Source organism: Paenibacillus fonticola DSM 21315 (assembly GCF_000381905.1).
GTDB lineage: Bacteria > Bacillota > Bacilli > Paenibacillales > Paenibacillaceae > Fontibacillus > Fontibacillus fonticola.
The window spans coordinates 1-56,440 of sequence record NZ_KB907280.1; the positions used below are offsets into that span (position 1 = coordinate 1).

Sequence of the window (56,440 nt, forward strand, 5' to 3'; positions counted from 1 at the left end):
TTTTTACGTCAAAAATAATGAAAGCCGGTAAACTTTTACTCATCGTAAAAGCTTGCCGGCTATTTTTCGTTAGCGGAGGGTTTTGTCCCAGCCTCCTGCTAAACTTAACTTGCATCTATACAATTGGTGCCGCTCGATGAAGCATATACGTCTCCACGACCTTAGGATGAGGTAGTTCTTCATGAACCACGCCCTTCCCGTCGCCAAAGACCAGAAGACTCGTTTATTGAACTGGACGTTACCTGCCAACTAGGTACAGGAGTCAACCGTTCTCGGCTTCGGCATCGGGTTGTAAAGTTTCGAGATCCTGCAGGGAACCCTGTCATTTTAGCAACCAGCCTAAAGCGGATTTCTGCTGAGAAAATCGCTGAAATATATAAGCTTCGCTGGCTAATTGAAGTATTCTTCCGTTGGATTAAACAGCATTTAAATGTCCCTGCGTTATTCGGTACGACGCCCAATGCGGTATACAGCCAACTATAAATCGCTTTATTGGTCTATGTGTTGTTAAAGAGGGTTTATGATGAAATTCATCCGAATGTGCCTATCTTTAACACTCTCTCTTTTGTCAATTTTACTCGCCGACTTAGTCTGTAACTTTTGCCTGCTGACTGGGTTGTATTGCTCTATCAATACAGGATTCCGAATTATGGATAATCAACAGACCTGGATTTATAGTAGTTAGTTTTTGTGGAAAAGAAAGGAGGGCAGATTTAAGTGGATTTCATGTCGTTAAAAGAAAGGAGAAGGCCATCATGGGCTGGATTCTTAATTTTAGGTGCATGAAATCCATCTAATCCCCTAAACCGTACGTTTAGAGCATAATTAGATACATGAATTCCATTTAGTTCTCGACACATCTTTACAATTACAAACGATTGCAAGCAAAGCTAAACGGCCTCAGTCCGATGGATTCAGGACAAAGGCCGTTTGACTGACTTTATTATTTGTACTGTCTACTTTACAGGGTGCACCTCACTTCAACTTTAGGACAGCCCCTCTATAAACTTAATGTGCTGACGCTAAATTTTGTGCTGGTGCTAAATTTTGGCACTAAATTTCTTTTCGGCGGAAGTAGGTCAGACCGGCCAGGAAGAACAGCAGGAAGCTGCCCAGGATCGTAATCAACAGGCTTTGATACGGCAGGTTAAAGGCGCCATAATCCGCCTCGCCTCTAGGCATCATCGCCAGTACAGGCTGGGCCCAGGGATAGAACGGCGCATAGGTCGCAGAGTTAACGATAAGCATGTTCGGGATCGTTAACGACACGTTCAGGGCGAGCGGCGCCGCGAAGCTGGTCCAGCTCAGCGATACGCCCAGCTGCAAGGAGATAAGCGGCAGGCAGGCGATCCAGCCGCCCAGCACGCTCTGCAGAAGCAGCCCCCAGGGGACTGGTCCGGGAAAGGCCTGGAACTTCGCAGCTCCTAACAGGGCGGCCAGGAAGCAGAGCTGGCTTAAGGCAAGCAAGCCGGCCACGACAGTGAATTTGGCGAGGTAGACGCCGGTTCGCGTCACCGGCAGGACAAGCAGCTGCTTCCAGCCGCCGCCGGTATGCTCGTAGCGGCAAATGAAGGCGGAGAACAACCCGGCCATGATGGGCAGAAACAGCAAGCCGTGCAGCGTTACCATGGCCCCGAGCATCAGCGCCCAGATTGCAGTCCCGCCCGCCCCATCAGGCACCGAAATCGTTGCCCCGATAAGAAGAGACAGCAGGGGGCTGGCTAAAATAATCAGCCAGATGCCGGATTTGGACATTTTCAACGTCTCGGCGGATAACATGCGCAGGAAAGCACTCACTTTAATCCACATCCTTTCGATTAAAGTGGGCCAGGCTGAGCAGGGCCAGGACGATGCCGAGAACGACTCCGCTGATGATGAAAATGAGTCGGCTTGCCTCTACCAGGGCGAGCATTGGCCAATTCAGCGGAAGCCATTCGGATAAATTCCCCATAAAAGGGGAGATCACCGCTGCCCCTACGCCAAGGGATACCGGGAGCGCCTGGTTTCGGAACGTCACGGACAGCCACAGTTGCAGTGCAAGCAAGGGCCATGCGGCCAAGTAAGGATAGAAGCCCATGCCGAGCAAATCGCTAAGTGGAAGGGGCGATTGAAAGCCCAGCAGAAAGCCGAGCCCTGCCGTAAAGAACGGCAGCAGCACGCAGGACACTGTAAGCAGCAATACGCATAGCAGCAGCTTAGCCAGAAAGACGGCGCTCCGCGAAATCGGCAGAGCGAGCAGCTGCTTCCAGGAGCTCATCTGATGCTCGATATTGGCAGCTAAGGAGCTGACCAAAGTGCAGCCAAGAAACAGGGCCATCGGGATGAACGGATTAATATTGCTAATTAAGCCTCCCCATAAATCCTCTTTGTACCTGTCGCTCAAATAGTCATAGCGCAGTCCGAAATTCAACCCTTGCATCGCGACGAGCCCGAGAGGGGCAGCCACAACGAGGAACCAAAGCCCTTTGCGCCGTATTTTTAACAAATCGGACCGAAGTGATCGAAGCATCATCATCAGGCTCCCTCCCCAATGACCTGCATAAAAATATCCTCCAGTGATTTCTTCGTCTGCTCGACCCGGTAAATGGCGTGCCCGTTCTCGACAAGGCGCTTCACTAAATGGGCAATCTGCGCATCTTTCATCCCTGGGAATGTCATGATGCCTTCCTGCAGCGTGCCCGTCTGGCCCAGATCACGGGCGATCCAGATGGCGGCATCCGGCTCCGAGACGACCAGTTGAATATCGTGCGCTGCTTGCAGGCGCAAATGGTCGATCGTATCCTGGAATATCATGCGCCCCTCGCGGATAATTCCGACCTTGTGCGCCATTTGCTCCATTTCCCCCAGCAGGTGGCTGGAGACGAGTACAGTAATGCCGTATTGCTCGGGCATGCGCTTGATCAGCTCGCGAATTTCATGGATGCCAGAGGGATCCAGCCCGTTTGTCGGCTCATCAAGGATGAGCAGTTCAGGGTTGCCGAGCAATGAAGCGGCGATGCCGAGCCGCTGCTTCATGCCGAGCGAGAAGCCTTTGACCGGACGGCGGGCCTCCTTGGTGAGAGAGACGATGTCCAGCACCTCGTCGATGCGTGATTTGGGCACGTCCAGAATGCGCCGTATCGCCTCCAAATTTTCAGTCGCACTCAAGTGCCCGTAGTAGGAGGGCGATTCCACCAGCGAGCCGATCCGTCGCAGGATGTGCAATTTGTTCCGCTTCAGCTCCCGCCCAAAAATGGAAATGGAGCCGCTCGTTGGCTGAATCAACCCGAGCAGCATGCGGATCGTCGTTGTTTTACCGGCGCCGTTCGGGCCAAGGAAGCCGTAAATGTCCCCTTTGGCAATTTCCAGATTCAACTGGTCCACAGCGGGACGGCCGCGATATTTTTTCGTTAATTGTACCGTTTGAATAATCATTTCATTCACCACAAATCACCTCGGAAACCATCTTATCCTCCGCAGGTTAAAAACAGTGGCAGGCCAAGTTTAAATTTAGGTTAAGAAAACGGCGGGGCAAATATAGTGCCGGGTTCCTTCGGCGGACGATTTAGTCGTAAGCAGGAGTCCCATTTCGCGGAGCAGCAGCTCAACGATCGTCAGCCCGAGGCCTGCGCCTTTGGCGTCCGAGAGGGATGCAAGGCCGGGACCCCGGTCTGCAATAACGAGTGCGGTTGTTCCCTTCCACGGCAGGGTGTGGATGCCAACGTAATTGCCTGAGCTGGCGTGCCGGACGATGTTCTGGAACAGATTGTCCAGTACCCGGCGGAAACCTTGGGTATCGACAGGCCATTTCAGCGGCTCATCAGGCAGCTGGATATCGACGATCAGCCCGGCATTCTCCCAGACTGGATACCAGGCGGCAGCGCTCTCTCTGACGATACGATATACATCCTGCGGCTGGATCGACAGGGCGTACCTGCCGCTGGTCAGCAAATTGTAGGACAACAGATGGTCGATTAAGTGATCGAGGTCAGCAAGCTTTGCTTCCATAAGGGACAAGGACTGCTGTCCCCCCTTGGACAACGGCTCTTTGCGTATGGAATAAAGATGCCCGCCCAGTACGGTAAGCGGAGTCCGTAAATCGTGGGACAGGTTAGCAATTAGATTGTTGCGGAGGGCTTCCTCTTCCCGTTCTCTTCTCCGGCCATCCTCCAGCTGCTGCACCATATGGTTGAAGGCTTTCTCCAATTGGCCGATTTCATCCGGCCGGCCTTCATATGTTGGAGCTGGCAATCCATGCTCCCCTACTTGAGTCATAGCTGATTCCAGCCGCAGCAGCCGTTTGCGGATGTCGCGGAAGAACAGGTAGGAAAGCAGGACGAAAATGCCAAAAATAAGCGCCATGAACAAGCCGTAAAACCGGGTATCGCTTAAATTTTCCTGGGGGGTTAGGAAGGAGCGCGGCAGCTCAAACACCATGAAGCCTTGTCCGGCCCCCTCGCCTCCTCCGATGAAAGCGACTACCGTATAGGGATCGCCATCATACGCCTCCTTCATAAAGGCAATCGTTTGATCTACCGACCATTTATCAGGAAGCGCCGGCTGTTTCGGCAGCTGAAGCCGGGTGAGCCCTTCTCCATCGACCCAGAACAGCGAAGCGTCCGGATATTGGTCCTTCAATTCCGTCAGCTTGGCGTCCATCTCCTGGGGCGAGGCTCCGCCGAGCGTGCTTGCCTGTTGATGCCACATCTGCTTCAGGTTATGGGCGGAGCCGTACGGAGGCTTGTACAGCTCCGGCCCGTCCGGATTCAATAGCCGGCTTACCGTCCATGAGGCGAAGAAGCTGGCTGGTATAAGGAAGGGGATAAATAGGAGCGCGGTAACTATGATCAGCACATATCGGGAGAGCAGCGATGTACGGAACCGCTGGATGAGTCCCTGCTTCATGATCTTATCCGGTAACCGATTCCCCGGATCGTCTCAATAATTTCCGGGGAGGCGGGATCGCGCTCTACTTTTTCACGTAAATGGCGGATATGGACCATCAAGGTTTTGTCCCCTTCTATGTACAGCTCTCCCCACACTGCTTCATAGATTTGCTCCTTCGTCATAATCCGGCCCAAATGGCGCAGCAAATAGTTGAATATATGGAACTGCTTTCCGGTCAGTACGATCTCTTCTCCGGTATCCTGATTCATAATAAGGTTCTCCCGCTCATGAATAAGCAGGTGCCTAAGCCGCAGCGGCTCCGACGCTGCCGTGCCACTGCGGCGCAGAAGCACTTCAATCCTCGCAAGCAATTCATCGGGATGAAAGGGCTTGGTCAAATAGTCATCGGCGAACTGAAGTCCTTGCAGCTTATCATCAATGGATGTTCTAGCCGATAGCATCAGCACAGGCAGAGCCGGAAATTGCTTCTTCAGGCGCTGCCCGACGGTGAAGCCGTCAAGGCCTGGCAGCATGACATCGAGAATGACGAGGCTGCAGGAATCGGCCACTTCCAATGCCAGGTCGCCATGGGTCAGCCACGTTACGCGATAACCGCGATCCTGCAAGTTGGCACGAACCCATTCCCCGATCTCTTTGTCATCTTCAATGTATAGCAAATGAATCTGATTCACAGCAGAGCTCCTTTCTGCTCCTTTTTTTCTATTGTGACAAATCTGATTTAAAAAAGAAACTAGGTTAGCAAAACAACCATAGGTTTGTGATTGTAATCACAAGTATGCGAGGCCGCCTGTGCTACGTTTTATGTGAGAATGGTTATCATTCAAAATTTAAGAAATATAGGTGGTGAATGATCCATGAGCAAAGTGATTGATCTGAGTAAGACGGTGTATGAGCTGTGCTCTGCCGATCCTGAAATAATCGATATTATGGTCGGATTGGGCTTTGAGCAGTTAGCCAAGCCGGGCATGCTGCAAAGCGCGGGGCGTTTTATGACAATTCCGCAAGGGGCCAGACTGCGTAAAGTGGATATGGAGAGCATAATAGCCGCTTTCCGCGCGAACGGTTATGAAATAGAGGAATAAGCTGGGAGACGCAATTAGATAATAGGAGGGGTTTACTATGAGCGAAATGATCAATAACCGGGAATATGCTGTACCCGAGCAGAGCCGACGTCAGCAGCTGTTGAAGGAGATTATTAAGGAACTTCATCAGGGCAAGAGCGTAGAGGAAGTGAAGGCCCGCTTCGAGGAAGCGGTAGGGGATGTGACCGTGACGGAAATATCTGCGATGGAGCATGCGCTGATGGAGGAGGAAGGGATTCCTGTCTCTGAGGTGCAGCGTCTTTGTTCGGTTCACACGGCTATTTTTAAAGGGTCGATTGAGGAAATTCACCGTTCGTCCAAGCCGGAGGAGCAGCCGGGACACCCTGTTCACACCTTCAAGCTGGAAAACCGCGAGATTGAACGGCATGTCAATTTCAAGCTGGAGCTGCACAAGGACAAATTCGGCAGGGAAGACAGCTCGGAGAACGTCTATAAGCTGGTCGAGGATTTAAATCTGCTGCTGGATCTCGACAAGCACTACAGCCGCAAAGAAAATTTGCTGTTCCCTTATTTGGAGAAGTACGGCATTTATGGCCCGACCAAAGTGATGTGGGGGGTAGATGATGCGATTCGGGCGATGATCAAGGAGGTCAAGGAGAAGCTGTTGAACTATAAGGGAAGCGAAACGGATAGAAATGTTCTCCTTATCGATTTAGAGCGAGTTATTACTGAAGTGAACGAGATGATCTTCAAGGAAGAGAACATTTTACTGCCGATGGCGCTGGAGAAGCTTACCGAGGATGAGTGGCTCAAAATTGCCGCAGAGAGCGATGTCATCGGGTACTGTCTGACCGCCCCGGAAGCCGAGTGGGTTCCGGAACGGGCTCCGCTTCCATTTGCAGACCAAGAAGGAGAGACAGATGACGGCCGGTTGCCGCAGGGACTGATTAAATTTGAGACTGGAGTTTTGTCCGTAGCCCAGCTGGAGGCGATCATGAACCATTTGCCGGTCGATCTCACTTACATTGACGAGCATGACATCGTGCGTTATTTCTCCCATGGGAAAGAGCGGATTTTTGCCCGGACGAAGGCGGTTATCGGACGGACCGTGCAAAACTGCCATCCTCCGCAAAGCATGCATATTGTGGACGCGCTGCTGGATGATTTCAAGACGGGGCGCAAGGATTCCGAGGACTTCTGGATTCCCTTCAAAGACAAATTCGTCTACATCCGCTACTTTGCGATTCGCAATGACGAAGGCCGGTATATGGGGACATTGGAATTCACGCAAAATATTGCCCCGATCCAGGCTCTGGAGGGACAAAAACGGATCATGTCTTAAGCTGCATCGGCAAGATGCCACCAAGACTGGCGCAAAAATGCTGCAAAGAAGTCGCGAAGATGACGGTAAGACGTCGGCAAGGTCCCGCTAAGATGCCGGTACTGCCAGAATGCCGGTAAGGCACTGAGCAATCGAATTACGGGTTCGGCTGATTATCGTCCATAATTCTCCCCATCACGATAGTATTATAGTACTTTCCATCGGAGAGGAATTTATCGTTTCTTAATACGCCTTCGATTTTAAAGCCGAATGTTGTATACAGTTGAATGGCCTTGTCGTTTGTTTCCAATACGCTCAAGGTCATTTTTTTTATGCCGTTGGAGTCCGCCCAAGCCACAGATTGTGCCAATAAATTTCTCCCGATCGCGTATCCCCAAAACTCCTTTAATACACCTACTCCAAACTCTACTTTGTGCGACAACCGGCTTAACTGATTTCCTTCGCATCTGGAAAACCCGACGATTCGGTCATCCACTGCGGCAACTAGAAATAAGTTTCGGAGACTCTCTGTGTCCGTTTTGATCAGTCGAGCGAATCTGGGCACGTCTATGAACCCTTCTCCTTGTTCCCTGTCCAAATATTCGGTTTCTCCATCGATCTGCAGTCTTATGTTGGACAAATCCTTTGCATCTGTACTGTTTGCAGATCTAATCGTATACATTACGCTTTTAACATCAAAATTTTGCGGATGAATGATCATAGCCTGCCCCCTATCATAATAAGTAATATTTTACAAATCTTATCCTATCACAGGCTGTGTAGGCTGCGAATAAGCGATACGGTTTGGAGTCCAGGAGGGGCCTCGGATTGAACTCAAGTTTGCGATAGATTTCACGGGGGAACAAGCTTTATTTACGTTGAAAAGACGGACATTGTGAAAGTTTTCCTCTGCCCTGTAAGCCTTGTGTTTACTGGTTTTTCTGAACTTTACTTTCTTGACCGAACGGATGGGTTCGCTTATAGTGGGTACGTAGGAGAAACTATTTTATTTTAAAAAAGGTGGCTTGTACAATGTCTGAAAAAATCTACATTGGTGTTGACCTTGGCGGGACAGCGATCAAAGTTGGCATCTGTAATGATGAGGGGCAACTCCTTCATACTTATGAAGGGCCTACCGAGGCTGATAAGGGTGCTGATACCGTCGTTAGCAATATCGAGCAGTATGTCCGTCATATTGTGGAGCAATCCCCGTTTGACTGGGAGCAGGTAGCGGGTGTAGGTGCTGGAGTTGCCGGATTTACGGATGTACGCGAAGGGATCATCATTCTTGCACCGAATGTAGGTTTAAGGGATCTCCCGATTCGGGAGATGCTGGAGACACGTCTGGGCAAGCCGGTCAAAATAGACAACGATGCTAACGTTGCTGCCCTCGGTGAAGCATGGGGCGGCGCGGGAAAAGGCATCGAGCACTGCGTCTGCGCTACACTGGGAACGGGAGTCGGAGCGGGCATTATTATTCATGGTAAAATATATCAAGGCTTTGCCGGCTTTGCAGGAGAGCTTGGCCATATGTCCGTCGTGCCTGATCTGGAAGCGATTCAATGCGGGTGCGGAGAGACAGGATGCCTGGAAACGGTATCGTCGGCAACGGGCATTATTCGGATGGCGAATGATGCGGTGGCACGCGGAGAGCGCACTTCGCTGTCGCAGGTGGAGAAAATTATGGCGAAGGATGTTTTCGATGCGGCCAAAGCCGGAGATGAAGTGGCGATCCGGATCGTCAACCGCGCGGCGTTCTATTTAGGGAAGGCGCTGGCTGCTGTAGCGGTTGTCCTCAATCCTGAGGTGTTCATTATCGGTGGCGGCGTCTCCAAAGCAGGCGACATTTTGTTTAATGAAGTCCGCAGTGTGTTCCAGAAGCTGACGCCAGAAGTGGCGGCAAGAGGAGTAAGCATCGTTCCGGCTTCGTTGGGCAATGATGCTGGAATGGTTGGCGCGGCTGGATTGTTTACGCGGTCATAGGTTTAGATGTTTCGTGCGTCCGCAGGTAAGTGGGGTCTGTAGAAAAAAAACAGAAGAAATTTACCAGGAGGGAAACGGATGTCGGACAAAGAGAAAGCATCAGTTGCTAATTTGATTATTATTACGGGTATGTCTGGCGCAGGGAAGTCGCTCGCGGTTAGAAGCCTGGAGGATCTAGGTTTTTTCTGCGTTGACAATTTGCCTCCTGTGCTTATCCCGAAATTTGCCGAGCTGATCGAACAGTCCAACGGCAAAATTGCGAAGGTAGCTCTCGTGATCGATTTGCGGGGCAGGGAGTTTTTCACGGCATTATCGGAGTCTTTGGGGTATGTGAAAGATCATTTTACAATCAATTGTGAAATTTTGTTTCTCGACGCTACCGATTCGGTGCTCGTCCAACGATACAAGGAGAGCCGCCGGCGTCATCCGCTCGCTCCGGACGGAATGCCGCTTGATGGTATTCGCCTTGAGCGTAAAATGCTGGAAGATTTGAAAATTTCCGCAACTCAAGTTATTGATACGAGCAATATTAAGCCTGCTCAGCTTAAAGAGAAGATTATTTCACGCTTCTCCCATTTGGAGAGCAATCATTTATCCGTAAATATTACATCATTCGGATTTAAATACGGCATACCGATCGACGCCGATCTTGTCTTCGACGTCCGGTTTCTGCCAAACCCTCATTATATTGAACAGCTTCGTCCACACACCGGACAAGACAGCGATGTATATGATTATGTTATGAAGTGGCCGGAGACGCAATCCTTCTTGACCAAGCTCCTTGATATGCTGCATTTCTTGCTGCCTCAGTATCATAAAGAGGGAAAAAGCCAGGTCATTATCGCGATTGGCTGCACCGGAGGCAAGCACCGATCGGTCGCCATTGCCGAATATTTGGGCCGGATGCTCGGAACCAGTGAAACGGAGACGGTTCGCGTAAGTCACAGGGATGAGGGACGAGACCGGCATTAAGAGGGTGAATCAAGACGATGAATCGAGCTAACGAGACGAAAGTACCGCGAATCGTAGTGATGGGCGGTGGTACCGGCCTGTCGGTGATGCTTCGCGGCTTGAAAGAGAAACCGCTCGATATCACGGCCATTGTTACGGTCGCCGACGACGGAGGCAGCTCCGGCATACTGCGGAATGAGCTGCATATGCCTCCTCCAGGCGATATTCGTAACGTTTTGACCGCGCTGGCGGACGTGGAGCCCCTGCTGTCCAATATGTTAAGTTACCGCTTTTCTACAGGCTCGGGACTAGCAGGGCATAGTTTGGGCAATTTAATATTAGCAGCGATTACAGATATATCGGGAGATTTCGTTACAGCCGTGCGTGAGCTGAGCCGCGTGTTTGCGGTGCGGGGCCGCGTGCTGCCGGCAGCTAATCAGGCCGTAGTGCTGCATGCGGAGATGGAAGACGGCACGATTGTCACCGGGGAATCGAAAATTCCCGAGGCGCGAGGGAAGATCAAAAGGATCTTTTTGGAGCCGGAAGAGGTGGAGCCGCTCCCGGAAGCATGTGAAGCGATTCGGGAAGCGGATGCCATTCTGATTGGACCAGGCAGTCTGTATACGAGCATTATTCCGAATTTGCTTGTACCGAAGCTGACAGAGTCGATTCTCGCCAATCCTAATGCGATCAAAATTTTTGTATGCAATGTGATGACGCAGCCTGGCGAGACCGACGATTATACCGTAAGCGACCATTTACAGGCAGTCTATGATCATGTAGGACATCATCTGTTCGATTACGTTATCGTGAACGACGGAGAAATTCCGACCCAAGTACAGCATTTTTATGCCGAGCAAGGTGCCAAGCCCGTCGAGGTCGATTGGGACGTCGTGACGGGGAGAGGCTATAAAGTAATAGCGGATACGCTCGTGCTGTTCCGCCGTTATTTGCGCCATGACGCCGACAAATTAAGTCAGCATATTTACCAGCTGGTGCAGAACTGGAATTTACGAAAGAGGTGAGAACCTTGTCGTTTGCGGCGCAAACCAAAAAGGAACTAACGATGGTCGAAGCCGAGCTATGCTGCGAGCAGGCCGAGCTATCCGCGTTAATCCGGATGAACGGCTCAGTGCAGGTTTCGAACAAGAAGGTTGTTCTGGACATCTCCACGGAAAACGCCGCGATTGCAAGGCGAATTTATTCGTTATTGAAGAAGCACTTTCAGGCTCATACCGAGCTGCTTGTACGCAAGAAAATGCGTTTGAAGAAAAATAACGTCTACATCGTACGGATTCCGGCCAGAGTTCAGGAAATACTAAAGTCATTAAAGATCGTATCCGAAGGGTTTATTTTTACACCGGGGATTAATCCAGAGCTGACCCGGAAAAACTGTTGCAAACGAGCCTATTTACGCGGTGCGTTCATGGCGGGCGGTTCAGTGAATAACCCGGAGGGATCGTCGTATCATTTAGAAATCGCCTCGATGTATGAGGAGCATTGCAAGGCGCTTGTGGCGCTGGCCAATGAATTCCGCCTGAATGCCCGCTGTATTGAACGCAAGAAGGGGTTCATTTTTTACATCAAAGAAGGCGAGAAGATTATCGAGCTGCTGAACATTATCGGAGCCCACCAAGCCTTGTTTAAATTTGAGGACGTAAGAATTATGCGCGACATGCGCAATTCCGTCAATCGGATCGTGAACTGCGAGACGGCGAACTTGAACAAGACGATAGGAGCGGCAGTCAGGCAGATCGAGAACATCCGACTACTGCAGAAGGAGATGGGGCTGGAGAATCTTCCCGAGAAGCTGCGGGAGGTCGCCGAAGTACGCCTCGCCCATCCCGACATGAACCTCAAAGAGGTCGGCGAACTGCTGAAGGGAAAGGTTAGCAAGTCGGGCGTTAACCATCGGCTTCGTAAAATCGATGAGCTGGCGGAAAAAATTCGCAACGGTACAAGTGTATAGCTGGTCTGTTATAGTCTGTATATGATATAATGATATAAATTTAGATGATCACATAGTCTATAATATGCTGATTGAATTCGTAATAGGGGGTAAGGTTTCATGATCAAACACCCGGTAACTGTTCGTTTGAAAACGGGTCTTCACGCCCGGCCGGCGGCGCTTTTCGTTCAGGAAGCGAATAAATACTCTTCAGAGATATTTGTTGAGAAAGATGATAAAAAAGTAAATGCAAAAAGTATCATGGGCATTATGAGCCTTGCCATTAGCACCGGAACGGAAATCTACATCAGTGCAGATGGCGCAGATGCGGAGCAAGCCGCAAACGCTTTAATTAATTTGGTTAGCAAAGAGGAACTGGAGAACCAGTAAGGATTAGTCAGTTCCTGCGAATTAAAACTAAAGAGAGCTTTCAGTGAAGCCGCCTCCAGGTGTCCCGGAGGCGGTTGTTTATTTTATTCATCAGCTCTTTTAATTTGTAATAAGGCGCTTACAAACATTTTGCGCTTTTTTGCAACCTTTGGCCTGATTGCAGCGTTTAGAGGTAAATTGAGCCAAAATGGGAGGTCACTTGAATGAAAAATTGGTTGAAGCCGGTAGGAGCTATTTTGCTTGCAGGGGTATTGGTGGTTGGCGGATCTTTGATAAGCGATGGATTGAATTCCGCGCAGCCTGTATATGCCGATAACGAAGTGCAGCGCAATGTGGTGAATGTAACAGGCAGTGGAGAAATTTCGATTAAGCCGGATGTTGCGTACATTTCCTTGGGGGTAGAGACTCAGGCAGATACGGCTAAGGATGCGCAAAGCCAAAATGCAGCCAAAATGGCGAAGGTGAATGCGCTGCTCAAGGATACGTTCAAAATCGACACGAAGGACATAAAGACAGGGCAGTTCTCGGTACAGCCGAATTATTCCTATTCCGAGAAGGATGGTCAGAAGGTAAAAGGCTATTCCGCTTACCATACGTTGTCGATTACGTACCGTGATTTGGATAAAGTGGGGCAGCTGCTGGATGAGGCGACGAAGGCCGGAGCCAATCGGATCGATAACGTCCGCTTCTCAACGGAGAATCCGGATCAGTATCAGGAGCAGGTTATACAGAAAGCGATGGCGAACGCGGATCTGAAAGCCTCCGCCATTGCCAAAGCATCTAAACGCCAGCTCGGTATCGTATTGAGTGTCACTCAATCCAATAACGAATATTCCCCCTATATGAATGTGAGCTTCTCTATGGCGGAGGCAGCTATGGATAAAGCCACTTCCATTGAGCCAGGGGAAATTACTGTGAAGACCACTCTTGCTGTGGTGTATGAGTTGAAATAGTTTTTGTAATTGACTTAAAATCGAGTCACCCTCATAAATTCAGTGCGGGTGACTCGATTTTTTGCTCGCTGTTTTTCATAAGATTCAGCCACACTCATATTCTCTCTTTAAAACAGGAAAAAGTTTTCCGCTCAAACCAGGTTATGGAACGGGTTCGCGATATGCAATTTTCCTAATTGGCTTAAATTGTATCCTGTAACAGTTTTTTAATATATATAATCTTTGGTGGAATTCGAAACGAAAAGTGTTTAGAAAGGAGAGATGATAATGAGCTTATACTGGGATATGAGATAAATATACGGTTAGAAGAAAAGCAAATCTTTAGGGGGGATTCTCCATGAAGAATCGGATTTAGGGGTTGTAATTTTGGGCTTAGCCTTCATTATTGTGGCGGGGTGTAGTGGAACTGGGCTCTCTAAGGAGAGTCGTAATGCGGTCGGCAGCTTACCATTTAATGAACAGAAGGGGAATGATTTCTTTCCGCCAGTTATACAAGCGGCTATTCGAGAATCATTGCGCGATCCCAATAGTACCTTGGACAGCGAAGACCTGATTAAGGTTGAATCTATTTATTTACAGGGAGTCAGCGAGATTACAGATTTGAGCTCATTGATGCGATTAGATAACTTGGAGTCTCTTGATCTGTCTCATGTGAAAGTTCAAAGCTATGAATTTCTGTATCAGCTGCCCCGGCTCACCTCCTTATCAATCGAAGGGGCAAGTGTGCATGAGCTCCCCGACTTCAACAGGTTAAATCTTCAGTCACTTCTCATTTCGGATAGCGACATTGCATCACTTGATTTCATGACTAAATGGGATACCCTGGAGAACTTCTCATTGGAACATAGTCAGCTACATAGTCTTGATGGAATACATAAAGGCGTCAATTTAAAAACTTTGAAAGTTTCTTACAATCCCGTAAGCGATATCCGCATGTTAAAGGGACTGGATCAATTACAACGTTTAGAGATCAGGAATACGAAAGTGGAAAATATAGCTGACCTAAAGGGGTGTAAGGAGCTTATGCTGCTGGATATACGGGATACGCCAGTTACCAGTATCGCAGCCGCAGCAAGCTTGCCTCAACTTAAAGTTTTATTAGTATCCAAGGATAACATTAAGGACCTAGAAAAAGTCCCGGCGACTGTGCAAGTGTCGGAAGCTAATGTGTTAGCTTATTAAAAGAAGACCGGCAACCTTTACTGCAGTGCATATCAAAGTATACGCTGCAGCTGCATACAAAGTATTTTTACTATATAGTTCAACTTATATAAATGGATTCGTAGTATTTAATTTCTGCGAAAAAGAAGGGAAAGTAAATTTAAATGTATCAGATGTCCTTAAAAGTAGGGAGACTTCCTATCATGGGCTGGATCCTTGATATTAGTGCATAGATTCCATCTAATCCCCTGAAACATTCGTTTAGAGCATAATTAGATACATGAATTCCATTTATTGCGCGACAACTTGGTCTATACATCTTAGTGTGCGGCATCTAAATATAAGACAGCTTGTTGAGCAACAGCGACCTTTTGAACATTTACGCACTTACCCCATTACCCACATCCATTATCACTAGTTCAACTTATATAGCTGCTATTTGCTGTAGTCATTAAATAGGATATCAATGCGATGGAGGGCTGCTTCTGTATCGGATTCAATGTCGAATTTTCCGTTTTGGTCTAAATCGGAATAGAAAAGAATATAGCCGTATGGGTTCGATGGACGCTCTATCGAATATTTAATTTGAAAGTGCCCGTCTCGATCGGGAGTGATGACTCCATCAGCTAGAAAAGCATGACCGTCTTCTACTTGAAAAAAGTAGTAATTCGCCTGACTATTTATAATTTCCCCTGATAGTTCAATCATCAAGTCCTCTCCTACTGTTACTTTCTCAGGGGTTATAAATTGCAGAGCCTCTTGCGGGGCATCCGGTGAACTGCAGGCCTGAAGCATCCCAATAAACAGGATGATCAAGAAGAATCTGTTCCTCATATTCCCCTCCAAATTATTCCTTTATTTTGACTCTCTTTAATTATAGTCCGGCGCTAATCCAGAGAAAAGAGGCATAATTATGGCAGCTTCTAGTAGAAGCTGTTGTGCCGCCTTCACAAATCCTTCTCTAGTTCGAGCAGCTCGTCTAGAAAAGTGTTGTATCTGCGAACAAAACAGGGTATAGTGAATATGCAAAAAAATGAATCAACCGACCTATCGAAAGCCATACCAATGGATATGGCTTTTTTTTCTTAATAGACTTAAAGGAGTTGGTGCATACATGATTGAACTGGCCGAAGTTGAAAAAAGCTTTGCGGGACAAGTCGTTGTGCATCCGCTATCGCTCACCATCAAAGAAGGGGAGTTCTTAACCCTGCTGGGCCCGAGCGGCTGCGGCAAGACGACGATTTTGCGTATGATCGCCGGGTTCGAGCAACCGACGAATGGAAAAATTATGCTGGATGGGACAGATTTGACGAATTTGCCGCCCAATCGCCGGGACTTGAACCTGGTGTTCCAGCACTATGCTTTGTTTCCACATATGACTGTGGAGGATAATATTGCCTTTGGCTTAAAAATGAAGAAGATGCCGCCGAAACAGCAGCGGGAACGGGTAGAGGAAGCTGTAGTGATGACGCAATTGACTCCGCTGGTCAAGCGCTACCCGCATCAGCTGTCCGGCGGACAGCAGCAGCGTGTGGCGATTGCCCGGGCGATTGCCAACAAGCCGAAGGTGCTCCTGCTGGACGAGCCGCTTGGCGCATTGGATTTACAGCTGCGGAAGAACCTTCAATCCGAGCTGAAGCAGCTGCAGCGCAGCCTTGGCATTACGTTTGTTTATGTGACCCACGATCAGGAGGAAGCGATGATGCTGTCCGACCGGATCGTCATTATGAATAACGGACAAGTGGAACAAATAGGCACGCCTCGCGAAATATACGCGACACCGGCCACCCTGTTCTCCGCCACCTTTGTAGGAGAGAATAACATTTTCTCCCGTGATGGGCGGCTATTTGCTGTGCGTCCGGAGAAGCTGCGGGCAAGCAGGGGGATCGAAGGCGCCAAGCGCTGCGGCGAGGTAATGGATGTCCTCTATTTGGGCAGCATCAATAAGTTGATTGTACAGCTCGACAATGAGCCGATGACCGTCTCGATCGTACTTGATTTTTTAGATCAGCGCCCTTGGGAAGTCGGTGAAAAGGTCGGGGTGGATTGGAATGCCGAAGACGAGGTGGTAATCGGGCCATGAGAAAATCGAGCCTGTCCGTATTGCCGGTTGTTTTGTGGCTGGGCGTTTTTCTGGTTGTGCCGATGCTCATCGTCGTCGGAATGTCCTTCATGGGGCGGGACCAGGCAGGGGGCGTCGTTTTTGATATCAACCTTACTTCTTATGCCCGCTTTTTTGATTCGCTGTATTTAGGCATTTATTGGGATACGATCGTACTGTCTGTCCTGACGACTGTCATTTGTCTCGTGCTTAGCTATCCGCTGGCTTATTACATCGCCAATTCCGGCCCGAAAAGGCAAACATGGGGACTTATCCTGGTGACGATTCCGTTTTGGATCAATTTTCTTATACGTACGTATGCCTGGGTGCTGCTGCTTCGTACGCAAGGGGTTGTGAACAATCTGCTCATCGATATCGGCCTTATTCAGGAGCCGCTGCAGATGTTATATACAAGAGGTGCCGTCCTGCTCGGGATGGTGTATACGTTCATTCCGTTTATGGTGCTGCCGATTTATGTGGCGCTGGAGCAAATGGACAAGAAGCTGCTGGAAGCGGCCAGCGACCTAGGAGCATCGTCTTGGAGAGCGTTCTGGCACATTACGCTGCCGCAGACGAAGTCCGGGATTATGACGGGCTCGGTGCTCGTCTACGTATCGACAACAGGCATGTTTGTCGTCACGGATATTCTAGGCGGCGCCAAATCGGCGATGATCAGCAATGTCATTCAAGCGCAGTTTTCCGGCGCCCGGGATTGGCCGTTCGGCTCGGCTCTGTCGATCATCTTTGTCATCACTTCTTTGATTATGATCGCCTTATTTAACAGAGCGATGACTTCCAGACACTTAAGAGTGAAGGAGGGGCGCTGATGAAGACCAAGACACATCCCCTGCTCGGGGTTCACTCGCTGCTCATGATGGTGTTTATTTATATGCCGATCGCATTCATTATCGCTTATTCGTTTAACAGCTCAAGGCTGGCTGCGGATTGGAGCGGATTTACGCTGGACTGGTACGTTTTGCTGTTCCAAAACCGCCGGGTCATCGAGGCGCTGAGCAACAGCTTGATTGTTGCCGTGGTGTCTACCGTCGTATCGACCATATTGGGCACGATGGCGGCGTTGTCTATGAGAAAGCTGAAACGGAAGCTGCGGGCCGGCATGGGCGGGCTGCTGTACTTGCCAATTATTATTCCCGATATTATTATGGGCTTATCTTTACTTGTCCTGTTCACCCAGTTTAATATCCCCATGGGCAAGTTAACGATCATTTTAGCGCATATTACATTCAACCTGTCTTATGTGTATGTCGTTGTAAGCACGCGTCTGGCCGGCATGGGCAAGCAGTTGGAGGAAGCGGCCAATGATTTGGGTGCAGGAGCATGGCAGACGTTCCGCTATGTGACTCTTCCGCAAATTATGCCGGGGATTGTTGCAGGCGCGCTAATCGCTTTTACTTTATCCCTGGACGACTTCATGATCAGCTTCTTCGTGAGCGGGCCGAGCTCGACCACACTGCCGATTTATATTTACGGGCAAGTAAAACGGGGTATTTCCCCGGAAATTAACGCGCTCTGTACGATCCTTATTGTCGTTAGCGTGACATTGGTACTGCTGGCACAGTATATTCTAAATAGAGGCAAGGGACAGAAGAAGCAATCCATACTTCCGTTCTAAGCTAAAGTTTCGTTCTAACTGATGTAGAGTAGTTTTGCATGTATTGATATTCGGGTTATTCGAGAGAGGAGATTGAACAATTGAAACAAATGAAATGGGCCGGCGTGCTGCTGGCGAGTATTTTGGTATTATCTATGCTGTCCGGCTGTGGGTCATCGGGAAAGCAGACGCTTAACATATACAGTTGGGCCGATAATTTTGATGAAGAGGTATTGGCTGATTTTGAGAAGCAATACGATGTGAAAATCGTCTATGATGTCTTTGCCAACAACGAGGATTTACTGGCAAAAATGAAGACCGGCGGCAGCGGCTACGATCTGATCCAGCCATCCGATTATATGGTTGATACGATGATTAAAGAGGATTTGCTGGCTCCGCTCAATATGGACAACATTCCGAATTTTGCGAACATTGATCCTGCGTATAAAGATCCGGTGTTTGATCCAGGCAACAAGTACTCTATTGTTTATATGACTGGGGTCACGGGAATCGCCTACAACAAGAAGTATATCAAGGAAGAAATCGATAGCTGGGAAGATTTGTGGAATCCCGCCTATAAGGGCAAGGTGCTCCTGCTAGACGATAATCGCGAGGTCATCGGAATGGCTTTGAAAAAAGCGGGCAAATCGAACAGTTCAATGGATGAGGCGGAAATTACAGCAGCGGTTGACGATTTGAAGCAGTTGCTGCCGAGTGTGCTTGCTTTTGATACGGATAATATTAAAAATAAAATGATTCAGGAAGAAGGCTGGATCGGCACAGTATGGTCCGGGGATGCCTCTGTAATCGCTGCAGACAACCCGGATGTAGCTTATGTTGTTCCTAAAGAGGGCGGAACGATCTGGGCGGATAACTATGCGATTCCTAAGAACGCGAAAAACCAAGAGCTAGCCGAGAAGTTCATTAACTTCATGCTGGAGCCGGAGGTTAGCGCGAAAAACTATGAATCGATCGGATACAGTGATCCGAATATCAAAGCGAAGGAATTCCATAGTGAAGAATACAATGCAGATACGATGATCAACCTGTCGGCAGAAGAGCTGTCCCGGACAGAATGGCTGGGCGATGTGGGGGATCAGCTGCAGATTTATGATGAATCCTGGACAGAGCTGAAGAGCGGTCGCTAGGATATGACAATAAGATATTAGTTCATTGGAACAGTGAGGAGCATTAGCGCCTCGCTGTTTTTTTATTTGCGCCATCTGAGGGCCTGGGTGCATGGTTTAACCAGAAGAGGGACATAATTCGATTATCCAAGGAAAGAGGTGAGGCAAAGATGATGAAGTCGCGCAAGAGCCGAGTGCGGTTAGGACTGTTTGCGGCTCTGCTGTTAACGACGGGATTGCTTCTTGAGGGGAGTGTAAGCGAAGCTGCAGCCACCGAGAGAGGGGGGCAGGCAAGTCAGGCCTCATTTGCAGTGATTGCTCCAGAAAGTGCCGCAGCTCCGGAGGAAGAGGTTAAAGTCGAGACGCGCACGCTAACGAAGTCTTTACCGGGGGCTTCAATCAAAGCCGAATATCCGCATGTTAGCGGCTTGAAGAGCAAGTCCGTCCAACGGAAGCTCAACTCGCTTTTTAAAGCGCGGGCAGAAGCGTTCGTGAAGAAATCCGTCCAAGAAATGAAGCAAAGCGGGCCTTCCCCGAGTGGCCATAAGTATGAATTTTTGGGCACCTACAAGGTCACATATAACAAAAACAGCATTCTCAGTCTCTATGAGCAAACCTATGCTTATACGGGCGGAGCCCATGGGAACAGCTACCGGGAAGGGTTGACCTTCCGGCTGGAGGACGGGAAGCTACTTACGCTTGACGAGTTGCTGCGGGCCAACCCGAACTATCGCGCCATCGTCGATCCAGCGATTGCCCAGCAGCTGCAGCAAACGCAGGGCTATTTCGGTAATTTCAAGACGATTGGCCCGAATCCATCCTATTACGTTAAGGACGAGGGAGTCGTAATCTTTTTCCCGCTCTATGAGTATTTGCCTTATGTGAACGGGTTTCCGGAGTTCTATTTTCCTTTCACGCAGTTGCTTCCGGCCGGTACGAATCCGTTTGATTTCACAAGACAATAACAGCTTGCTGCGAGGCCTTCCCAGGGTTAAAGACCATGCGAAAGGTCTCTTTTTTTGTGATGAAAAAGTAATTAACGGTCTGTTGTTTTGTTGCTGTTATTTCGTTATGCTAATAGAAGTCGTTAAAATGAAAGGGTCTCTTAACTACTGGGGAGGGTTATTTGTGCGAAGGAAGGTCACAATGCAGCAAATTGCTGACATGGCGGGGGTGTCAAAATTTGCCGTATCCAGGGCGCTTTCCGGAAAAACGGGAGTAAGCGAGCAAACGAGAGCATATATAGTCAAGGTCGCAGGTGAGCTCGGATTTTTTGAAAAATCAAAGAGAGCAGCAGTCCGGCCTGGCTATCATCCGGGGGATACCGAAAATTCAGGCACGGTACTTGTATTATTTCCGAATATTCGTTATCAGAACGTGGAGAATAAATACTGGGGATTCATTTATGACGGGATTTCCCAAAAGCTGCAGGACAACGGTTTGGATATGATTACATTAACACAGCCTTTTCGCGATAATGTCACGCAGTTGTTCAATCCGAAGATGATTTTGGGAGTCATTTGTGTAGGAACAGTGTCTACACAGGTTCTGTTAGAATTGCAGAGCATGCAGCTGCCCATGGTTATCATCGATCATATTGACCCTGCCATACAATGCGATGGCGTGTTTGTGGATAACTATTTTATGATGAGAAAGTTAATGGCCATATTGATCAGCAAAGGGTATCAGCGCTTTCAGTTTGTGGGCAAAACTTCTTATGCCTTTAGCTTTGAAGAGCGCTGGAGAGCATTCCAGGACTCTCTTTCCGAGTATGGCATTGCACACAACCAGCTTCCCCAGCTTATGACATCCGACAATCTGAATGAATATGAGGGCGTAATGTCCATTCCGCAAGAGGAGCTTCCGCAAATTTTTGTATGCGCCAATGACTGCGTAGCCTTGAGCGTGTACGATGCATTAAACGAACGGGGCATTAAAATCCCTGCCGAATGTGGAGTAACGGGGTTTGACAATACGGAATATGTCCAGCAATTGATCCCGAAATTAACGTCAGTCCATGTTCCCAAGGAAGCGATGGGTGCCAGGGCCGTGGAGCGCTTAATGCAGCGGATTGCCAATAGGGACGATTGTTATGAAAAAACGTTGCTGCTGGGCGACGTAGTTCTCCAGCATTCAACGATATAATTTGATCTAAAGTACAGAAGAGGCGAATGCGCCTCTTTTTTTTGTTGAATAAACATCGCTTGCAGCGCATATAACAAATAATAAAATATAGTTAATTTGTTATATGTAATTGTTATGTTGGTTGCGCAACAAAATTATTATATTGACATTTTGTTTGGTGAATGTATTATTATGTTAGCTATAAGTGATTTAGACATCTTAGTTTGAAAAATGAGAATAGATGGCTGGATTGTAAGGGGTTTATTGCAAAGAGAGGATGAGTGTTGAGAGGGGGAAGAAAGAAAAAGTTTCTAGGGACATGTTTTGTATGCGGTTACAATTAGTTTGTTGTTAGTCATTTGGAATGTGTTGTTATGTTTTGTTATGTTTCCTTATCTTATCTTTGATTTAATACTCAGGATTGTTATTGCAATACTAGAAGAGAATGGGAGGGTTTATATGTTTAGCAAAAAAATTAAACCGCTTACAATCGGTTTGTTCATACTGATGATTCTTTTCGTAGCCGCTTGCTCAAGCTCCGGCTCTAACAATGGCAAGTCTAACGAGACTGAAGTGAATAAGCCGGCTGTGACGGCTGAGAACCAATCCTCGCCTCAAGAAAAGGAGGAAGTCCCTGATCTTGGAGGACGGGTCATTCGATTATCGGCATGGTGGGATTTGACCCCAAACGGCGAATCCGCCAGCAGTAAAGCTGAGCTTGAACAGATCGCTGCGGTTGAGGAAAAATACAACGTAAACATTGAATTCGTAAATGTCCCTTTTGACAACTATGTAGATAAATTCACCACAACAACGCTAGCGGGAGAGCCTTTTGCCGATATTGTCATGCTAGAGAATAAAGCTGCTCTGCCAGCCATCCTGAAGGGACAAATCCTGCCGATCGATGAGTTCACCGATGGTACTAGCAATATTAATAACGAGCAAAACTTGATCAAGAAGAATGAGCCACTGGGTGGAGGTTATTACGGATTTGGACGTCCCGGAAATTCGGGAGTTTCATTGATGTATAATCGTGAAATTTTCAAGCAATTAGGCCTGCCAGATCTCCAGGAGTTATATGCCAAAGGGGAGTGGAGCTGGAGCAAGTTCGAGGAAATCGCGAAGCTGGCCACCAAGGATACGAATAACGATGGCAAGAACGATTATTGGGGCTTCTCTGGATGGGGACTCGATATTGCCCGCCATTTTGCTGCAGCTAATGGAGCTAAGGCTGTCGATGATGCTGCTGGCAAAGAAGGCATTAGTGATCCTAAAATGATCGAGGCTCTGGAATTCGTCAACAAACTGTATAACGTGGACAAGGTTGTTAAAGTGAAAACGGGTAACCGGATGGAATGGACGGAGATAGAGACCTTTAAGGACGGTGACGTAGCGATGTTTATGGCTGCGGAGTGGATGGTAGGAGATTTGCAATTTGATTTCAGCATCGTACCGATTCCTAACGGACCTCAAGGCTCTGATAAATATGTATTTGCAGATTCGGCCGGGCAGGGCTTTTTTATTCCTAAAGGCGTAAAGGATCCTCAGCTCGTTTATAAAATTTACGAAGAAATGGTAGATATCCCGCCGCTCGAGGATTTCCCGGGACAAACGTGGCTTGAGGGAATCTACAAGCATCAGGAAGATATCGATATGGTTGTCCAGCATATTTCGGGTCGAGGGATGCCGGCTCTGGAAGATGCCTACCCGGATTTTCCGCTTTCCAGCGTAGTAGAAGACATTATTTCTAAAAATGCTTCTGTCACTTCCACCATAGATAAATACAAGCAGCAGGCCCAGGCGGCTGTTGATGCTTTAGGCAAATAAGCTGTTCGCTTTTGGGGAACCTCGTCTGGAAATACAGGTGAGGTTCCTTCCAGCTATGCATAATTCTCATCCCTGGAGTATTAGAGCAGGGATGGCTTAGAGTCATGTTTTGTAATGACTGGGGGACTGACATTGAAGAAGTTAGCCAGACAAATAGGCATAGCCATGCTGCTTGCAGCTATGGTGATCTCTCCATTTCCTTCGATTTATGCGGCGCCGGTTCAAACGGCGAAGGGGAACGTTCAGGGAGGAAGTGAAGGATGGAATGGCGTGGAGCAAATCTTGCAGGATAATTCCGGATATAGCGAACGCACTTTATATTCAGAATACCTGAATAAGCATGAAAACGCATCCTCCCCGCATGAGGAAATCGTGATTGAAGCGGGCAACTACTCCTCGGCGGCAGGAATGACGCCTCTCATCGAGGAGAACTATGAGGGAATGTCCGGCAAATCCTTGCGTACGGGGGAGGAAGGGCGAGTCTCTTGGGAGATTCATGTCCCTGAAGGAGGGTTGTACCACTTATCCGTGCAGTACTACCCCGTGGAAGGAAAAAGCACGGATATTCAACGATCCTTGCTCATTGATGGACAATTGCCTTATTTTGAAGCCGCTTTCTTGAAGTTCCCCCGCGTCTGGGGTAACCGCTATGAGGAAGTGAAAGTGGATAACCAAGGGAACGACATTCGTCCTCAGCAAATCGAGACGCCTCTGTGGCGCAGCATGACTGTTCAGGATACGGATGGCAAATATTCGAAGCCGTATCAGTTCTATTTGTCAGCCGGACATCACGAGATCACGTTGATCTCGCAGAGAGAGCCAATGATGATCAGGGAGCTTAAATTTTATCAAGAGCCTGAGGCCCTGCCTTATGAGGAGGCGCTTGCTGCATGGCAGGCTCAAGGGGCAGCTCCGGCAGTGAAGCAAAGAATCGAGCTTCAGGCGGAGAATGCGAGCCATAAATCCTCACCCACCTTATACCCGCTGACGGATCGTTCCAGTCCTACTGTATATCCTTACAGCCCGTCCGTGGTCAAAATGAATACGATTGGCGGAAATAATTGGCGTCTGTCGGGACAGTGGATTTCTTGGAGGATAGAGGTGCCGGAGGACGGGCTTTACCATATTGGCATGAATGCCAAGCAAAATTTTGTTCGGGGAACGTACTCGGCCCGAAAGCTGCAAATCGATGGCATAACTCCGTTTCAAGAGGTAGAGGAAATTAAGTTCAAATACAAGGATTCCTGGCGGCTGGAAGTGCTGGGCGGGGAAGAGCCCTATTTATTCTACCTGACCAAGGGGACGCACGAGCTGTCTTTGGAGGTGAACCTCCAGAGCATGGCACCGTTGATTCATGAAGTGGAACAGAGCCTGCTTAATATTAATGCTTTATATCGCAAAATTCTGATGATTACCAGCTCCAGCCCTGATGCCTTCCGGGATTATCAGTTGGACAAGAAGATTCCCGGGTTGAAGGAGAGTCTGGAGACGGAGCGAGAACGGCTGGATCAGGTCATTCTCGGGCTTACATCGATGGCCGGGCAGCGGGGTGACCAGGAAGCTTTGCTGCTCACGATGCGCGATCAACTGGAGGATATGCTTGATCGGCCGGATAAAATACCGCGGCAGCTTACATCGTTAAAGACTAATGCAGGGGGCTTAGGCACCTGGATGTTGAAGGCCAGAGAGCAGCCGCTGCAATTGGATGCTTTATATATTCTGTCGCCGGATGAGAAGTTTCCCGATTCAGGCAGCACCTGGGCCGCTAAGGCTGTCCATGAACTATCTACATTTATCAGTTCCTTCTTCATCGATTACAACAAAATCGGAGATGTCACCGCCCACAAGGACGCGCGTTCGATCACCGTCTGGATGGGAGCGGGGCGTGATCAGGCCAATACGCTCAAAGCGATGATCGATGAACTGTTTACCCCGGAATCCGGGATTCAGGTCAACGTTGAGCTTGTTCCCATGCATACGCTGCTTCAAGCGACCCTAGCGGGTCAGGGGCCGGATATTGCGATGGGCGTCAGCAACGATATTCCGGTCAACTATGCGATGCGTAACGCGGTCAAGGATTTGGCGCAATTCAGCGATTTCGAGCAGGTGGCACAGCGATTTCGAGACAGTGCGATGCTCCCTTATCAGTATGAGCAAGGCGTATATGCACTGCCGGAGCAGCAGACCTTCAGCATGCTGTTCTATCGCAAGGACATCATGGAGGAATTGAAGCTTACGGTACCGCAGACATGGGATGAGGTCTACAGCATGCTGTCGGTTCTCAGCAAAGGCCATATGCAATTCGGGCTGCCGCTTACGCTGCAGCCGCAATACGCGGGCCAGAACATTCCGCCTAATCCGGTCTACGGTTCTCTGTTATTCCAGAACGGCGGTGAGTTCTATCGCCACGGTGGTGCGGAATCCGATCTAGACTCCAAAATCGGCATCGAAGCCTTCAAGACTTGGACGGAATTTTATAGCGACTATAAGCTGGATAAGGAATTCGACTTCGCAAACAGATTCCGTACGGGAGAGATGCCGATCGGCATTGCCGACTATACCATGTATAACCAGTTGTCCGTATTTGCGCCTGAAATCAATGGATTATGGGAGTTTACGACGATCCCCGGCGTGTTAGGGGATGACGGGGTCATTCACCGCGATACGCCCGCTAGCGGCACGGGCCTGATCATGCTCAAAGGGATCAGAGATGATGAAGCGGGCTGGGAATTCATGAAGTGGTGGACCAGCGAGGAGATCCAGACCCGCTTCGGGCGCGAGATGGAAGGACTCATGGGAGCCGCAGCACGTTATCCGACGGCGAATATGGCCGCACTGAAACAGCTTCCTTGGCCGATCCAGGATTACCGGAGCTTATCGGCTCAGCTGGATTTTGTGCGAGGCGTACCCGAGGTGCCCGGGGGATATTTCACGGGAAGACATTTGGTGAACGCCTTCTATCAGGCGGTTAACGAGAACACGCCAGCGCGTGAGGCCATTATGGATTATGTGGAGTACATTCAGGATGAGATTGCCTTGAAGCGCAAGGAATTCGGGCTGTCTGATTCCCGGGATAGATAATGGGGGGATATCTGTGGCACATTCACCGCAATTGAATCGGCCCGAAGGAGAGCTTCGCTATTCTTCCAAAGAGCCTAAGGCCAGCCTTGGCTTCAGATTCAAACGTGCGCTCGTCATGCATCGCCATTCATATATTTTAATGGCGCCCTATGCGATTTTATTTACCTTATTCACCGTACTTCCGGTGATCATGTCCATTCTGATCAGCTTTACACACTTTAATATGCTGGAGTTTCCGCGATTCATCGGCTGGCAGAATTACACCCGTTTGTTTCTGGAGGACGACATTTTCCTGATCGCCGTGAAGAATACGCTGCTGTTAGCGACGATCACCGGCCCTGTCAGCTACATTGCCTGTTTCCTGTTCGCCTGGCTGATTAACGAACTGTCTCCCAAGGTGCGGGCGTTTATGACTTTGGTGTTTTATGCGCCCTCGATTTCAGGGAACATCTTTTTTATATGGCAAATCATGTTCTCGGGTGACCGCTACGGGATCATTAACGGTCTGCTGATGAAATTAGGGATCATCATTGAGCCTATTCTATGGCTGAAGACGGAAGCTTACATCATGCCGATTATTATCATCGTACAGCTGTGGCTTAGTCTCGGAACGGGATTCCTTGCTTTTATCGCAGGTTTGCAGACGGTAGACAAGACTTTGTTCGAAGCGGGGGCGGTGGACGGCATCCGCAACCGCTGGCAGGAGCTGTGGTTCATTACCCTGCCTTCCATGCGTCCGCAGTTGATGTTTGGTGCGGTCATTCAGCTTACGACGGCCTTCGCCGTTTCGGACGTATCGATTCATCTGGCCGGCTTCCCTAGCGTGAATTATGCCGGAGAGACCGTAGTCACTCACTTGATCGACTTCGGTACGATCCGGTTTGAGATGGGCTTTGCCTCAGCAATTGCAACCGTCCTGTTTATCATGATGCTCGGCACGAATCTGGGCGTGCAGAAATTGCTGCGGAAGGTAGGTGAATAGACATGGAGCTGCCAATTAAGCTCAGGCTGCCTCGGCTTAGGAAGCGGGTCAATCGCTCTTTGGGCGGAAATATGGCGCTGTTTGGCTTCCTTGCCGTAGTAGGGGCGTTTATGGCTCTCCCCTTGGTGTATGCCATTAATAATGCCTTTAAGCCGCTTGATGAAATCTTTCTGTTTCCACCAAGGCTGTTTGTACGAAATCCCACCATAGATAACTTCTCGGATCTCTTTCACTTGCTGGGAGACTCGTGGGTTCCGTTTAGCAGATATATTTTTAATACCGTGTTCCTAACTGGAATGGGGATCGTGGGACATGTGCTTCTGGCTTCTGCGGCTGCTTATCCGCTTGCCAAACATAAGTTCCCGGGGAGAGGCCCTATGTTCCATATTGTCGTCTTATCGCTGATGTTTACGCCTGCGGTTACGGCAATTCCCAACTACATGATCATGTCCTGGCTGGGGCTAGTGAACACGTACTGGGCGATTATCATTCCGGCTTTTGCTTATTCGCTCGGGCTTTATCTGATGAAGCAGTTTATGGAGCAAATTCCCGATGCGCTGCTGGAGGCGGCGAAGATCGACGGGGCCAGCGAATATCGGATTTTCTGGTCGATTGTGATGCCTAACGTCAAGCCGGCTTGGATGACATTGATTATCCTGCTGTTCCAGATGCTATGGGGAGCCGATACAAGCGGGTTCATCTATAGCGAGCAGCTGAAGTCGCTGAATTACGCGGCGAATCAAATTGTGCTGGGTGGGATCGCCCGTGCCGGCGTGGGAGCCGCTGTAGCGTTATTGCTGATGAGCGTGCCGATTACGGTATTCGTTTTTTCGCAAAGCCAAATTCTTGAGACAATGGCTACGTCAGGGATGAAGGAGTAGGGCGGATGAAGTGGATCAATTTAAAAATAACGACAATCGTGCTGTTGGCAGCTGCTTTGCTCAGCATGCCTGCGATTCCGGTCTCGGCGTATGCGCCTTATGAAAGCTATAACTACAACTATTGGGAAGAGCCCGTCCCTTCCCCTGCTGCTTATTTGCCGGATGATGTCCTGTCAGGCCGAAGCTTGGGCATTGGGGATTTCAAAGAGCCGGGCGATATGTACGTGGATTCGTCCGGGGCCGTTTACGTGCTGGATAGCGGCAACAATCGGCTTGTGATCCTAGATCAAACAGGCGAAGTATTAAGGGTGATTTCTACCTTTGCGCATGATGGAGCGGAGGATCGCTTCAACAAGCCCGAAGGATTGTATGTTACCGATGACGGATCAATTTATGTAGCCGATACGGAAAACAAACGGATTGTCGTCTTATCGCCGCAAGGCGAGCTGAAGCAGATTATTCGTGATCCCGAGTCAGACCTATTCGCTTCTAACTTCACCTTCTATCCTACCAAGCTGGCTGTAGACAAAGCCGATCGGGTATATGTCGTTGCCCGGGGCGTCTATGAAGGAATCGTCCAATTCGACGATCAGGGCAGCTTCATTGGTTATCTCGGCACCATCAAGGTGAACCCGAGCGCAGCGGATTATATCTGGAAGCTCATCTCGACTCAAGCTCAGCGGGAGCAGATGGCCTTGTTTGTGCCCACGGAATTTTCGAATCTGGATATCGATAGCCAAGGCTTCCTGTATGCGACCAATATCGATGTCGATTCCAAAGAACCGGTCAAGCGGCTCAGCCCGTCGGGGCATGATGTATTGAAGCGTTATGGATATTTTGATGTGAAAGGCGATATTAACTTTTTCCGATTAGCGGGCGCAGGTATTGAAAGCGGGCCTTCCAAAATCGTGGACGTCAAAATCCGTGAGGGCGGCATGTTCAGCATGATCGATTCTTCGCGGGGGCGGGTGTTTACCTATGATGCTGAAGGCAACTTACTGTACATTTTTGGCGGGAAGGGCAGTCAGGTTGGAACCTTCAAATCTGTAGCGGCGATTGAGGAGTGGAAGGGTCGGCTGCTTATCCTCGATCGGGGTACCGGGCGAATCACGATATTTCGCCCTACTGAATTCGGAGCCCAGGTGAATCAGGCAGTGGCGTTCCATGCGGCGGGGGAAGAACAGCAGGCGGTGGCGATTTGGAAAGAGGTGCTGCGGCTTAACAGCAACTATGATACGGCGTATATCGGGATTGGCAAGGCTCTGCTGGTAAATAAACAGAACAAGGAAGCGATGAATTATTTTAAGTTGGGGATGGATCACCAGTATTACTCCGTAGCTTTCAAACGGTACCGGAAAGAGGTTATGCAAAGCTCCTTTAGCACCGTGATGACCGTAACGCTGGCGTTGGCAGCGACGGGGATGGGCTGGTTGATCTATCGAAAAAGAAAATTGAGGGGGATTCAAGCGTGAAAAAGGAGGATTTCTCTTTTCCCCTGCATGTCATTATGCATCCGTTCGACGGCTTCTGGGATATGAAATACGAGCAACGAGGCAAGCTGAGGATCGTTGCCTTGATTCTCACACTCGTTATCGGAGCGTTCATCTTTCAGAATCAATATGCGGGGTTCCTGGTCAACCGGATTGATCCGCGGACGCTGAACAGCCTGAGTGACGTCATCCAAAATCTGTTTGCCTTTTTTCTATGGAGCATTTCCAACTGGGCGGTGTGCACTTTAATGGATGGGGAAGGTCGGTTTAAGGATATTATGATGGCTACGGCCTATTCATTGGTACCTCTCATTCTGATCTGCTATCCAACCACACTTGTCAGCAATGTGCTTACGCAGGAAGAGGCGGTATTCTACTACTTGCTGAACGCGATTGCTCTGATATGGTGCGCCGGACTGCTGGTCATAGGCACGATGACCGTGCATCAATTTACGATGGGCAAAACGCTGGTCACCATGGCGCTGACCCTCGTGATGGCCGCCATTGTCATTTTTCTCATGCTGCTGCTGTACTCCTTGTTTCAGCAAATGATCGATTTCGTGTACAGCATTTATACCGAGCTGATCTTCCGGAAGTAGAAGGAGTGAGCCAGAATGAAGAACAAGAAAGTGTTAGGGAGCCTGACCGGGGCGGTTCTGCTTGGCATCGTGATCATCATTTTGACGCTGACGTATTCGTCAGCACCCGTCTCTCCGGTGCTGACGGAGGGTGCGCAGGAGCAAGCGGAATTTGAAGAGGGGCGGGAGCTATTTTTCTTGCAGGACAGCGGGGTGCCTGTAGAAGGTATGAGGCTCGTTGCCCGGCAAGGCGAATATTCTCTTTACTATAATCCCGAAACCGCAGAGGTGGCCGTAAAGGATGCGGGGAGCGGTGACATTTGGCACTCCAACCCGGTGGACGCTTCGGAGGATACCTTGGCTACCCCCTACGAGAAGGAGTCTCTGGCTTCCCAGTTCAGCCTGGAATTTCGGGACGAGAAGACCAATTTGCTCAAATTCCGCAGTTACCCGGATAGCGTACAGCGGGGGCAGTTTACAGCCGAAGGGATTGAAGATGGGCTAAGAGTCATTTATACCTTGGGGGACAATTCCAAAGGAATTGATTTGCTCCCCAAATATATTTCGGCAGACCGCCTGGAGGAGGCCGTGCTGAGCAAACTGGATGAGGCTACGGCCAAATATGTCGCATTGCGGTATTACAAGGTGAAGGATCGTCCTGGCCTGCTGGAGAGGCTGGATGATCAGGTGGGCAAAGAGCTGGTGCTCAAAAAAATGCTTACGGCCTTCGAACAGGCCGGATACGATGAGAGCCAGCTAGCCATCGACAATGAAGAGAATGGCGTGACCGGAAGCTCTGTGGCCGAGAAGCCGCAATTTGTCGTACCTTTGGAATATCGTTTGACCTCGGAGGGACTGAAGGTAAATATCCCAATGAGCCAGGTTGAGGAAAATCCGAAATACCCCCTGCATAAAATCGAATTTATGGAATACTTCGGGGCAGCGGGGGCCCAAGCCGAGGGATATATGTTCGTTCCTGACGGATCAGGTGCGCTAATCCATCTCAATAACGGCAAAATCAATGATGACCGCTATTCCCAGGAGCTATATGGAGGAGATAAAAATCAGAGCAGCCGCAATCGCCTTCAGGTTACGCAAAACGCAAGGCTGCCTGTATTCGGGTTAAAAGAAGGAACACGCGCTTGGTATGCCACGATCATGGAGGGTGACGGGATTGCCAGTGTGAATGCCGACGTAGGCGGCAAGCTGAACAATTACAACCATGTCTATGCCAGCTTTCAGATTCGCAGTGAAGATGAGCTGTTCATGATGTCTGGGAACAAGTTAAGCGAAGTGCGATTGACGACGAAATTGGGCTACCGGGGCGCAATTGGGGTTAAATACAGCTTCCTGCAGGGAGAGTCCGCCAATTATGCTGGAATGGCCCGAAATTATCAGCAGCAGCTGGTGAAGGATGGCCGGCTGGGTGTGGCTTCGCGGGATTCATCTTCGGCGGGCAGCGACCATGCGAATACGAATCTCCCATTCCATGTAGACGTGTATGGGGCGATTACGAAGCAGACTGCATTTCTGGGCGTGCCCTATAACGCTATTACAGCTTTGACGACGCTGGATGAAGCCGGTCAGATGGGTCAGGATATGCAAGAAGCGGGGATCTCAAACATTCAGATGCGTCTTGTCGGCTGGTCGAAGGGTGGAGTGAATCATAAACTGGCTTCTGCTACGACTCAAGGAAAAGTCGGAAGCAACAAGCAGCTCGCGGGCTTGTCCGCATGGCTGAAGGAGCAGGGTGGGGCATTATATCCCGATGTCGCCTTCCAGCAGGTTCATCATGACACGCTGAATTTCTCCCCCTCCCAGGATGCCGCAAGGTTTATTACCCGAGAGGTTGCCAGCCAGTCTCCCTATCGGAGCGATCTCAATCGGATGAGCCATAGCCTATACGGGAGTTATTATCTGCTGTCTCCAGCTAAGCTGAGCTATTACGTCGATGATTTTATCAAGGGCTATCAAAAACTAGGCGTGCCGGACGTATCCCTTCGCGATTTGGGCGATGTGTTATATGGGGATTATCGCGCCAGCCGCATTGTTGATCGGCAACAGGCCAAAGAAGTGGTGGAGGCCGAGTTGGCCAAGCTGGATGAGAAGCAGGGGCAGATGCTGATTGTGGGTGGCAATGAATATGCGTTGGCTTATGCGGATTATGTCATTGATGCGCCGAATAGCTCCAGCGGCTTTAATATTGTGGATGAAGAGGTGCCGTTCTATCAATTGGTGCTGCATGGATACGTCGGTTATGCCGGCGAGGCCGTGAATTTGTCGCCAGATCAAGACCTGGAGCGAGCGCTGCTGAAGATGATCGAATATGGCGCAGCCCCCCATTTTGCCTTCACGAAGTCCCCCTCCTCCGAGGTAAAGTTTACGAGCTTCGATGCTATGTATTCTACGTACTATATGGATTGGCTGCGGGAAGCCGCCGATTTGTATGCGGAGGCGAACGCGGCGCTTGGGCCGCTGCAGAAGGTGCGAATGACGGATCACCGACTTGTTCAAGAGGGAGTATATGAGACGGTGTATGAAAATGGAGTTCGCATCTGGGTGAATTATACGGATCAGGCTGTCTTGGTTGAAGGGCAGAAGGTGAAGCCTATGGGCTATGAGATAGGAGGGGGAGCGCGGTGAGAAGGTTTCAGTGGACGTTGACTAGGCGACGAGCGCTCTTGGGAATTGCTTTTATCTCGCCGTGGCTGCTCGGCTTTATATTCTTATTTCTCATCCCGTTGATCCAGTCTGTCTCATTCAGCTTTCATAAGCTGACTATGATCGAAGGCGGTTATGAGTTGACGGCGGTAGGGTGGCAAAATTTCAAAGATGCTTTGCTGGTAAATCCAACTTTTAATCGGATCCTGACGGAATCTGTGATCGATATGATCATTAACGTGCCGTTAATTTTGTTCTTCAGTTTGTTTACGGCCACGCTGTTGAACCAGAAATTCCGGGGGCGAACGGCAGCGCGGGCGATTTTCTTTCTTCCGGTCATTCTGGCTTCTAGTGCCATTACAGCGGCTGAAGCCTCGGGTCTGATCAATTTGATCGGTGACGCCAATGCCATTAATGAGTTGGGTGGCGCGGCATCCAGTTTTAACGGGGACTACATCATTATGATGCTGCTTGATCTCGGGATTCCAAACGTGTTCGTTGAGTACCTGATGGAAGCCATTCTGCGCATTTATGATATCGTCAGCAGCTCGGGGGTGCAGATTATTATATTTCTGGCGGCGCTGCAGAGCATTCCAGGCTCCATGTACGAGGTTGCCAAAATCGAAGGAGCCACGAGCTACGAGACGTTCTGGAAGATTACCTTTCCCATGGTGAGCCCACTGATTCTTACCAATGTGATTTATACGATCATCGACTCGTTCTCGAACAGCACGATTACTCGAACCATATATACTACAGCCTTTCAATCGCTTAATTTTGGCCTGAGTGCAGCCATGGCCTGGTTATACACGTTGGTCATCGCCATCATCCTGATCGTTATCGGGGTGAGCGTATCGCGCCGGGTCTTCTACTACGATTAAGGCAAAGCTTAAGGGAGGTTAGCGGTATGGAACTGCAAAAGGCGACCGCGCGCACCAAGCGTGCGTGGCTAGGCAATGGGGGACATCGCCTGAGAAGCAAGGTTCAAAATGCCTTGTGGTCTTTGTTCCGGTACGGCATTATATCGGGGATTTGCTTTGTCATTATTTATCCGATCATACGAAAGATAGCGGTAGCGATCATGGATAAGCAGGATATATACAACCCGACGATTTTCCTCATTCCTCAAAATTTCACCTTGGATAATATCAGGACGGCGATGAAGGTGCTGAATTATTTTCCTACGCTCGGCAATACGCTTGTATTCGTGACGATCACGATGCTTTTTACGACGTTGTCATGCGCTTTGGCGGGATATGGGTTTGCAAGGTTTCATTTTCCGGGCAAAAATATTCTGTTCGGCCTGGCGATCCTAACGATCTTGATCCCTGCTAATACGTTAATGGTTCCGATGTATTTGCATTTTCGCAGCTTTGATTTTCTAGGTATCATTCACTTGCTGACAGGCAAAGAGGGGATGAATCTTATCAACACGTACTGGCCGACCACGATTTCAGCCCTTACGGCCAATGGATTGAAGGCAGGCTTGTTTATCTACATTTTCCGCCAATTTTTTCGGGGACTTCCGAAGGAAATTGAGGAATCCGCACTGATCGATGGAGCCGGGGGTTTTAAGACGTTTTTCCGTATCATGCTGCCTAATGCGGTACCCCCGCTCATTACCGTGCTGCTGTTTTCCTTTGTGTGGCAGTATAATGACTCGTTCTATACTTCGTTATATATGAGTGAAATGAATCTGATGCCGACGATGGTTGCCTCGATCGCAGCCAATGCCAATACGGTTATTCAATCGATGCTTCCGGGCGGGTATGACCCGAATGTGAAGATTGACCCCAACTACATCGCGATGATCGTGGATACCGGCATATTATTGGTTATTGTTCCGCTGCTCGTGCTGTATTTGTTCGTTCAGCGATATTTCGTGGAAAGCGTGGAACGAAGCGGTATTGTCGGATGAAGCTGGAGAGGGAAGCGGGGTGCCGCCGATGTCGAGAAGAATGACGGCCCGTCAGCGCAAATTCATGATCGGCCTAGGCATGCTCATAGTTGTTGGAATGATTCTGGTCGCGTTAGTTATGTTGGGAAATATGGGGGAGGATGAGGCTGTGAATGACCGAAATCGAAATGATGCAGCAGAGACCCGGGCGGTGCCGGGAATCTGGGGAATCCAGGCGAACTCGGAGCAGGTAGGTCAGTATGAGAAGTTCGAATTGAAGCTCGATGTGGCGGGGGAGTGGGAGAATCCCTATGACCCGGATGAAGTAGATTTGGGGGCGTTATTTACTTCTCCCTCCGGCAAGGCATGGACGATCAACGGATTTTATGACGGGAGAGAGTGGCTTATTCGATTTGCTCCAGATGAAATCGGAGAATGGATCTATGAGGTTCATCTGATTACGGGTACCGGGGAATACCGTCATCAAGCGTTGACATTTACCGTGGAAAAGTCCTCTTACCATGGGGGGTTAACTGTGCCTGCGGGGGAGAGTGGACGTTTCCTAGCCTATCGCGACGGAACACCTTTCTTTGCGGCGCCTCTCGCTTACCCTTGGGGAGTTACGGAGAGCGGCCTGGATCGGATTAAGGCGGCCGGGGGGAATTTAATTACGTATTGGAATGGCAATTATGACCATGCGGGCAATGGGGGTGGAGTGCAGCAGCTGGAATCTAATCAGACAGGCCCTGGCCGCTATGATCCACAGAAAGGTGACCGGGTCGATGAACTGCTGGATTGGCTGGAGCAGCGCGGGATGATGATGAATTTTGTCGTATGGCCCCATGATTCGTTGGCCCACAACATTAATTGGCCCGCGACATGGAGTCAGAATGCCTATTCCTCGCTCGGGGAAGCGACAGAATTCTACAGCAGCGAGGAAATGTGGCAATATCAAGAGAAGCTTTACCGTTATATGATTGCGCGGTGGGGACATAGCCGGGCGTTTGGTATCTGGGATCTCATCGTTGAGGTGAATGGAACCGATGGTTGGCAGCTAGGAGATGCCGCCAAGGCGGATGAGTGGCTGACGCGTATTCATGCCTTTTTCCGAGACCATGATCCATATCGTCATCCTACAATGGGCTCTATGGCCGGCAACCGCGAGGATTATTGGGGGCATGCTTATGAGACCCTGGATATTGCAGATCGCGAGAATTATTACAATCTTCACCACACGGCCTTCGCGGAAGACATCCAGCTCCGATGGAAATCCTATCGCAAGCCGCTCTGGATCGGCGAGACTGGTAATGTGACGGATCCTGCAATCTATCATCGGACGATCTGGACGGGGATTAGCAACGGACTGGCCGGCCTCCCAACTTGGTGGACTGAGGAGCATATGAATGAAGATATGCTGGAATCGATGAAACATGCCGTAGAGTTCATGCAGGACATCGATCTGGCAGAAGGGCGCGAACCGCTGGCAGCCGAGCCAAAGTGGAGTGAACGCCAGCTGCCTGCTACCCTGAATCTACTGCAGTTCGATACGTATTCCAGCTGGGCTCTGCCTTCATGGGCAGATGCCAATAAAGATTCCAACGGCGTAGTATACGAGCTGACGGCTTCTGGGGAAAAGGAGCAGCTTACCATCCATGCAGAAATGCGCTTTGCTACAGGCTCTTACGCACAAGGCGTGCTGGAGGGCATACCTGATGTGCACGATTGGTCTGGTTATGAACTATTAGAGGTGGAGATTTTCGTAGACGGCAAGGACTTAAGCGCTGACAGTGCCAGCAAGCTGAGGGCAAAGGTTGTATTGCACCCCGACGGGCAGTGGCGTGAAGCGGCCGATGTCCATGCAGCCCAGTTGCAGAAGGGATCTTGGGTCAAGCTGCAGGTTCCTCTCCGCGGCTCGGCAGGTTATTGGCAGGACGTAGAGCTTGCCCAGGAGCAGCTGAACCAGATCGCGAGAGTCGGCGTGAAGCTGTATTGCCTGGAATCAGACGCCGATGCTGGTTCTGTAACCGTGCAATTGCGGGGTCTGAAGCTCGTCTCGTCCACTCCGCCGGTACAGCGGGTCAAGCGGCTGGAGGGCTGGATGATGCGGGGCGGACAGACTTCCTATGGCTGGGTTGTATCGGATGAGCAGCAGGCGGGCGGGGAAGAGATCGTGTTTGAAAATTGGGGCTCTCATCCGGTAGAGGTTGCCTGGTACGATCCATGGATGGGGGAGTGGGCAGGCCCGCAGATGCGGCAGCAGGCGCAGCCAGGGCCGGGTGGCGATTTAACTTTGCAGGTACCTGCTGACTATAAAAAACAGGACATTGCTTTTGTGCTGATCAGGCATCTGAAGGAAGGGTAGGGATGGATCAGAGAATATGGAATCATCGCCGGAGTCTAGGGTGCACCCAGGACAAGATCGCATCCGGGAAGCTTATCGTAGGATTTATCGGCGGTTCCATTACCGATGCGCGTCCAAGGTACAATTGGCCGGAGTATGTTATTGCCTGGGGACGAACTTTCGGCTCGGTTTAGTAGGTATTATACGTTAATCCTATGGGATGTGAAAAAAGCTCCCCTCATAGCAGCAGATTTTATTCTTAATCTGTCGGCTGTAGGGGAGCAATTCGTTTTATAGGAGAGTAGGGAAATTGTTTAGTTGTTATTGAACAATGTTATACGGAACAGGAGCCGTCCGAGCAGGATGGATCTGAATTAGACCCGGCTTCTGAGCTGCCGTCGGACTTGCCGTTAATGACTTGCAGAGGCTGCTGCTGGTCCTCCTGCCATACCTGCTGAAGCACCTCCAGGAACGTCTCGCTCGGCTGTGCGCCGGATACGGCATATTTATTGTTGAACACGAAGAAGGGTACTCCGCTGATCCCAAGCCGTGCGCCTTCCTGGAGCTCTTCCGTCACCGTGTGATCTAAGTTGGCCTCCTCAAGAACCTTGAGCGCCTCTTGCTCGTTTAGGCCGATCTCAGCGGCTAACCGGGCCAGTGTAGGGTGATCTCCCAGGTCGAGACCTTCGGTGAAATAGGCCTTGAACAGCCGTTCTGCCAGTTCGTTGGCCTTGCCATGCTGCTTGGCGAATTGCGTTAGTTGGTGCGCATCATGGGTATTCGTTGGAATGACGCTGTCCATGTGGTACTCCAGTCCGACTTCCGCCGCCTGCAAGGTGACTTGGTCGTTCATTTGTTTGGCCCGCTCGTAAGGCATGCCGTACTTCTCGGCCAAAATCGTATTCATATCTTTGCCGGTATTCTTCTCCGCGTCGGGAGCGAGCTCGAAGCTGCGGAAGCCGACCTCGACCTGATCCCGGTGCGGGAATTGCTCCAGAGCTGCTTCGAATTTGCGTTTGCCGATATAACAGAACGGACAGGCGAAGTCTGACCATATATCTACTTTCATAATGTACCTCCTTAGGGTTCATTGGTTTATAAAAACTAAATCTGAACGTGCTGTACATGTTCTACTCTTCGATGATTTCCACTGGAACAAGCTTGAACTGTTCCACGTCGACCAGGCCCCGATTCGAAATGCGGATGTCAGGAATAACAGGCAATGCAATGAGCGAAAATGTCATGAACGGCGCGTTTAACGGGCAGCCCAGCTGCCGCCATGCGGCTACGAGCTGCTTTACTTCTTGAAAGACAGTTGCCAGCGGCTGATCTGACATGAGTCCGGCAATGACCATCGGTACCGAGGCGAGAATTTGGCCGTCCTGCACCGCAATCATGCCGCCGCCCAGCTTAGCAAGCTCATTGGCTGCAAAGGCCATATCTTCTGCATTAGTACCCATAACAAGCAGATTATGGCTGTCATGGGCGACTGTTGAGGCCACCGCTCCCCGTTTCAACTGGAATCCTTGCGCAAACGCTAAGGAGATTTGTCCTGTGCCATGATGACGCTCAATACATGCTAATTGTACAATGTCCTGCTCCAAATCGGGACGGATCACGTCGTCGGACACAGGCAGTGTGGCCGTGCCCTTTTCGGTGCGGGCGCTGTTCTCAATAACCCGAATCAGATTCACCCTCGCAGACGTTCCCTTACTTTGGCTTTGCAGGAGAAAGTCATGCGTAGTCAGCGGCCGGGCTAAATGAACAGATTGACGTATATGTTCCGGATAGACATAGCTCGGGAAATCGACTGACAATTTGCCTTCATCATAAACCAGATGTCCATTTGCAATAACGGTTGAAGGCTCCATCTGGCGCAAATCGTCCAGAAGCAGAATGTCCGCACATTTGCCGGGAGCGATACCGCCGATATCTCCATCCAGTTTAAAATATTTAGCTGTGTTGATCGTCCCCATCTGAATGGCGGTGACCGGATCAACGCCTTCCTCGATGGCCCGGCGAATGACATGATTGAGATGACCCTTCTCTACAAGGGTTTCTGGATAGACATCATCGGTCACGAGCATTATATTGCCGGTCTGCACCCGGTCTTCGGTTACGACTTTAATGACCTCTTTGACATCATGCCAGGCGGAGCCTTCGCGGATCATCAGGTGCATGCCGAGGCGCAGCTTGCTCAGTCCTTGCTCGCGCGTGACGGTCTCATGACAAGAGTTTACTCCTGCTGCAATATAAGCTTGGAGCTGCTGCTCGTCCTCACTCGGATAATGGCCGGTCACTGCTTTGCCAGCCTGCAGGGTAGCTTTAATTTCTCCAGTCATTTTCGGTTCTCCGTGAACGACCCCTGGAAAATTCATAACCTCGCCCAAGCCGGCAACGCCGTCCCAGGTCATTCCTTCCGCGATATCGGCGACATGAAGCTCGGCGCCCGAATCCTCTAAATCGGTAGTGGACGGAACGCAGGAAGGGAACGTGGTGTACACTTTAAGCGGCAAGCTGCGGCCTTCTTCATGCATAAGGCGGACACCTTCTGTTCCGAATACGTTAGCGATTTCATGCGGATCCATAAATATAGCTGTCGTTCCCTTAGCGAGTGCAGCCTTGGCGAATTCAGTCACGGACAGCATCGTGCTCTCGACATGCATATGTCCATCAAGCAGTCCGGGGGAAATAAATCGGCCTGTGGCATCGATAACTTGGGTATTTGCCCCTATGATATGCCGGGCATGGCCAACATACGCAATCCGTCCGTGTGCGATGGCCACATCGGTGTTCTCTATTAGCTCTCCGGTATAAACATTAACCAATGTTCCATTTGTAATAACCAAATCTGCGGGCTGTTTTCCCATAGCTACCTGACCCAGATGATAACTGACGTCATATAGCCGATTCGATGTGTATTTGCTCATTCCTCTGTCGCTCCTTTGCTTCCTGGCGGCCAAATTGCAAGAAAGGCTGTCCGCCAAGCAAACAGCTCAGTGGACAGCCTTAATTATGTTATTATTATACGCCTTCTGCGGTGACTCTTTCAATCACTTTGTCGACGATCCCGTACTCTGTCGCTTCAGCCGCGCTCATGAAGTAATCGCGATCGGTATCCCTCTCAATTCGTTCCAGCGGCTGGCCTGTACGCTCTGCAAGAATGTGGTTCAGCTTATCGCGCATTTTGAGAATGCGGCGGGCGCGGATTTCGATGTCGGAAGCCTGGCCCTCGGCACCGCCAAGCGGCTGATGAATCATGATCTCGCTGTTCGGCAGCGCATAGCGTTTGCCCTTCGCGCCTGCATTCAATAGGAATGCTCCCATCGAAGCGGCGAGTCCGACGCAAATGGTGGATACATCGGATTTGATAAATTGCATTGTATCATAAATGGCCATGCCTGCGGTAATCGAGCCGCCGGGGCTATTAATGTACAAATGAATATCTTTGCCTGGATCTTCTGCATCAAGGAACAGCATCTGCGCAATGATGGAGTTGGCAACGACGTCATTCACTCCGCTACCAAGGAAGATAATTCGGTCTTTCAGCAGTCTGGAATAAATATCGTATGCACGTTCTCCGCGATTGCTCTGTTCAACGACCATTGGAATATAACTCACCGATAAAACCTCCTTAGATTCAAAGCTATTTCAGCCTTGCGACAGGCAAGGCCCGCTCTGCAGCGACTGTATAGCTTCTATTGTAATATGGGTTCTGGCATCGATTCAATCAATCTCATAATTGACGTAATCGAGAAATATTAACCTCATCATAAACAATTTTAAACAGAAAGTCAAAGATGGTCAAACTTATTTTAAAAAAAAGAAAAGGCATCCGCCAGTGTATGTTGAAATACGGGGAAATAGGCCAAATGGCAAAAAAGAAAATAAAAAAAGCCTTGCTGGAAGGCTTTGCGTTAAAATGCAGCTGTGAAATTATGATGGCGCGCCCGCGAGGAATCGAACCTCGATCTCAGGCTCCGGAGGCCTACGTCATATCCATTGGACCACGGGCGCAAATTTAGCGTAACAAAAATGATTATATGGTATTGGGAAATAAAAAACAAGTGGAAATTTCTAAATAGGGCAGCACGGCCCACTGCGGAACGCGCTGCCCTACCTGATTACTTTTATTGACCCCTTTTCATTGGCTTTTGTACAGTGCCACTGCTTGCTGCCCATTGGCGACTGTATAGGCTAGCCGCTATTCCGCCTGACGGTTCCTCTCCAGCTCCAGGACCGCGGCATCGACGGCTTCTTGTCCCTGCAGCTCCACCTTCACAAGCGCCTCGTCCAGCGTAATTTCATTTTGCAGCAGGCTGTTCAGTATAGATTGGGCTGCCGTTTGAAAGGCAGCGACAATTTCCGCCTCGATTTCGGAATGCCCAGCAGTACGATTCGAATTCGCCTGCAGCGAATATAGAGGGGACAAATCGTGGTCGCCAGCAGGATGGATATACTCCGTCACGGCCGGCAATCCGTAATTAGGGTAGTTCGCCGCTACCAGACGGCTGTTAAGAGCATCGCCAGCGATAAATCTCACCAGCTCCATCGCTTCTTCCGGATGTTCCGAAGCCGAGGAGACCCCAAAATAATCGTAGATTTCATAGAAGTTGGTAATGTCCGGGTTCAACGGATCGACAGGGGCGGTTACCACCCCCCAATCAAACTCTGTACCCCCGTCAAAATGCGACAACACTTCAAAATCATAGGCGAGCGCATTTGAGCTGATGGTCATGGCTGCATGCCCGGTTAAAAAGGCCGGCCGCTGCATCGAGTCTGCGTCCTCTTCCTTGTCATAGACAGCTCCTGCGCGAAAAGCTTGTACTGCGGTCTCCCAGATGGACCGCCAGCGATCCGTATTCATCGTCACTTGCAGTGTTTTCGGATCAAGATATGACAGGCCTTCGGTTTCCCCCGCTTTTAAAATATAATTCATCGTCACGTTTCGTGAATAGTTCATCTGAATGCCATATAAGCGGCTGCCATCCTCATTTTCGGCAGGGACGCGCTCTGCCAAAGCAAATACATCGCTCCAAAGCATGCCGTCATGGGGATAGGGAAGCTGATATTTGTCGAAAATTTTCTTGTTAAAATAAAGCGCCTCGCTATGAAAAGCCGGGGCCAGCGCATAATAATGGCCGTCCTCGGAAGCGGAGGCAAGCAGCGTGGCAACGATGGGAGACAGCGCCCCGGAATTGGCGGTTTCGCCGAGGATGGCCGGGGGAATCTGTCTAAGCTTGCCTCTCTCGATTGCTGCTTTATACTGTTCGATTCCGTTTATATACATTACATCAGCTTCCGTATCGAAAAGATCATCATCGTCTCCTTCAAAGCCATCCTGAATGACCTGGATATTAATATGGGGATGCGCTTTCTCAAAAGCATAACCAAACATGACGTAAAATTGCTGTGCCGATGGATAGCTGACTGTTATCGTAACGGGCTTTAATGGCCGCGCACGCTGGCAGCCCGTAAGTGCATTCATGCCAAATGTTAAGATCACGATTATAAGCAGTATGCGTCTAGTGGACATCTAAGAATACCTCCTGATTAACTAAGGAAGGAAAGAATCCATCCTTAGATGTAATATTATTCCTGAACCTTTAAATTGTAAAATTTGGCGGCTGAATGCGTGCTCCGGGTGTGGCGGCTTTATTATGACTCAGGAATGTTTCCCCCTAGTTTTGGCAGTTCTGAAAATGCTGCGGTATAAGTGTCGAAAAGATGGAGAATTATAGGGACATCACACTTGCAACAGTGACCAAAATTGGTTAAAATATCAGTGGGACTTAAAAAGTTAACCCGGGACATTTTAAGACCAGAGGAGATGGAGAGATAGACGAAGCTTGCAGGAGTGGAAAGCATGCGAAATATTTTGGAAATGCAGAAGCAGCTTCTTCCAGATCTCATGGAAATTCTCAAGAAAAGGCATACCATACTTCACCAGATCATGTTATCGGATGTGATTGGTCGCAGAACCTTAGCACTTTCGCTAAACATGACAGAACGTGTACTGCGTGCCGAAACAGATCTCCTGAAGGCTCAAGGCCTGATTGAAATCGAGAATATAGGCATGAGGATTAGCGATTCGGGCAGGAAACTGCTAGAAGATATGGAGCCGATCGTAAAGGAAATATTCGGCCTCGCTAATTTGGAGGAGAAGATTCGTAAAGCCTTTGGATTGCGCAAAGTTGTGGTCATTCCTGGAGACTGGGAGACCTCTCCGCTGACGAAGCGGGAGCTCGGTCTGGCAGGTGCCAAAGCGCTGCTAGGGGCTATGCGCGGCGGGGACGTCGTAGCGGTCACAGGCGGCACAACGATGGCCGAGGTAGCGGAACAGCTGAATCCGCCGGCGAATGCAGCGTTCAAGCAAAATTGGTTCGTTCCAGCGCGCGGAGGACTCGGCGAGAGCCTGGAAATCCAGGCCAATACGATTGCTTCGGGCATGGCTAAGCGGGTTGGAGCAGGGTACCGATTGTTGCATGTGCCTGATTTGCTCGGCAAGGAAGCGTATCAGTCATTGGTGCACGACCCGAACATTCAGGATATCGTGAGCACGATTCGCCAGGCGCGGATTGTTGTACACGGCATCGGGGATGCTACGGAGATGGCCCGCCGCCGCAAACTCGACGCGGCGATGATCGAGGATTTGCAGAAGGATGGCGCGGTCGCAGAATCATTTGGGTACTATTTCGATGAAGAAGGCGTAGTTGTTCACAAAATGCTGACCCTGGGACTCCGTCTGGAAGACATCAGGAAGACGGACACGGTGATCGGAATCGCGGGCGGCAAAAGCAAGGCCAAAGCTATACACGCGGTGCTGCAGTTCGGACATGAAGACATTCTCGTCACGGACGAAGCCGCGGCAATGGACATCGTGAGCGAACTGGAGCAAAAAGAAAAACAGCAGAACAGCGTAACTTGATCGTTTTCGTCTAACCTTATTTACTCATGACTGCCTTATCGGGGGAGTCTTGAATAATAAAAAAACAAACACTGGGAGGAACTATCAATGAGTGTAAAAGTAGGTATTAACGGTTTTGGACGTATTGGACGTCTTGCTTTCCGTCGTATTCAAAACGTAGAAGGCATCGAAGTAGTAGCGATTAATGACTTGACCGACGCTAAAATGTTGGCTCATCTGTTGAAATATGATACAACTCAAGGCAGATTCGACGGCGATGTAGAAGTTCATGACGGCTTCTTCAAAGTTAACGGCAAAGAAGTTAAAGTTCTAGCTAACCGCAACCCTGAAGAGCTTCCTTGGGGCGAGCTTGGCGTAGACATCGTTTTGGAGTGCACAGGCTTCTTCACAACGAAAGAAAAAGCTGAGCTTCATTTGAAGGGCGGCGCGAAGAAAGTTGTTATCTCCGCTCCAGCTACAGGCGACATGAAAACTGTTGTTTACAACGTTAACCATGAAATCCTGGATGGAACAGAGACAGTTATTTCCGGCGCTTCCTGTACGACAAACTGCTTGGCTCCAATGGCTAAAGTTCTTCAAGACAAATTTGGTATCATTGAAGGCTTGATGACGACAATTCATGCTTACACAGGCGACCAAAACACGCTTGATGCTCCTCATGCGAAAGGCGATTTCCGCCGTGCTCGTGCAGCAGCTGAGAACATTATCCCTAACACAACTGGCGCAGCTAAAGCGATTGGTCTTGTTATTCCTGAATTGCAAGGCAAACTTGACGGCGCAGCACAACGCGTGCCTGTGGCTACAGGTTCCTTGACTGAGCTTGTAACTGTTCTTGAGAAACAAGTTACCGCTGATGAAGTTAACGCAGCCATGAAAGCTGCTTCCGACCCAGAAACTTACGGCTACACAGAAGACGAAATCGTATCTTCCGATATCAAAGGAATCACTTTCGGTTCCCTGTTCGATGCTACGCAAACTAAAGTACTTACCGTTGGCGACAAACAACTGGTTAAAACTGTAGCTTGGTACGACAATGAAATGTCCTACACTGCTCAACTCGTTCGTACATTGGAGTACTTTGCAAAAAAAGCGAAGTAATTCCTTCTGAATAAAATCCGAAATAACAAAGAGGAGCGACCTGACCGCAGGACTCCTCTTTGGTTCATGAACGAAATGAATTACAAATTTAAGGCTTTTCTAGTTAGAAGCCTCTTTTATTGAAGTTATAGAATCGACATTCACACACACAAATATAGAGATATAAGCACGCTTAGGAGAGAAATCATTCAAGAGAACGAAAGTGGCGCGACAATGGCATTTGCAGTGCCTTGGCGCAAACCTTAGGAGGAATGTGGAGATGAACAAGAAAAGTGTACGTGATGTGGAAGTAACCGGCAAACGCGTGTTTGTCAGAGTCGATTTCAACGTCCCCGTTCAGGATGGCAAAATTTCCGACGATACTCGTATTCGTGAAACGCTGCCGACAGTTAACTACTTGATTGAAAAAGGCGCAAAAGTAATTTTGGCCAGCCATATGGGCCGTCCTAAAGGCCAAGTGGTAGAATCCCTGCGCTTGAACCTGGCTGCTGAGCGTTTGTCCGAATTGCTTGGCAAAAAAGTAGCGAAAGCAGACGAAGCGATTGGCGAAGCCGTGAAAGCGCAAGTAGCTTCCTTGAACAATGGCGATGTACTTGTATTGGAAAACGTTCGTTTCTACCCAGGCGAAGAGAAGAACGATCCAGAGCTTGCGAAGCAATTCGCGGAGCTGGCAGATCTGTTCGTAAATGATGCGTTTGGCGCGGCTCACCGTGCCCATGCTTCCACGGAAGGCATCGCACATCACCTGCCAGCGGTATCCGGCCTGTTGATGGAGAAGGAGCTTGACGTTCTCGGCAAAGCCTTGTCCAATCCAGATCGTCCTTTCACCGCGATTATCGGCGGTTCCAAGGTTAAAGACAAAATCGATGTAATCGACAACTTGCTCAACATTGCCGACAACGTATTGATTGGCGGCGGCCTGACTTATACTTTCTTCAAAGCGCAAGGCCATGAGATCGGCAAATCGCTGCTGGATGACAGTAAGCTGGATGTAGCGCTTGGCTTCATCGAGAAGGCAAAGAAGCTGGGCAAGAACTTCGTACTGCCGGTAGACATCGTTGTAGCTGATGATTTCAGCGCAGATGCCAACAACAAAGTAGTAGACATCGACAGCATTCCTGCCGATTGGGAAGGTCTTGATATCGGGCCGAAGACTCGGGAAATTTATGCTGACATTATCAAAAATTCGAAATTGGTTGTATGGAACGGGCCGATGGGTGTATTCGAAATTGATACCTTCGCAAACGGAACCCGCGAGGTAGCTGAGGCTTGCGCATCGACAGAAGGCTATACGATTATCGGCGGCGGCGATTCGGCAGCGGCAACAGAGAAATTCAATCTGGCGGATAAAATGGATCACATCTCCACAGGCGGCGGCGCTTCCTTGGAATTCATGGAAGGCAAGGCGCTTCCGGGCGTTGTGGCTCTGAACGACAAGTAATTATTTAGCGATAGATAAAGGAGTGAACCGCATGAGAACACCGATCATTGCAGGGAACTGGAAGATGTTTAAAACCGTTCCTGAAGCAAAAGCTTTCTTCGAGGCGGTAAAAGGTAAAGCGGAAGTAGAAGGCGTAGAGAGCGTAATTTGTGCTCCTTATACAAACCTTCCGGTTTTAGTCGAGGCGGCTAAAGGAACGAAGATCAAAATTGGTGCGCAAAACCTGCATTTTGAAGATGAAGGTGCATTTACCGGTGAAATCAGCGGTGGAATGCTGAAGGATCTAGGCGTGGATTATGTCATTATCGGACATTCGGAGCGCCGGGCTTACTTCGGAGAGACGGATGAAATCGTGAATAAGAAAGTCCATGCTGCATTCAAGCATGGCTTGACTCCGATTCCTTGCGTTGGAGAGAAGCTGGAAGAGCGCGAAGCTGGCCAAACGAAGGATGTCGTTAAGGTGCAAACCGAAGCGGCGCTGAATGGATTGTCCGCGGAGCAGGCAGAGCAGGTTGTTATCGCTTATGAGCCGATTTGGGCGATTGGCACAGGCAAATCATCCACGGCTCAGGATGCGAACGAAGTGATTTCCTACATCCGCAGCTTAGTTAAAGATTTGTACAATGAAGAGGTTGCCGGCAAAATCCGTATTCAATACGGCGGCAGCGTAAAACCTGAGAATGTGAAGGAATATATGAGCGAAAGCGACATCGACGGCGCACTAGTCGGCGGTGCCAGCCTGCAGCCGGCTTCTTATATTCAACTGGTCGAGGGGGCGCAATAAATGGCAGCTCCAAGACCTGTAGCATTGATCATCATGGACGGCTTCGGGCTTCGGAACACAGTGGAAGGCAACGCGGTTGCCCAGGCTCACAAGCCGAACTATGACCGTTACCTGCAGCAGTATCCGAACACGACGCTGACCGCTTGCGGAGAGGCCGTAGGTTTGCCGGAAGGGCAAATGGGCAACTCCGAGGTAGGTCACCTGAACATCGGTGCGGGACGTATCGTGTACCAGGACTTGACCCGGATTTCCAAATCGATCCGCGAAGGCGAATTTTTTGAGAATGAGACTTTGGTGGATGCTGTACGCAGCGCGAAGGCTAACGGGAAGAAGCTTCACTTGTACGGGCTTCTCTCGGACGGCGGCGTACACAGCCATATTGACCATTTGTTCGCGATGCTCGACCTTGCCAAGAAGGAAGAGATGAACGAGGTCTATATCCATGCATTCCTGGATGGCCGCGACGTGGCTCCGGACAGTGCGAAGGGCTTCATCGAGCGTCTGATTGCGAAAATCGAGGAAGTCGGAGTGGGCAAAATCGCCACAGTACAAGGACGCTACTATGCGATGGACCGCGACAAACGCTGGGACCGCGTGGAGAAATCCTACCGTGCTATGGTATACGGCGAAGGTCCGAAATATACCGATCCGATTACGGCAGTGACGGAATCCTACGAGAAATCGGTATTCGACGAATTCGTTATGCCAACCGTCATCGTAGACGGGCATGACCAGCCAATCGCGCTTGTCGAGTCCGGTGACTCTGTCGTGTTCCTTAACTTCCGTCCTGACCGGGCGATTCAATTGTCGAACGTATTTACGAACAAGGATTTCCAAGGCTTTGACCGGGGGCCGAAGTTCCCGCAAGGTCTGCATTTCGTCTGCCTGACGCTGTTCGCAGAAACGGTAGACGGTTATGTAGCCTACAAGCCGAAGGATCTGGATAATACGTTTGGTGAGGTTCTTGTGCAGCATGGGAAAACCCAGCTTCGTATCGCCGAGACGGAGAAATATCCTCATGTAACCTTCTTCTTTAGCGGCGGACGGGATGTTCAGCTGCCAGGCGAGACGCGGGTACTCATCAACTCGCCGAAGGTCGCGACTTATGACCTTAAGCCGGAGATGAGTGCTTATGAAGTGGCTGAGGCTGCGGTGAAGGAGATCGAGTCCGATAAGCATGACGCGATCATCCTGAACTTCGCGAACCCGGATATGGTTGGCCATTCCGGCATGCTGGAGCCAACGAAGAAAGCGGTCGAAGTAACCGACGAATGCGTAGGCAAAGTGGTTGATGCTGTTAAGGCAAAAGGCGGCGTCGTCATCATCATCGCCGACCACGGAAATGCCGATATGGTATTCGATGAGAACGGCCGTCCGTTCACTGCGCATACGACGAACCCGGTTCCTTTTATCCTGACCGATGAAAATGTTATACTACGTGATAGCGGCATCCTGGCGGATGTGGCGCCGACGCTTCTGGACTTGATGGGTCTGCCTAAGCCGGAAGAAATGACGGGCACCTCCATGATCGCCAGCCGTAAAGCCTAAGCTGCCAAGCATAGGTGCGCAAGGTTGTTATGGGAAGTAAGCGCAGCTGAATGCAAGGGTAAGTGGGCTGCGGCAAGTCACTTCAAGTGAATGATATTTAGTGTACGCAAAAGAGAGAGATGCAAGAGAATGCTTAGGCAGGTAAAAAACAAGCTAAGTACAGTAGCAAGCTAAGTGCAGTAGAAGAAGTTTTCAAATACGCATATAAAAGGAGACTATACAATGACTATTATTTCTGACGTATACGCTCGCGAAGTTTTGGACTCTCGCGGTAACCCGACAGTAGAAGTTGAAGTATATCTGGAGTCCGGCGCAATTGGCCGTGCTATCGTTCCTTCCGGCGCTTCCACTGGCGCTCACGAAGCGGTTGAGCTTCGTGACGAAGACAAATCCCGTTACCTCGGTAAAGGGGTATTGAAAGCTGTTGAGAACGTAAACGAAATTATCGCTCCTGAAGTAATCGGCATGGATGCTCTGGATCAACTTGGCATCGACAAGCTGATGATTACTTTGGACGGAACACCTAACAAAGGGAAGCTCGGCGCAAACGCGATCCTGGCTGTGTCTATGGCTGTAGCTCGTGCAGCAGCTGACGCTTTGGATCTTCCATTGTATGTTTACCTTGGCGGATTCAACGCGAAGCAGCTTCCAGTTCCAATGATGAACATCGTAAACGGCGGCGCGCATGCGGATAACAACGTAGACGTGCAGGAGTTCATGGTTCTGCCTGTAGGCGCACCTACTTTCAAAGAAGCACTTCGCGTAGGTGCTGAGATTTTCCATAACCTGAAATCCGTACTTAAAGCGAAAGGCCTGAACACAGCTGTAGGTGACGAAGGCGGCTTCGCTCCTAACTTCTCCTCCAATGAGGATGCTCTGTCTTCCATCATTGAAGCGATCGAGAAAGCAGGCTACAAACCAGGCGAAGACGTTGTGCTTGGTATGGACGTTGCTTCTACTGAGTTCTTTAAAGACGGCAAATACCATCTTGAAGGCGAAGGCAAATCGTATACTCCAGCTGAGTTCGTTGATTTGCTGGCTTCTTGGGTGGATAAATACCCAATCGTTACGATCGAAGACGGCTGTTCCGAGGACGACTGGGAAGGCTGGAAATTGCTCACTGAGAAATTGGGCAACAAAATCCAACTGGTTGGTGACGACCTGTTCGTAACAAATACCGAGCGTCTGGAAAAAGGAATCAAAGACGGTATCGGTAACTCCATCCTGATCAAAGTAAACCAAATCGGTACGCTGACAGAAACCTTCGACGCGATCGAAATGGCAAAACGCGCTGGCTACACAGCAGTGATTTCCCACCGTTCCGGCGAGTCCGAGGACAGCACGATCGCTGACATCGCTGTAGCGACAAACGCTGGCCAAATCAAAACGGGTGCACCTTCCCGTACTGACCGCGTTGCGAAATACAACCAATTGCTTCGTATCGAAGACCAATTGGGCGAACTGGCTCAATACAACGGCTTGAAATCCTTCTACAACCTGAAATAGTAGCAGTGGATGCATAGCTTAAGCTTATAATGCAAACTATAAATCTCCCCCTCGTCTGTAAAGATCGTGGGGGAGATTTTTTTAGTTGATTTTTTTTGGAGTTGTTCGATGAGTGGGCCCTTTGCGGGGAGATTAAGCATCTACGAAGATGCACCCATGAAGATGCACCCACGATGATGATTAATCATCTGTGAAGGAATGAAGACTATATGCGGAATAGTGAAGACTAAATGCGATAGAAAAAGTGAAGACTAAATGCGAAATTAGTGATGAAAATCAGTGATGTAAATAAGTAATGCAAATAAGTGATGCAAGTAGTGATGCGTAATAATGAGCAATCAAAAACTGAAAAACTGCTCTCAATAACTGGATCGATTCCATGTTGTTATTCCTTGGTTGTCATGATATAATAATAGTGCTGTTTTTGTATCTGTGATGATTAAGTATGTATAATTATATTGCGTGAAGGAATTAGGTTGGTTCGCTTAGGAGGTGGATACAATGGAAATGTTTTTGAAAGTGTTGCTTATTATTTTTTCCATCGGTGTAGTTACGGCAGTTCTACTGCAAGAAGGTAAGAGTGCCGGTCTGACTGGTGCCATCTCCGGGGGAGCGGAACATCTGTTTGGCAAGGCCAAAGCACGCGGCATGGAGCTCGTTCTGGAACGGATCACGATTGCTGTAGCTGCAGGGTTTTTTATCTTATCGATCGCTGTTGCGATTGTCATGGAATAGTGGGTCATACGAGAGTCTTCGTTCTTGGTGGAACGAAGGCTTTTTTTGTCTTGGCGGGGAGGCAGGGCGGCAGAAGGCGGAAGCGGAGGGTAGAAGCGGCAGGGCAGAAGCTAAAGAAGTATGGGTAGACTAAAAGACAGCAGCCGAGTGCAAGAAGCTAAAAGAGAACAGTTAAAGGCGACAGCTAAAGGCAGTATGATTAGGCCCGATCTAAAAGAAAGTAGCCGAGTGCAAAAAGCAAGGCAGTAGCGGAAGAATTTAGCGCAATAGCCGGAAGTAGTGAAGACAGCAGCGGAAGGCCGCAGCCTCATGAGGATGCTTGCGCCATGCGCTCGTACCGATGCGCAGCTCCCTTCGTGCGGGTGTTTTGCTGCATTGCCGGCGGTCGGTTGACCACACCGGGAGCAGCGATGATGCACAAGTGAAAGGTCAACTGTGAGTGTGCCAGAAGTAAGTGCCTGTGAAGTACGCTGCCCGGCCCTTTTCCGGTTTTTGCCGGCTCTTCGGCGAACCGTTGGTCATTTTCCCACTTTTTAAGTGAGGCGGATGCGGAAGATTAATTTCGTGTATACTAGGGTATATACATGAAGGGTATTCATGGAAATTATTGATCAAAAAATACATACCGGTTGAGGACAAGCCGAGCCGGGCCGAGGTGAGTTTATGGTAACAGAATCAGAGTTGCTTGATTTTATGCGGGAGACCGCTTATAAACCGATGACCTATCAGGAGCTTGAAGGTCATTTCCATATTGCGGACGCGAAGGAGTTCAGGGAGTTCCTGAAGCTGTTGAACCGCTTGGAGCAGGAAGGAAAAATTATACTTACGCGAACTCACCGTTACGGCATGCCGGAGCGGATGGATTTGGTACGAGGGCGGCTGCAGGCGCATGCCAAGGGCTTCGCTTTTCTTATTCCAGAGGATCGTGAGCACCCTGACGTATACATTCATGCCAATGACCTTAAAAGCGCCATGAACGGCGATATCGTGCTCGTGCGCGTTAATTCCAAAAGCGTGAGCGGCGGTAAGCTGGAAGGCGAGGTCGTGAGGGTTGTTACTCGAGCCATCACCCAGGTTGTAGGTGTTTTTCAAAATGAAGAGGCCTATGGCTTTGTCATCCCGGATGATAAGCGGATAAATCGCGATATTTTTATTCCAAAAGAAGGATTTAACGGCGCGGCCAATGGCCAGAAGGTCGTAGTAAGGATCGTGCAGTATCCGGAGGGAAGAGCTGCGGCTGAAGGGGAAATTATCGAAATTCTCGGGCATAAGGACGACCCGGGTGTCGATATTTTGTCGATTATTCGCAAGCATCAATTGCCGGAAGCTTTTCCGGAAGATGTGATGGAAGAGGCGATGAACGTCCCGGACGAGATCGACCCGGCGGAAATAGCCAAGCAAGGGCGGCGCGATCTGCGGGATAAGGTTATCGTGACGATCGACGGTGAGGATGCGAAGGATCTGGACGACGCGGTGAACGTGGAGCGTCTGCCGAATGGCAACATCAAGCTGGGTGTGCATATTGCCGACGTCGGCTATTATGTGCGCGAGAAATCGAAGCTGGATCAGGAGGCGTATAACCGCGGCTGCAGCGTGTATCTGGTTGACCGGGTCATCCCGATGCTGCCGCATCGGCTGTCGAACGGTATTTGCTCCCTGAATCCGAAGGTAGACCGGTTTACGCTGTCGTGTGAAATGGAATTCAACGACCAGATGAAGGTCATGAAGCATGATATTTTTACAAGTGTAATTCGCACGAAGGAACGGATGACCTACACGAACGTCCGCAAAATTGTGGAGGACGAGGACCCAGAGGTAATAGAGCGCTACAGCGACCTGGTCGACATGTTCCGCCTGATGAAGGAACTGGCGCTCAAGCTGCGGAGCAAACGGATGCGCCGCGGGGCGGTGGATTTTGACTTCGAAGAAGCGAAGGTCATCGTGGACGAGAACGGCAAGCCGACGGATATCGTCAAAAGAGAGCGCTCGGTCGCAGAGCAAATCATTGAGGAGTTTATGCTGGCCGCTAACGAAACGGTGGCGGAGCATTTTCACTGGCTGAAGGTGCCGTTCATCTACCGGATCCATGAAGACCCGGATCAGGAGAAGCTGCTCAATTTTATGATGTTTGTCGCTAATTTCGGCTACACGGTCAGGGGCGGCAAGGGAGATCGCGTCCATCCGCGCGCGCTGCAGACGCTGCTGGAGGATATCCAGGGAACGAAAGAGCAGACGGTCATCAGCACGATGATGCTGCGTTCAATGAAGCAGGCGAAATACGATGCGGAGAGCACAGGGCATTTTGGGCTTGCCGCCGAGTTCTACACGCATTTCACCTCGCCGATCCGGCGTTACCCGGATTTGGTCATTCACCGGGTGATCCGCGAGGTGATCGAGAACGGAGGGGCTCTGCCGGCTGCGCGGGAAGAATATTTGAACAGCCGGATGCAGGAAATCGCCCAGCAATCGTCGGAGCGCGAGCGGGTCGCTGTTGAGGCGGAGCGGGATACGGAGCAGCTGAAGAAGGCCGAGTTCATGCTCGATAAGGTCGGGGAAGAGTTCCATGGCATTATCAGCAGCGTGACGAGCTTCGGGATGTTCATCGAGCTGGAGAACACGGTGGAAGGCTTGATTCGTCTGAGTGCGATGACGGACGATTATTATCACTTCCATGAGCAGCATATGGCGCTGATCGGCGAGCGCACGTCGAAAATCTACCGCATCGGCGATGAGGTAGAGATTCGCGTGGCCCGGGTCAATATGGACGACCATACGATCGACTTCGAGATGGTCGATATGAAGCCTCGCAGTCGGGAGGACCGCTTCTTTGAAGGCGGCTTCGGCGGACGCGTGGGCGCCGGCGACGGAAGGCTGGGGCAGGGCGCAGGTAAAGGCGCCAAAGGTGGCAAAGGCGGTAAGAACGGTAAAAACGGCGGCAAAGCGGGCAAGAAGGCCGCTGCTAGCAAAGCTTTTGGCAAAGCAGGAAAAGGGAAAGCCGCTGGCGGCAAGGGCAAGGTTACAGCCGGCAGCGGCAAGCGCAGCAAGCGCGGCGCTAGCGCTGGAGCCGGAGCTGAAGCGGCCGTGGATGCAGGGCCAGCGGTGAGCTTTGGATTTGGCTCCGGCAAAGGCGGTTATGCCGCCGGGCCGGCGGCCACGAGCCGCAATGCGGGTGGCAGCAGCGGCGCGGGCAAGGGCTCGCGGCGGAAGAAGACGTCCGCGAGCGGGATCTTCATCGGCGGCGGCAGCACTGCTGCGCCGGGCGCCGATGGGAAGCCGCCGCGCAAGAAGCGTTAGCTCTTGCGCGTGCGGCGGCCCGCCCGCCAGACTTAGTCGGCGGGCGGGTTTGATTGGCCGCGGGCCGGTACGGCGCGGCCTTGGGCGGCGGCCCCCACGTGGTGGGGCCGCTTGTTGCGAGCGCCCTCGAGCTGTGCTCGGGCGCTCGCGGTGTGGCCGCCCACGCATAGCGGGGCGGCCTGTGGTTTGCGCCCGGTGGCTGTGCCCGGGCGGAAGCGGCGTGGCCGCCCACCAAACGTGGGCGGCCTGCGCTTGGTTTTGCGCCGCGCAGCGGTGCGCAAGCTCCTTGATTTTGGCGCAGGGAGTTGATACAATAAGTTTCTGGTAGGCTAGAGTTGGTGCCCTGGCAAAATTGGCGATGAGGAGGATGAACATGGGCAAGAAGAATGAAAGCAAAGTGTTGGCGCAGAACAAAAAGGCTTCCCATGATTACTTCATCGAGGATACCTTTGAGGCAGGGATGGTACTGACAGGCACCGAAATCAAATCAATACGCAACGGAAGAGCGAATATTAGCGATGCTTTTGCGACGATCCGTAACGGTGAGATCCACATTCACAATATGCACATCAGCCCGTTCGAGCAGGGGAATCGGCACAATCCGACTGATCCGACTCGTGCTCGCAAACTGCTGCTGCATAAGGCACAGATTAGCAAGCTGCTCGGCTTGTCCAAGCAGGAAGGGTACTCGATCGTGCCGCTAAAGATTTATATCCGCAACGGCTACGCCAAGCTGCTGATCGGCCTTGGTAAAGGGAAGAAGCAGTATGACAAGCGTGAAGCCGCTGCCAAGCGTGATGCGCAGCGCGATATTCAGCGCGTGCTTCGCGAAAAGCAGAAGGTTGCGCGGTAGAACCATTTTTAAACCGGGAATGTGGGCTGCTCCTGCTTATTATTAGGCTTGCTGTAAGGATATGGCGACTAAGTGGAAGGCTGAAGCTGAAGCTGGAGTTAGAACTAGCTTCATAGCTGCAGTACGCAAGAGCTGCTTGAGTCAATCGATCGACTGTTATTATGCGAATCATGGACTTTTCCAGTAGTACCAACAAGTTACGAAGCATAACTTTGCATCATGTGATATACTATTAGATGTAAGCAGCGTATAGCTGTTTGATGTTGCTAGAACGATAGCGATGCTAGTTTTAGTGACATCATGATAAAGAGTTAGCTCCTTTGCTTGAAGCTGACCGCTTAATCCGGGACGGCTGACTCGCAGGAACCTTTTTGCGGGGGCGTTTTTGGATTCGACGGGGGTAGATCGAGCATAGGTAGCGGGTAGTGGGGATGCGTCCGCTTTATCAACGCTAAAGCCAATTAAACGGCAAACAACAAACAAACTACGCTCTCGCAGCTTAATAACCTGCAGACGTGCTCTCGCTCTGTATCGCCCATGTACCGGGATGAGGGCCCAACTTTAGTGGGATACGCTGTCTAGTCTCCGCCTGCGGCTAGCTGAAGAAGACAAACAGGCTGACCCGAAGGGAATCCAGTGACAGGGAGTCTCTAGGGTGACATCAAAACTGTCACTACACCCGTAGAAGCTTATGTGGCGTTGCCTTCGGACAGGGGTTCGACTCCCCTCGCCTCCATAATTACTATTCGAAAAGATACCGAGAAGGTGTCTTTTGCCTTTTGAGAATTATACGATTTAATAAGTTGACGGTGTCAATAGATAATTGTATAATTTAGGTAACAGATCCCGCCCGCGCCTCTTAACAATGCGAAACTGGGCGGGCCATTTTATTTTTTACGGAGGTTTTGGCTATG

47 protein-coding genes, 1 tRNA gene and 1 other RNA gene are annotated in these 56,440 nt (G+C 50.0%); 37 read left to right on the forward strand and 12 right to left on the reverse strand.

Annotated features, from left to right (window positions below; translation table 11 throughout):
- The first annotated feature begins 231 nt into the window (after positions 1–231).
- Positions 232–483, forward strand: coding sequence for a transposase (locus G358_RS34665; protein WP_420836075.1), 252 nt, complete (start codon positions 232–234; stop codon positions 481–483).
- Between the two features lie 570 nt (positions 484–1,053).
- Here the strand turns inward: G358_RS34665 and G358_RS0125875 are convergent.
- From G358_RS0125875 to G358_RS0125895, 5 genes are all read right to left on the reverse strand, one after another.
- Positions 1,054–1,797 carry an ABC transporter permease gene (locus tag G358_RS0125875; RefSeq protein ID WP_019640169.1) on the reverse strand — a complete coding sequence of 248 codons (744 nt, stop codon included), beginning with the start codon at positions 1,795–1,797 and terminating at the stop codon, positions 1,054–1,056.
- A gap of 1 nt (position 1,798) precedes the next feature.
- Complete coding sequence (locus G358_RS0125880; protein WP_026342475.1) at positions 1,799–2,512, reverse strand: ABC transporter permease; 714 nt, start codon at positions 2,510–2,512, stop codon at positions 1,799–1,801.
- Positions 2,513–2,514: 2 nt separating this feature from the next.
- A complete protein-coding gene (locus G358_RS0125885) occupies positions 2,515–3,423 on the reverse strand; it encodes an ABC transporter ATP-binding protein (protein ID WP_019640171.1) in 909 nt (302 codons plus the stop codon).
- Positions 3,424–3,489: 66 nt separating this feature from the next.
- Positions 3,490–4,884, reverse strand: coding sequence for a HAMP domain-containing sensor histidine kinase (locus G358_RS0125890; RefSeq protein WP_019640172.1), 1,395 nt, complete (start codon positions 4,882–4,884; stop codon positions 3,490–3,492).
- Positions 4,881–5,558: a response regulator transcription factor gene (locus tag G358_RS0125895; protein WP_019640173.1), complete on the reverse strand. Its 678-nt coding sequence runs from the start codon at positions 5,556–5,558 to the stop codon at positions 4,881–4,883. The genes G358_RS0125890 and G358_RS0125895 overlap by 4 nt, the downstream gene beginning before the upstream one ends.
- 183 nt (positions 5,559–5,741) lie before the next feature.
- Between G358_RS0125895 and G358_RS0125900 the strand changes: the two genes are divergently transcribed.
- Together G358_RS0125900 and G358_RS0125905 are read left to right on the forward strand one after the other, a co-directional pair.
- On the forward strand, positions 5,742–5,969 hold the full coding sequence (locus G358_RS0125900) for a DUF1858 domain-containing protein (RefSeq protein WP_019640174.1): 228 nt from the start codon (positions 5,742–5,744) through the stop codon (positions 5,967–5,969).
- Between the two features lie 37 nt (positions 5,970–6,006).
- Positions 6,007–7,272, forward strand: coding sequence for a DUF438 domain-containing protein (locus G358_RS0125905; protein WP_019640175.1), 1,266 nt, complete (start codon positions 6,007–6,009; stop codon positions 7,270–7,272).
- Positions 7,273–7,408: 136 nt separating this feature from the next.
- On the opposite strand, the gene G358_RS0125910 is transcribed toward G358_RS0125905, so the two are convergent.
- Positions 7,409–7,972, reverse strand: a complete 564-nt coding sequence (locus G358_RS0125910) for a GNAT family N-acetyltransferase (protein ID WP_019640176.1) — start codon at positions 7,970–7,972, stop codon at positions 7,409–7,411.
- A 311-nt stretch (positions 7,973–8,283) separates the two neighbouring features.
- On the opposite strand from G358_RS0125910, the gene G358_RS0125915 reads away from it, so the two are divergent.
- The 7 genes from G358_RS0125915 (at position 8,284) to G358_RS0125945 (ending at position 14,658) form a co-directional block, all read left to right on the forward strand.
- Positions 8,284–9,234, forward strand: coding sequence for an ROK family glucokinase (locus G358_RS0125915; protein WP_019640177.1), 951 nt, complete (start codon positions 8,284–8,286; stop codon positions 9,232–9,234).
- Between the two features lie 78 nt (positions 9,235–9,312).
- Positions 9,313–10,206 carry an RNase adapter RapZ gene (rapZ, locus tag G358_RS0125920; RefSeq protein WP_019640178.1) on the forward strand — a complete coding sequence of 298 codons (894 nt, stop codon included), beginning with the start codon at positions 9,313–9,315 and terminating at the stop codon, positions 10,204–10,206.
- 17 nt (positions 10,207–10,223) lie between these two features.
- Positions 10,224–11,210, forward strand: a complete 987-nt coding sequence (locus G358_RS0125925) for a gluconeogenesis factor YvcK family protein (protein WP_019640179.1) — start codon at positions 10,224–10,226, stop codon at positions 11,208–11,210.
- Between the two features lie 5 nt (positions 11,211–11,215).
- Positions 11,216–12,154 carry a DNA-binding protein WhiA gene (gene whiA / locus G358_RS0125930; protein WP_019640180.1) on the forward strand — a complete coding sequence of 313 codons (939 nt, stop codon included), beginning with the start codon at positions 11,216–11,218 and terminating at the stop codon, positions 12,152–12,154.
- A 99-nt stretch (positions 12,155–12,253) separates the two neighbouring features.
- Complete coding sequence (locus G358_RS0125935; protein WP_019640181.1) at positions 12,254–12,523, forward strand: HPr family phosphocarrier protein; 270 nt, start codon at positions 12,254–12,256, stop codon at positions 12,521–12,523.
- Positions 12,524–12,726: 203 nt separating this feature from the next.
- Positions 12,727–13,476 carry an SIMPL domain-containing protein gene (locus G358_RS0125940; RefSeq protein WP_019640182.1) on the forward strand — a complete coding sequence of 250 codons (750 nt, stop codon included), beginning with the start codon at positions 12,727–12,729 and terminating at the stop codon, positions 13,474–13,476.
- Between the two features lie 366 nt (positions 13,477–13,842).
- The gene (locus G358_RS0125945) at positions 13,843–14,658 is read left to right on the forward strand and encodes a leucine-rich repeat domain-containing protein (protein ID WP_019640183.1); all 816 of its coding nucleotides are present in this window, start codon (positions 13,843–13,845) and stop codon (positions 14,656–14,658) included.
- A 414-nt stretch (positions 14,659–15,072) separates the two neighbouring features.
- Here the strand turns inward: G358_RS0125945 and G358_RS0125950 are convergent, their stop codons facing one another.
- Positions 15,073–15,471: a hypothetical protein gene (locus G358_RS0125950; protein ID WP_019640184.1), complete on the reverse strand. Its 399-nt coding sequence runs from the start codon at positions 15,469–15,471 to the stop codon at positions 15,073–15,075.
- A gap of 280 nt (positions 15,472–15,751) precedes the next feature.
- On the opposite strand from G358_RS0125950, the gene G358_RS0125955 reads away from it, so the two are divergent.
- The 17 genes from G358_RS0125955 to G358_RS33280 all read left to right on the forward strand — a co-directional run bounded on the left by G358_RS0125955 (position 15,752) and on the right by G358_RS33280 (position 37,533).
- Positions 15,752–16,720, forward strand: a complete 969-nt coding sequence (locus G358_RS0125955; protein WP_019640185.1) for an ABC transporter ATP-binding protein — start codon at positions 15,752–15,754, stop codon at positions 16,718–16,720.
- Positions 16,717–17,565, forward strand: coding sequence for an ABC transporter permease (locus G358_RS0125960; RefSeq protein WP_019640186.1), 849 nt, complete (start codon positions 16,717–16,719; stop codon positions 17,563–17,565). The genes G358_RS0125955 and G358_RS0125960 overlap by 4 nt, the downstream gene beginning before the upstream one ends.
- Positions 17,565–18,371 carry an ABC transporter permease gene (locus G358_RS0125965; RefSeq protein WP_019640187.1) on the forward strand — a complete coding sequence of 269 codons (807 nt, stop codon included), beginning with the start codon at positions 17,565–17,567 and terminating at the stop codon, positions 18,369–18,371. Before G358_RS0125960 ends, G358_RS0125965 begins: the two co-directional genes overlap by 1 nt.
- Positions 18,372–18,451: 80 nt before the next feature.
- Positions 18,452–19,498 (forward strand): ABC transporter substrate-binding protein, encoded by a 1,047-nt coding sequence (locus tag G358_RS0125970; RefSeq protein WP_019640188.1) that lies wholly within the window; start codon positions 18,452–18,454, stop codon positions 19,496–19,498.
- Between the two features lie 149 nt (positions 19,499–19,647).
- The gene (locus G358_RS0125975; protein WP_019640189.1) at positions 19,648–20,442 is read left to right on the forward strand and encodes a DUF3298 and DUF4163 domain-containing protein; all 795 of its coding nucleotides are present in this window, start codon (positions 19,648–19,650) and stop codon (positions 20,440–20,442) included.
- Positions 20,443–20,605: 163 nt separating this feature from the next.
- A complete protein-coding gene (locus tag G358_RS0125980) occupies positions 20,606–21,622 on the forward strand; it encodes a LacI family DNA-binding transcriptional regulator (RefSeq protein WP_026342476.1) in 1,017 nt (338 codons plus the stop codon).
- Positions 21,623–22,060: 438 nt separating this feature from the next.
- Complete coding sequence (locus G358_RS0125985; protein WP_019640191.1) at positions 22,061–23,428, forward strand: ABC transporter substrate-binding protein; 1,368 nt, start codon at positions 22,061–22,063, stop codon at positions 23,426–23,428.
- A gap of 114 nt (positions 23,429–23,542) precedes the next feature.
- Positions 23,543–26,509: an extracellular solute-binding protein gene (locus G358_RS0125990; RefSeq protein WP_026342477.1), complete on the forward strand. Its 2,967-nt coding sequence runs from the start codon at positions 23,543–23,545 to the stop codon at positions 26,507–26,509.
- A 115-nt stretch (positions 26,510–26,624) separates the two neighbouring features.
- Complete coding sequence (locus G358_RS0125995; RefSeq protein WP_240480111.1) at positions 26,625–27,491, forward strand: carbohydrate ABC transporter permease; 867 nt, start codon at positions 26,625–26,627, stop codon at positions 27,489–27,491.
- Positions 27,492–27,493: 2 nt separating this feature from the next.
- On the forward strand, positions 27,494–28,372 hold the full coding sequence (locus G358_RS0126000) for a carbohydrate ABC transporter permease (protein WP_019640194.1): 879 nt from the start codon (positions 27,494–27,496) through the stop codon (positions 28,370–28,372).
- 5 nt (positions 28,373–28,377) lie between these two features.
- On the forward strand, positions 28,378–29,844 hold the full coding sequence (locus G358_RS0126005; protein WP_019640195.1) for an NHL repeat-containing protein: 1,467 nt from the start codon (positions 28,378–28,380) through the stop codon (positions 29,842–29,844).
- Positions 29,841–30,461: a Yip1 family protein gene (locus tag G358_RS0126010; protein ID WP_019640196.1), complete on the forward strand. Its 621-nt coding sequence runs from the start codon at positions 29,841–29,843 to the stop codon at positions 30,459–30,461. Before G358_RS0126005 ends, G358_RS0126010 begins: the two co-directional genes overlap by 4 nt.
- Before the next feature lie 15 nt (positions 30,462–30,476).
- A complete protein-coding gene (locus G358_RS0126015) occupies positions 30,477–33,083 on the forward strand; it encodes a DUF5696 domain-containing protein (RefSeq protein WP_019640197.1) in 2,607 nt (868 codons plus the stop codon).
- Positions 33,080–33,982: a carbohydrate ABC transporter permease gene (locus G358_RS0126020; RefSeq protein ID WP_026342479.1), complete on the forward strand. Its 903-nt coding sequence runs from the start codon at positions 33,080–33,082 to the stop codon at positions 33,980–33,982. Before G358_RS0126015 ends, G358_RS0126020 begins: the two co-directional genes overlap by 4 nt.
- 26 nt (positions 33,983–34,008) lie before the next feature.
- Positions 34,009–35,019 (forward strand): carbohydrate ABC transporter permease, encoded by a 1,011-nt coding sequence (locus G358_RS0126025; RefSeq protein ID WP_019640199.1) that lies wholly within the window; start codon positions 34,009–34,011, stop codon positions 35,017–35,019.
- A 28-nt stretch (positions 35,020–35,047) separates the two neighbouring features.
- The gene (locus tag G358_RS0126030; RefSeq protein ID WP_157274491.1) at positions 35,048–37,360 is read left to right on the forward strand and encodes a DUF5060 domain-containing protein; all 2,313 of its coding nucleotides are present in this window, start codon (positions 35,048–35,050) and stop codon (positions 37,358–37,360) included.
- 2 nt (positions 37,361–37,362) lie between these two features.
- Positions 37,363–37,533, forward strand: coding sequence for a hypothetical protein (locus tag G358_RS33280; RefSeq protein ID WP_019640201.1), 171 nt, complete (start codon positions 37,363–37,365; stop codon positions 37,531–37,533).
- Between the two features lie 140 nt (positions 37,534–37,673).
- Here the strand turns inward: G358_RS33280 and G358_RS0126040 are convergent, their stop codons facing one another.
- From G358_RS0126040 to G358_RS0126060, 5 genes are all read right to left on the reverse strand, one after another.
- On the reverse strand, positions 37,674–38,408 hold the full coding sequence (locus tag G358_RS0126040) for a DsbA family oxidoreductase (protein ID WP_019640202.1): 735 nt from the start codon (positions 38,406–38,408) through the stop codon (positions 37,674–37,676).
- Between the two features lie 61 nt (positions 38,409–38,469).
- Entirely contained in the window at positions 38,470–40,269 is a 1,800-nt protein-coding gene (ade, locus tag G358_RS0126045) for an adenine deaminase (protein WP_019640203.1), read from the reverse strand.
- A 94-nt stretch (positions 40,270–40,363) separates the two neighbouring features.
- Entirely contained in the window at positions 40,364–40,960 is a 597-nt protein-coding gene (clpP, locus tag G358_RS0126050) for an ATP-dependent Clp endopeptidase proteolytic subunit ClpP (RefSeq protein ID WP_019640204.1), read from the reverse strand.
- Between the two features lie 321 nt (positions 40,961–41,281).
- Positions 41,282–41,356 (reverse strand) — tRNA-Arg (locus tag G358_RS0126055).
- A gap of 187 nt (positions 41,357–41,543) precedes the next feature.
- Positions 41,544–42,875, reverse strand: a complete 1,332-nt coding sequence (locus G358_RS0126060) for an ABC transporter substrate-binding protein (RefSeq protein WP_019640205.1) — start codon at positions 42,873–42,875, stop codon at positions 41,544–41,546.
- 330 nt (positions 42,876–43,205) lie between these two features.
- Here G358_RS0126060 and G358_RS0126065 point away from each other — a divergent pair, with 330 nt between their 5' ends.
- The 10 genes from G358_RS0126065 (at position 43,206) to ssrA (ending at position 56,265) form a co-directional block, all read left to right on the forward strand.
- The gene (locus tag G358_RS0126065) at positions 43,206–44,267 is read left to right on the forward strand and encodes a sugar-binding transcriptional regulator (RefSeq protein ID WP_019640206.1); all 1,062 of its coding nucleotides are present in this window, start codon (positions 43,206–43,208) and stop codon (positions 44,265–44,267) included.
- An 87-nt stretch (positions 44,268–44,354) separates the two neighbouring features.
- Positions 44,355–45,365 (forward strand): type I glyceraldehyde-3-phosphate dehydrogenase, encoded by a 1,011-nt coding sequence (gene gap, locus G358_RS0126070; RefSeq protein WP_019640207.1) that lies wholly within the window; start codon positions 44,355–44,357, stop codon positions 45,363–45,365.
- 259 nt (positions 45,366–45,624) lie between these two features.
- On the forward strand, positions 45,625–46,806 hold the full coding sequence (locus G358_RS0126075) for a phosphoglycerate kinase (RefSeq protein WP_019640208.1): 1,182 nt from the start codon (positions 45,625–45,627) through the stop codon (positions 46,804–46,806).
- Between the two features lie 31 nt (positions 46,807–46,837).
- The gene (gene tpiA, locus G358_RS0126080; RefSeq protein ID WP_019640209.1) at positions 46,838–47,590 is read left to right on the forward strand and encodes a triose-phosphate isomerase; all 753 of its coding nucleotides are present in this window, start codon (positions 46,838–46,840) and stop codon (positions 47,588–47,590) included.
- A complete protein-coding gene (gene gpmI / locus G358_RS0126085) occupies positions 47,591–49,138 on the forward strand; it encodes a 2,3-bisphosphoglycerate-independent phosphoglycerate mutase (protein WP_019640210.1) in 1,548 nt (515 codons plus the stop codon).
- A 222-nt stretch (positions 49,139–49,360) separates the two neighbouring features.
- Positions 49,361–50,644 carry a phosphopyruvate hydratase gene (eno, locus tag G358_RS0126090; protein ID WP_019640211.1) on the forward strand — a complete coding sequence of 428 codons (1,284 nt, stop codon included), beginning with the start codon at positions 49,361–49,363 and terminating at the stop codon, positions 50,642–50,644.
- Positions 50,645–51,145: 501 nt separating this feature from the next.
- On the forward strand, positions 51,146–51,379 hold the full coding sequence (secG, locus tag G358_RS0126095; RefSeq protein ID WP_019640212.1) for a preprotein translocase subunit SecG: 234 nt from the start codon (positions 51,146–51,148) through the stop codon (positions 51,377–51,379).
- Positions 51,380–52,042: 663 nt separating this feature from the next.
- Positions 52,043–54,673: a ribonuclease R gene (gene rnr, locus G358_RS30925; RefSeq protein WP_019640213.1), complete on the forward strand. Its 2,631-nt coding sequence runs from the start codon at positions 52,043–52,045 to the stop codon at positions 54,671–54,673.
- 373 nt (positions 54,674–55,046) lie between these two features.
- Positions 55,047–55,526 carry an SsrA-binding protein SmpB gene (gene smpB / locus G358_RS0126105; RefSeq protein ID WP_019640214.1) on the forward strand — a complete coding sequence of 160 codons (480 nt, stop codon included), beginning with the start codon at positions 55,047–55,049 and terminating at the stop codon, positions 55,524–55,526.
- 375 nt (positions 55,527–55,901) lie between these two features.
- Positions 55,902–56,265, forward strand: a transfer-messenger RNA (tmRNA) gene (gene ssrA, locus G358_RS32690).
- Positions 56,266–56,440 lie beyond the last annotated feature (175 nt).

What these genes read in the sequence shown, in the direction of transcription:
- G358_RS0125880 (WP_026342475.1), bottom strand. Translation starts at nt 2,512, where the DNA reads ATGATGCTTCGATCACTTCGGTCCGATTTGTTAAAAATACGGCGCAAA.
- G358_RS0125890 (WP_019640172.1), bottom strand. Translation starts at nt 4,884, where the DNA reads ATGAAGCAGGGACTCATCCAGCGGTTCCGTACATCGCTGCTCTCCCGA.
- G358_RS0125900 (WP_019640174.1), top strand. Translation starts at nt 5,742, where the DNA reads ATGAGCAAAGTGATTGATCTGAGTAAGACGGTGTATGAGCTGTGCTCT.
- G358_RS0125905 (WP_019640175.1), top strand. Translation starts at nt 6,007, where the DNA reads ATGAGCGAAATGATCAATAACCGGGAATATGCTGTACCCGAGCAGAGC.
- G358_RS0125910 (WP_019640176.1), bottom strand. Translation starts at nt 7,972, where the DNA reads ATGATCATTCATCCGCAAAATTTTGATGTTAAAAGCGTAATGTATACG.
- G358_RS0125915 (WP_019640177.1), top strand. Translation starts at nt 8,284, where the DNA reads ATGTCTGAAAAAATCTACATTGGTGTTGACCTTGGCGGGACAGCGATC.
- rapZ (WP_019640178.1), top strand. Translation starts at nt 9,313, where the DNA reads ATGTCGGACAAAGAGAAAGCATCAGTTGCTAATTTGATTATTATTACG.
- G358_RS0125925 (WP_019640179.1), top strand. Translation starts at nt 10,224, where the DNA reads ATGAATCGAGCTAACGAGACGAAAGTACCGCGAATCGTAGTGATGGGC.
- G358_RS0125935 (WP_019640181.1), top strand. Translation starts at nt 12,254, where the DNA reads ATGATCAAACACCCGGTAACTGTTCGTTTGAAAACGGGTCTTCACGCC.
- G358_RS0125940 (WP_019640182.1), top strand. Translation starts at nt 12,727, where the DNA reads ATGAAAAATTGGTTGAAGCCGGTAGGAGCTATTTTGCTTGCAGGGGTA.
- G358_RS0125950 (WP_019640184.1), bottom strand. Translation starts at nt 15,471, where the DNA reads ATGAGGAACAGATTCTTCTTGATCATCCTGTTTATTGGGATGCTTCAG.
- G358_RS0125955 (WP_019640185.1), top strand. Translation starts at nt 15,752, where the DNA reads ATGATTGAACTGGCCGAAGTTGAAAAAAGCTTTGCGGGACAAGTCGTT.
- G358_RS0125960 (WP_019640186.1), top strand. Translation starts at nt 16,717, where the DNA reads ATGAGAAAATCGAGCCTGTCCGTATTGCCGGTTGTTTTGTGGCTGGGC.
- G358_RS0125965 (WP_019640187.1), top strand. Translation starts at nt 17,565, where the DNA reads ATGAAGACCAAGACACATCCCCTGCTCGGGGTTCACTCGCTGCTCATG.
- G358_RS0125975 (WP_019640189.1), top strand. Translation starts at nt 19,648, where the DNA reads ATGATGAAGTCGCGCAAGAGCCGAGTGCGGTTAGGACTGTTTGCGGCT.
- G358_RS0125985 (WP_019640191.1), top strand. Translation starts at nt 22,061, where the DNA reads ATGTTTAGCAAAAAAATTAAACCGCTTACAATCGGTTTGTTCATACTG.
- G358_RS0125990 (WP_026342477.1), top strand. Translation starts at nt 23,543, where the DNA reads ATGACTGGGGGACTGACATTGAAGAAGTTAGCCAGACAAATAGGCATA.
- G358_RS0125995 (WP_240480111.1), top strand. Translation starts at nt 26,625, where the DNA reads ATGCATCGCCATTCATATATTTTAATGGCGCCCTATGCGATTTTATTT.
- G358_RS0126000 (WP_019640194.1), top strand. Translation starts at nt 27,494, where the DNA reads ATGGAGCTGCCAATTAAGCTCAGGCTGCCTCGGCTTAGGAAGCGGGTC.
- G358_RS0126005 (WP_019640195.1), top strand. Translation starts at nt 28,378, where the DNA reads ATGAAGTGGATCAATTTAAAAATAACGACAATCGTGCTGTTGGCAGCT.
- G358_RS0126015 (WP_019640197.1), top strand. Translation starts at nt 30,477, where the DNA reads ATGAAGAACAAGAAAGTGTTAGGGAGCCTGACCGGGGCGGTTCTGCTT.
- G358_RS0126025 (WP_019640199.1), top strand. Translation starts at nt 34,009, where the DNA reads ATGGAACTGCAAAAGGCGACCGCGCGCACCAAGCGTGCGTGGCTAGGC.
- G358_RS0126030 (WP_157274491.1), top strand. Translation starts at nt 35,048, where the DNA reads ATGTCGAGAAGAATGACGGCCCGTCAGCGCAAATTCATGATCGGCCTA.
- G358_RS33280 (WP_019640201.1), top strand. Translation starts at nt 37,363, where the DNA reads ATGGATCAGAGAATATGGAATCATCGCCGGAGTCTAGGGTGCACCCAG.
- G358_RS0126040 (WP_019640202.1), bottom strand. Translation starts at nt 38,408, where the DNA reads ATGAAAGTAGATATATGGTCAGACTTCGCCTGTCCGTTCTGTTATATC.
- ade (WP_019640203.1), bottom strand. Translation starts at nt 40,269, where the DNA reads ATGAGCAAATACACATCGAATCGGCTATATGACGTCAGTTATCATCTG.
- G358_RS0126060 (WP_019640205.1), bottom strand. Translation starts at nt 42,875, where the DNA reads ATGTCCACTAGACGCATACTGCTTATAATCGTGATCTTAACATTTGGC.
- G358_RS0126065 (WP_019640206.1), top strand. Translation starts at nt 43,206, where the DNA reads ATGCGAAATATTTTGGAAATGCAGAAGCAGCTTCTTCCAGATCTCATG.
- gap (WP_019640207.1), top strand. Translation starts at nt 44,355, where the DNA reads ATGAGTGTAAAAGTAGGTATTAACGGTTTTGGACGTATTGGACGTCTT.
- G358_RS0126075 (WP_019640208.1), top strand. Translation starts at nt 45,625, where the DNA reads ATGAACAAGAAAAGTGTACGTGATGTGGAAGTAACCGGCAAACGCGTG.
- tpiA (WP_019640209.1), top strand. Translation starts at nt 46,838, where the DNA reads ATGAGAACACCGATCATTGCAGGGAACTGGAAGATGTTTAAAACCGTT.
- gpmI (WP_019640210.1), top strand. Translation starts at nt 47,591, where the DNA reads ATGGCAGCTCCAAGACCTGTAGCATTGATCATCATGGACGGCTTCGGG.
- eno (WP_019640211.1), top strand. Translation starts at nt 49,361, where the DNA reads ATGACTATTATTTCTGACGTATACGCTCGCGAAGTTTTGGACTCTCGC.
- secG (WP_019640212.1), top strand. Translation starts at nt 51,146, where the DNA reads ATGGAAATGTTTTTGAAAGTGTTGCTTATTATTTTTTCCATCGGTGTA.
- rnr (WP_019640213.1), top strand. Translation starts at nt 52,043, where the DNA reads ATGGTAACAGAATCAGAGTTGCTTGATTTTATGCGGGAGACCGCTTAT.
- smpB (WP_019640214.1), top strand. Translation starts at nt 55,047, where the DNA reads ATGGGCAAGAAGAATGAAAGCAAAGTGTTGGCGCAGAACAAAAAGGCT.